General features: G+C 63.9%; 51 protein-coding genes and 1 pseudogene (2 of these 52 only partly in view). 22 read left to right on the top strand and 30 right to left on the bottom strand.

Features of this window, described 5'->3' with window-relative positions; translation table 11 throughout:
* The 8 genes from ccmI to IVA91_RS03490 all read left to right on the top strand — a co-directional run.
* Positions 1-905 carry the 3' portion of a c-type cytochrome biogenesis protein CcmI gene (gene ccmI, locus IVA91_RS03525; protein ID WP_247275856.1) on the top strand. It extends 202 nt beyond the left edge of the window, so only the last 905 of its 1,107 coding nucleotides appear in the window; the start codon falls outside the window, past its left edge; its stop codon occupies positions 903-905.
* Positions 906-942: 37 nt separating this feature from the next.
* Positions 943-1,482, top strand: a complete 540-nt coding sequence (gene ccmE / locus IVA91_RS03520; RefSeq protein ID WP_247275855.1) for a cytochrome c maturation protein CcmE — start codon at positions 943-945, stop codon at positions 1,480-1,482.
* Positions 1,479-3,461, top strand: a complete 1,983-nt coding sequence (locus IVA91_RS03515) for a heme lyase CcmF/NrfE family subunit (RefSeq protein ID WP_247275854.1) — start codon at positions 1,479-1,481, stop codon at positions 3,459-3,461. The genes ccmE and IVA91_RS03515 overlap by 4 nt, the downstream gene beginning before the upstream one ends.
* A gap of 4 nt (positions 3,462-3,465) precedes the next feature.
* The gene (locus IVA91_RS03510; protein ID WP_247275853.1) at positions 3,466-3,948 is read left to right on the top strand and encodes a cytochrome c-type biogenesis protein; all 483 of its coding nucleotides are present in this window, start codon (positions 3,466-3,468) and stop codon (positions 3,946-3,948) included.
* A 281-nt stretch (positions 3,949-4,229) separates the two neighbouring features.
* Positions 4,230-5,807, top strand: coding sequence for a Do family serine endopeptidase (locus tag IVA91_RS03505; RefSeq protein WP_247275852.1), 1,578 nt, complete (start codon positions 4,230-4,232; stop codon positions 5,805-5,807).
* Between the two features lie 274 nt (positions 5,808-6,081).
* Positions 6,082-6,762, top strand: coding sequence for a response regulator transcription factor (locus IVA91_RS03500; protein WP_247275851.1), 681 nt, complete (start codon positions 6,082-6,084; stop codon positions 6,760-6,762).
* Positions 6,746-8,206, top strand: coding sequence for an ATP-binding protein (locus tag IVA91_RS03495; RefSeq protein WP_247275850.1), 1,461 nt, complete (start codon positions 6,746-6,748; stop codon positions 8,204-8,206). Before IVA91_RS03500 ends, IVA91_RS03495 begins: the two co-directional genes overlap by 17 nt.
* Positions 8,203-11,190 (top strand): bifunctional [glutamine synthetase] adenylyltransferase/[glutamine synthetase]-adenylyl-L-tyrosine phosphorylase, encoded by a 2,988-nt coding sequence (locus tag IVA91_RS03490; protein WP_247275849.1) that lies wholly within the window; start codon positions 8,203-8,205, stop codon positions 11,188-11,190. The genes IVA91_RS03495 and IVA91_RS03490 overlap by 4 nt, the downstream gene beginning before the upstream one ends.
* Here the strand turns inward: IVA91_RS03490 and IVA91_RS03485 are convergent.
* From IVA91_RS03485 to IVA91_RS03465, 5 genes are read right to left on the bottom strand one after another with little or no spacing between them, the layout of a single operon-like run.
* Positions 11,147-11,380, bottom strand: coding sequence for a formate dehydrogenase subunit delta (locus IVA91_RS03485; protein ID WP_247415445.1), 234 nt, complete (start codon positions 11,378-11,380; stop codon positions 11,147-11,149). The two genes, IVA91_RS03490 and IVA91_RS03485, sit on opposite strands and share 44 nt — an antisense overlap.
* The gene (fdhD, locus tag IVA91_RS03480; RefSeq protein WP_247275847.1) at positions 11,370-12,197 is read right to left on the bottom strand and encodes a formate dehydrogenase accessory sulfurtransferase FdhD; all 828 of its coding nucleotides are present in this window, start codon (positions 12,195-12,197) and stop codon (positions 11,370-11,372) included. The genes IVA91_RS03485 and fdhD overlap by 11 nt, the downstream gene beginning before the upstream one ends.
* Before the next feature lie 4 nt (positions 12,198-12,201).
* Entirely contained in the window at positions 12,202-15,075 is a 2,874-nt protein-coding gene (gene fdhF / locus IVA91_RS03475) for a formate dehydrogenase subunit alpha (protein ID WP_247275846.1), read from the bottom strand.
* Between the two features lie 10 nt (positions 15,076-15,085).
* Positions 15,086-16,642 carry an NADH-quinone oxidoreductase subunit NuoF gene (locus tag IVA91_RS03470; protein ID WP_247275845.1) on the bottom strand — a complete coding sequence of 519 codons (1,557 nt, stop codon included), beginning with the start codon at positions 16,640-16,642 and terminating at the stop codon, positions 15,086-15,088.
* A complete protein-coding gene (locus IVA91_RS03465; protein ID WP_247275844.1) occupies positions 16,639-17,127 on the bottom strand; it encodes a formate dehydrogenase subunit gamma in 489 nt (162 codons plus the stop codon). Before IVA91_RS03465 ends, IVA91_RS03470 begins: the two co-directional genes overlap by 4 nt.
* 223 nt (positions 17,128-17,350) lie before the next feature.
* On the opposite strand from IVA91_RS03465, the gene IVA91_RS03460 reads away from it, so the two are divergent.
* Positions 17,351-18,244 (top strand): LysR family transcriptional regulator, encoded by an 894-nt coding sequence (locus IVA91_RS03460; protein WP_247275843.1) that lies wholly within the window; start codon positions 17,351-17,353, stop codon positions 18,242-18,244.
* Positions 18,245-18,445: 201 nt separating this feature from the next.
* Here the strand turns inward: IVA91_RS03460 and IVA91_RS03455 are convergent, their stop codons facing one another.
* The 15 genes from IVA91_RS03455 to IVA91_RS03385 form a co-directional block, all read right to left on the bottom strand.
* Positions 18,446-20,776: a PAS domain-containing sensor histidine kinase gene (locus tag IVA91_RS03455; protein ID WP_247275842.1), complete on the bottom strand. Its 2,331-nt coding sequence runs from the start codon at positions 20,774-20,776 to the stop codon at positions 18,446-18,448.
* A gap of 222 nt (positions 20,777-20,998) precedes the next feature.
* Positions 20,999-22,372: a cation-efflux pump gene (locus IVA91_RS03450; protein WP_247275841.1), complete on the bottom strand. Its 1,374-nt coding sequence runs from the start codon at positions 22,370-22,372 to the stop codon at positions 20,999-21,001.
* A gap of 158 nt (positions 22,373-22,530) precedes the next feature.
* Positions 22,531-23,502: a zinc-binding dehydrogenase gene (locus tag IVA91_RS03445; protein ID WP_247415438.1), complete on the bottom strand. Its 972-nt coding sequence runs from the start codon at positions 23,500-23,502 to the stop codon at positions 22,531-22,533.
* A 25-nt stretch (positions 23,503-23,527) separates the two neighbouring features.
* The gene (locus IVA91_RS03440; protein ID WP_247415436.1) at positions 23,528-24,523 is read right to left on the bottom strand and encodes a nitronate monooxygenase family protein; all 996 of its coding nucleotides are present in this window, start codon (positions 24,521-24,523) and stop codon (positions 23,528-23,530) included.
* Positions 24,524-24,698: 175 nt separating this feature from the next.
* Positions 24,699-25,349: a hypothetical protein gene (locus IVA91_RS03435; protein ID WP_247275838.1), complete on the bottom strand. Its 651-nt coding sequence runs from the start codon at positions 25,347-25,349 to the stop codon at positions 24,699-24,701.
* Between the two features lie 47 nt (positions 25,350-25,396).
* The gene (locus tag IVA91_RS03430; RefSeq protein ID WP_124161485.1) at positions 25,397-25,600 is read right to left on the bottom strand and encodes a hypothetical protein; all 204 of its coding nucleotides are present in this window, start codon (positions 25,598-25,600) and stop codon (positions 25,397-25,399) included.
* A gap of 218 nt (positions 25,601-25,818) precedes the next feature.
* Positions 25,819-26,592, bottom strand: a complete 774-nt coding sequence (locus IVA91_RS03425; RefSeq protein ID WP_247275837.1) for a fumarylacetoacetate hydrolase family protein — start codon at positions 26,590-26,592, stop codon at positions 25,819-25,821.
* Between the two features lie 11 nt (positions 26,593-26,603).
* Positions 26,604-27,623 carry a 2-dehydropantoate 2-reductase gene (locus IVA91_RS03420; RefSeq protein ID WP_247275836.1) on the bottom strand — a complete coding sequence of 340 codons (1,020 nt, stop codon included), beginning with the start codon at positions 27,621-27,623 and terminating at the stop codon, positions 26,604-26,606.
* Positions 27,624-27,729: 106 nt separating this feature from the next.
* Positions 27,730-28,155, bottom strand: coding sequence for a CBS domain-containing protein (locus IVA91_RS03415; protein WP_247275835.1), 426 nt, complete (start codon positions 28,153-28,155; stop codon positions 27,730-27,732).
* A 176-nt stretch (positions 28,156-28,331) separates the two neighbouring features.
* On the bottom strand, positions 28,332-29,654 hold the full coding sequence (oxlT, locus tag IVA91_RS03410; protein ID WP_247275834.1) for an oxalate/formate MFS antiporter: 1,323 nt from the start codon (positions 29,652-29,654) through the stop codon (positions 28,332-28,334).
* Between the two features lie 265 nt (positions 29,655-29,919).
* A complete protein-coding gene (gene oxlT / locus IVA91_RS03405) occupies positions 29,920-31,209 on the bottom strand; it encodes an oxalate/formate MFS antiporter (RefSeq protein WP_247275833.1) in 1,290 nt (429 codons plus the stop codon).
* A 395-nt stretch (positions 31,210-31,604) separates the two neighbouring features.
* The gene (locus IVA91_RS03400; RefSeq protein WP_247275832.1) at positions 31,605-33,104 is read right to left on the bottom strand and encodes a tripartite tricarboxylate transporter permease; all 1,500 of its coding nucleotides are present in this window, start codon (positions 33,102-33,104) and stop codon (positions 31,605-31,607) included.
* Positions 33,105-33,146: 42 nt separating this feature from the next.
* Positions 33,147-33,644 (bottom strand): tripartite tricarboxylate transporter TctB family protein, encoded by a 498-nt coding sequence (locus IVA91_RS03395; RefSeq protein ID WP_247275831.1) that lies wholly within the window; start codon positions 33,642-33,644, stop codon positions 33,147-33,149.
* Positions 33,645-33,725: 81 nt separating this feature from the next.
* Positions 33,726-34,691 (bottom strand): tripartite tricarboxylate transporter substrate-binding protein, encoded by a 966-nt coding sequence (locus IVA91_RS03390; protein ID WP_247275888.1) that lies wholly within the window; start codon positions 34,689-34,691, stop codon positions 33,726-33,728.
* Positions 34,692-35,190: 499 nt separating this feature from the next.
* The gene (locus IVA91_RS03385) at positions 35,191-35,328 is read right to left on the bottom strand and encodes a hypothetical protein (RefSeq protein WP_247275830.1); all 138 of its coding nucleotides are present in this window, start codon (positions 35,326-35,328) and stop codon (positions 35,191-35,193) included.
* 355 nt (positions 35,329-35,683) lie between these two features.
* On the opposite strand from IVA91_RS03385, the gene IVA91_RS03380 reads away from it, so the two are divergent.
* Positions 35,684-37,015 carry an Hsp70 family protein gene (locus IVA91_RS03380; protein ID WP_247275829.1) on the top strand — a complete coding sequence of 444 codons (1,332 nt, stop codon included), beginning with the start codon at positions 35,684-35,686 and terminating at the stop codon, positions 37,013-37,015.
* Between the two features lie 281 nt (positions 37,016-37,296).
* Here the strand turns inward: IVA91_RS03380 and IVA91_RS03375 are convergent, their stop codons facing one another.
* Together IVA91_RS03375 and IVA91_RS03370 are read right to left on the bottom strand one after the other, a co-directional pair.
* On the bottom strand, positions 37,297-37,740 hold the full coding sequence (locus IVA91_RS03375) for an SRPBCC family protein (RefSeq protein ID WP_247275828.1): 444 nt from the start codon (positions 37,738-37,740) through the stop codon (positions 37,297-37,299).
* 153 nt (positions 37,741-37,893) lie between these two features.
* The gene (locus IVA91_RS03370; RefSeq protein ID WP_247275827.1) at positions 37,894-38,307 is read right to left on the bottom strand and encodes a hypothetical protein; all 414 of its coding nucleotides are present in this window, start codon (positions 38,305-38,307) and stop codon (positions 37,894-37,896) included.
* A gap of 260 nt (positions 38,308-38,567) precedes the next feature.
* Between IVA91_RS03370 and IVA91_RS03365 the strand changes: the two genes are divergently transcribed.
* Positions 38,568-38,810, top strand: coding sequence for a hypothetical protein (locus IVA91_RS03365; protein WP_247275826.1), 243 nt, complete (start codon positions 38,568-38,570; stop codon positions 38,808-38,810).
* A gap of 341 nt (positions 38,811-39,151) precedes the next feature.
* On the opposite strand, the pseudogene IVA91_RS03360 reads toward IVA91_RS03365, so the two are convergent.
* A pseudogene (locus tag IVA91_RS03360) lies at positions 39,152-39,382 on the bottom strand (transposase); the annotation flags it as partial.
* 168 nt (positions 39,383-39,550) lie between these two features.
* On the bottom strand, positions 39,551-41,119 hold the full coding sequence (locus IVA91_RS03355) for a winged helix-turn-helix domain-containing protein (RefSeq protein WP_247278268.1): 1,569 nt from the start codon (positions 41,117-41,119) through the stop codon (positions 39,551-39,553).
* Between the two features lie 159 nt (positions 41,120-41,278).
* Here IVA91_RS03355 and IVA91_RS03350 point away from each other — a divergent pair, with 159 nt between their 5' ends.
* Both IVA91_RS03350 and IVA91_RS03345 read left to right on the top strand, forming a co-directional pair.
* Complete coding sequence (locus tag IVA91_RS03350; RefSeq protein ID WP_247278267.1) at positions 41,279-41,974, top strand: hypothetical protein; 696 nt, start codon at positions 41,279-41,281, stop codon at positions 41,972-41,974.
* A gap of 26 nt (positions 41,975-42,000) precedes the next feature.
* Positions 42,001-42,363: a hypothetical protein gene (locus IVA91_RS03345; RefSeq protein ID WP_247278266.1), complete on the top strand. Its 363-nt coding sequence runs from the start codon at positions 42,001-42,003 to the stop codon at positions 42,361-42,363.
* A gap of 151 nt (positions 42,364-42,514) precedes the next feature.
* Here the strand turns inward: IVA91_RS03345 and IVA91_RS03340 are convergent, their stop codons facing one another.
* The gene (locus IVA91_RS03340; RefSeq protein WP_247278265.1) at positions 42,515-42,760 is read right to left on the bottom strand and encodes a hypothetical protein; all 246 of its coding nucleotides are present in this window, start codon (positions 42,758-42,760) and stop codon (positions 42,515-42,517) included.
* A gap of 299 nt (positions 42,761-43,059) precedes the next feature.
* Here IVA91_RS03340 and IVA91_RS03335 point away from each other — a divergent pair, with 299 nt between their 5' ends.
* Positions 43,060-44,613, top strand: a complete 1,554-nt coding sequence (locus IVA91_RS03335) for a winged helix-turn-helix domain-containing tetratricopeptide repeat protein (RefSeq protein WP_247278264.1) — start codon at positions 43,060-43,062, stop codon at positions 44,611-44,613.
* A gap of 405 nt (positions 44,614-45,018) precedes the next feature.
* Here the strand turns inward: IVA91_RS03335 and IVA91_RS03330 are convergent, their stop codons facing one another.
* Complete coding sequence (locus IVA91_RS03330; protein WP_247458335.1) at positions 45,019-45,204, bottom strand: hypothetical protein; 186 nt, start codon at positions 45,202-45,204, stop codon at positions 45,019-45,021.
* Between the two features lie 34 nt (positions 45,205-45,238).
* Here IVA91_RS03330 and IVA91_RS03325 point away from each other — a divergent pair, with 34 nt between their 5' ends.
* From IVA91_RS03325 to IVA91_RS03315, 3 genes are all read left to right on the top strand, one after another.
* On the top strand, positions 45,239-45,448 hold the full coding sequence (locus IVA91_RS03325; RefSeq protein WP_007593324.1) for a cold-shock protein: 210 nt from the start codon (positions 45,239-45,241) through the stop codon (positions 45,446-45,448).
* Positions 45,449-45,545: 97 nt separating this feature from the next.
* Positions 45,546-45,788 (top strand): transcriptional regulator, encoded by a 243-nt coding sequence (locus IVA91_RS03320; RefSeq protein WP_247278262.1) that lies wholly within the window; start codon positions 45,546-45,548, stop codon positions 45,786-45,788.
* Positions 45,789-45,837: 49 nt separating this feature from the next.
* The gene (locus IVA91_RS03315; RefSeq protein WP_247278277.1) at positions 45,838-46,062 is read left to right on the top strand and encodes a hypothetical protein; all 225 of its coding nucleotides are present in this window, start codon (positions 45,838-45,840) and stop codon (positions 46,060-46,062) included.
* Between the two features lie 186 nt (positions 46,063-46,248).
* On the opposite strand, the gene IVA91_RS03310 is transcribed toward IVA91_RS03315, so the two are convergent.
* The 4 genes from IVA91_RS03310 to IVA91_RS03295 form a co-directional block, all read right to left on the bottom strand.
* A complete protein-coding gene (locus tag IVA91_RS03310) occupies positions 46,249-46,431 on the bottom strand; it encodes a hypothetical protein (protein ID WP_247278276.1) in 183 nt (60 codons plus the stop codon).
* 609 nt (positions 46,432-47,040) lie between these two features.
* A complete protein-coding gene (frc, locus tag IVA91_RS03305) occupies positions 47,041-48,318 on the bottom strand; it encodes a formyl-CoA transferase (protein ID WP_247278261.1) in 1,278 nt (425 codons plus the stop codon).
* A gap of 149 nt (positions 48,319-48,467) precedes the next feature.
* Positions 48,468-50,201 (bottom strand): oxalyl-CoA decarboxylase, encoded by a 1,734-nt coding sequence (gene oxc / locus IVA91_RS03300; protein ID WP_247278260.1) that lies wholly within the window; start codon positions 50,199-50,201, stop codon positions 48,468-48,470.
* Positions 50,202-50,275: 74 nt separating this feature from the next.
* Positions 50,276-50,971, bottom strand: a complete 696-nt coding sequence (locus IVA91_RS03295) for a GntR family transcriptional regulator (RefSeq protein ID WP_247278275.1) — start codon at positions 50,969-50,971, stop codon at positions 50,276-50,278.
* 349 nt (positions 50,972-51,320) lie between these two features.
* On the opposite strand from IVA91_RS03295, the gene IVA91_RS03290 reads away from it, so the two are divergent.
* The 5 genes from IVA91_RS03290 to IVA91_RS03270 all read left to right on the top strand — a co-directional run.
* On the top strand, positions 51,321-53,450 hold the full coding sequence (locus IVA91_RS03290) for an acetate--CoA ligase family protein (protein WP_247415418.1): 2,130 nt from the start codon (positions 51,321-51,323) through the stop codon (positions 53,448-53,450).
* Between the two features lie 162 nt (positions 53,451-53,612).
* The gene (locus IVA91_RS03285) at positions 53,613-54,455 is read left to right on the top strand and encodes an IclR family transcriptional regulator (RefSeq protein ID WP_247278258.1); all 843 of its coding nucleotides are present in this window, start codon (positions 53,613-53,615) and stop codon (positions 54,453-54,455) included.
* 105 nt (positions 54,456-54,560) lie between these two features.
* A complete protein-coding gene (locus IVA91_RS03280) occupies positions 54,561-55,529 on the top strand; it encodes a tripartite tricarboxylate transporter substrate binding protein (RefSeq protein ID WP_247278257.1) in 969 nt (322 codons plus the stop codon).
* Complete coding sequence (locus IVA91_RS03275; protein ID WP_247278256.1) at positions 55,526-56,011, top strand: tripartite tricarboxylate transporter TctB family protein; 486 nt, start codon at positions 55,526-55,528, stop codon at positions 56,009-56,011. Before IVA91_RS03280 ends, IVA91_RS03275 begins: the two co-directional genes overlap by 4 nt.
* A 29-nt stretch (positions 56,012-56,040) precedes the next feature.
* Positions 56,041-57,311: the 5' portion of a tripartite tricarboxylate transporter permease gene (locus tag IVA91_RS03270; RefSeq protein ID WP_247278274.1), read on the top strand. The gene runs 199 nt beyond the window's last position; only the first 1,271 of its 1,470 coding nucleotides appear in the window; its start codon is at positions 56,041-56,043; its stop codon lies off the right edge, out of view.

Raw genomic sequence — 57,311 nt, 5'->3', positions numbered from 1 at the left:
GCAGGCTGCTCGCCGCTGCCAGCGAACCTGCCATGGCGCCGAAATCGAGCCTCAAATGGCGCCGCGCGGCCGCGGTGCTGGCGTTGACTGGCCTGCCGATGGTTGCGATCGGGGTTTACATGCCGCTGGGCTCGCCCAGGCTTCAGGACTTTCCCTTGGCGCAGCGCGAGCGCGGATCCGGATCCGGGGTGGCGCAATCGCTCGAGAATCTCGTCGTGCAGGTCGAGCAACATCTGGAAAAAAATCCGACTGACGGTCGCGGCTGGAACGTGCTCGCGCCGGTGCTGGAGCGGCTCGGCCGCTTCGACGATGCGGTGCGTGCCTATCGCAACTCGCTCACCTACAACGGCGAGAGCGCCGAGCGCCGGTCCGATCTCGGCGAGGCGCTCTCGGCGGCCGCCGGCGGGGTCGTGACCGCCGAGGCCAAAGCGGAATTCGAGCGTGCGCACGCGCTCGATGCCGATGATCCCAAGGCGAACTACTTCCTGGGGCTCGCCGCCGAGCAGGACGGCCGCAAGGATGATGCGGCCAATATCTGGCGCGCGCTGCTGGCGAAGGCGCCGGCGGATGCGCCGTGGCGGTCCCTGGTGCAGTCCTCGCTGGCGCGGGTCGGCGGCGGCACGGTGCCGGCGCTGTCGGACGAGACGATCGCAGCCTCCAGGGATATGGCCGAGGGCGATCGCAACGCGATGGTGCGCGGCATGGTCGAACGCCTCGCCACCCGCCTCAAGCAGAACGGCGACGACGTCGAGGGGTGGCTTCGCCTGGTGCGCGCCTATCTCGTGATGGGCGACCGCGGCAAGGCGGTGGGGGCATCGGCCGATGCCCGCCAGGCGGTTGCCGGCGATGCCGAGCGGCTGCGCCAGCTCAACGAAGGGCTCAAGACTCTCGGGCTCGACGGATGACGATTTCGGGACCAGACGAGCGGAGAACGGATACGCCATGACGCGCAAGCAGCGACGTATGACCATCATCGGCGGCTCGCTCGCCGTGCTTGCGCTCGCCGCCGCGCTCGTGCTCAACGCATTGCGCGACTCCATCGTGTTCTTCTCGACACCAACCATGGTCGCCGAGAAGCACGTCGAACCCGGCAAGCGGTTTCGTCTCGGCGGGCTGGTGCAGCCCGGCTCGCTCCAGCGCGGCGACAATCTCGCGGTGACCTTCGAGGTCGCCGACGGCAACGCCAAGCTGCCGGTCGCCTACAAGGGCATCCTGCCGGACCTGTTCCGTGAAGGGCAGGGCGTCGTTGCCGAAGGCGCACTCGACAGCAACGGCGTGTTCAAGGCCGACACCGTGCTCGCCAAGCACGACGAAACCTACATGCCCAAGGACGTTGCCGATGCCCTGAAGAAGCAGGGCCACTGGAAGGACGATTACGACGCCAAGGCCTCTGAAGCCAAGGCCTCTGACGCCAAGGCTTCGGGCGGCAGCAAGCCCGCGGCCACGGCGGCGCAGGGCAATCCGCAGGGAGCCGTGCGGTGATCGCAGAATCCGGACATTACGCGCTGGTGCTGGCGCTCGGGCTTGCACTGATCCAGTCCGTCGTGCCGTTGATCGGTGCACGCCTGCACGACACCGCCCTGATGAACGTGGCGCGGTCCACCGCGCTGGCGCAGCTGCTGTTCGTCGGGGCATCGTTCATGGCACTTGTGATGCTGCACGTGAGCTCGGATTTCTCCGTCGCCAATGTCTACGAGAATTCCCACTCGATGAAGCCGCTGCTCTACAAGATCACCGGCGTGTGGGGAAATCACGAAGGCTCGATGCTGCTGTGGGTATCGATCCTCGCTTTGTTCGGCGGCCTGGTTGCCGCTTTCGGCAACAATCTGCCGCTGTCGCTGCGCGCGCACGTGCTGAGCGTCCAGGGCTGGATCGCCAGCGCCTTCTATCTCTTCATCCTGATGACCTCGAACCCGTTCCTGCGCATCACGAGCCCGCCGCTCGAGGGACGCGATCTCAATCCTGTGCTCCAGGACATCGGTCTCGCCGTGCATCCGCCGATGCTCTATCTCGGCTATGTCGGCTTCTCGATCTCGTTCTCCTTCGCCATCGCGGCGCTGATGGAGGGGCGGATCGACGCGGCTTGGGCGCGCTGGGTGCGGCCGTGGACGCTGGTGGCCTGGATCTTCCTCACGCTCGGCATCGCCATGGGCTCGTACTGGGCCTATTACGAGCTCGGCTGGGGCGGCTGGTGGTTCTGGGATCCGGTCGAGAACGCCTCGCTGATGCCGTGGCTCGCCGGCACCGCGCTGCTGCATTCGGCGCTGGTCATGGAGAAGCGCAACGCGCTGAAGGTCTGGACCATCCTGTTGTCGATCCTGACCTTCTCGCTGTCGCTGCTCGGCACCTTCCTGGTCCGCTCCGGCGTCATCACCTCGGTGCATGCTTTCGCGACTGACCCGACCCGCGGCGTGTTCATCCTGCTGATCCTCTGCCTGTTCATCGGCGGCAGCCTGGCGCTGTTCGCGGGCCGTGCCACCTCGTTGAAGCAGGGCGGCCTGTTCGCGCCGATCTCCCGCGAGGGTGCGCTGGTGCTGAACAACCTGCTGCTTACCGTCGCCTGCGCGGTCGTGCTATTCGGCACGCTCTATCCGCTGGCGATGGAGATGCTGGCCGACTTCAAGATGTCGGTCGGCGCGCCCTTCTACAACCTCACTTTCGCGCCGCTGTTTGCCCTGTTGCTGTTCGCTGTACCGTTCGGGCCGATGCTGGCGTGGAAGCGCGGCGATCTGCTCGGCGTGACGCAGCGCCTGCTCGCGGCGGGCGTTGCCAGCCTCGTCGCAATCGCCATCGCCTGGGCCTGGGCGCGCGGCGGCAGCGCGCTGGCGCCGCTGGCGATCGGGCTTGGTGTTTTCGTCATCGCCGGCGCTGTCACCGACATCGTCGAGCGGACGGGCCTGGTTCGCCTGCCGTTCGCCACAGTGCTGAACCGGGCGCGTGGCCTGCCGCGCTCGGCCTGGGGCACCACGCTGGCGCATGCCGGCCTCGGCGTCGCGCTGATCGGAATCGTCTGCGAGACCACCTGGAACAGCGAATATATCGCGACGATGAAGCAGAGCGACGTCGCCCATGTCGCCGGCTACGACGTGAAGCTCGATCGGTTGTTTCAGCGTCAGGGCCCGAACTACCGGGAGATGATCGCCGAGTTCAATGTCAGCCGCGACGGCGAGACGCTGAGCATGATGACGCCGTCCAAGCGCAGCTTCACAACGCGTGGCTCGTCCACCACCGAAGCGGCCCTGCTGACGCGCGGCGCGAGCCAGCTCTACGTCTCGCTCGGCGATGCCACCGCCGAGGGTGCCATTGCCGTGCGCATCTATTACAAGCCGATGGTGCTGCTGATCTGGTGGGGACCGGTGCTGATGGCGTTTGGCGGCGTGCTGTCGCTGTCCGATCGCCGCTTGCGGGTCGGTGCGCCGAAGCCGGCGCGGGCCAAGCAGCGGCTCCAGCCCGCGGAGTGATCCGATGCGCCGGATGTGGTTCGTGATCGTCGCGCTAATGCTGCTGGCCTCGCCTGCGGCGCATGCCGTGCAGCCCGACGAGATCATGTCGGATCCCGTCAAGGAGGCGCGTGCGCGCGAACTGTCGCGCGAGCTGCGCTGCATGGTCTGCCAGAACCAGTCGATCGACGATTCCGACGCGCCGCTGGCGCGCGATTTGCGGCTGCTGGTGCGCGAGCGGATTGCCGCCGGCGACAGCAATTCGCAGGTGCTCGACTTCCTGGTCGCGCGCTATGGCGAGTTCGTGCTGCTGAAGCCGCGTTTCGAACGCCAGACCCTGCTGCTATGGCTGCTCGCGCCGCTTCTGTTGGCTGGCGGCGGCCTGGCGCTATGGCTGCAAATCCGGCGCCGCGCGCGGAGCGGTGCAGATCTGCCAGCACCGCCGCTCACGCCCGAGGAAGAGGCGCGGCTCGCGGGATTGATGTCGGACGATGCGAAGTCGCAATAGCGTGGCGCGGCTTAGAATCCCAAGTCCAACGGCCTTAAGGGGTGCCGCTGCGGAGCAATCTAGGTCGCCAAAAGCTGTTCTGATGCGTTTCACCGGAACCCGACTAAGTTCCTGTAGGACCAGAACTTTTAGCCTGCGTTAAACTGCCGCATCGCCGCTGCCTTCATTACGAAAGTTTAACCCTGCCGCCAGCGCGCGGTAAGGCGGGAGCCCCCATGTTCAGGTCCGTAAGGTGCTGGCATCCGGCACCAAAAGAAATTCAAGGCCCTGGAGATCTCTGCATGACCGACCGTTCCGACCTCTCGCACCTCCCGTCCTACCGGCAGCCGCGCCGGTCGGTATTCTCCGCGCGCAAGATCGCGCTGATGGCCTCGGTCATCGCCGGCCTCGGCGCGGGCGTCTATGGCTTGAGCCCGTCGACCTCGCCGGCCGACCTGTTCTCCAGCCCGGCGCATGCGCAGGTCAATCAAGAGGTTCGGAAGGTCGAGCGTCCGATCGGCTTTGCCGACATCGTCGAGCGCGTGAAGCCGTCGGTGATCTCGGTGAAGGTCAACATCAAGGAGAAGACCGCGAGCAACGATGACGGCGACGATTCCTCCTCGCCGTTCCAGCCGGGCTCGCCCATGGAGCGCTTCTTCCGCCGCTTCGGTGGTCCGGATGGTTTCCCGGGCCTGAAGGGCGGCCGTGGCCGCGTCGTTCAGGGCCAGGGCTCCGGCTTCTTCATCTCGCCCGATGGCTATGCCGTGACCAACAATCACGTGGTCGACGGCGCCGACAAGGTCGAGGTCACCACCGACGACGGCAAGACCTATACCGCCAAGGTCATCGGCACCGACCAGCGCACCGACCTCGCCTTGATCAAGGTCGAGGGCAGCTCGAATTTCCCGTTCGCCAAGCTCGCCGACGGCAAGCCGCGGATCGGCGACTGGGTGCTCGCGGTCGGCAATCCCTTCGGCCTCGGCGGCACCGTGACTGCCGGCATCGTCTCGGCCAGCGGCCGCGACATCGGCAATGGCCCCTATGACGATTTTATCCAGATCGACGCGCCCGTGAACAAGGGCAATTCCGGCGGTCCGGCCTTTAACACCGAGGGGGAGGTGATGGGCGTCAACACCGCGATCTACTCGCCCTCCGGCGGTAGCGTCGGCATCGCCTTCTCGATTCCCGCCAACACCGTGAAGAGCGTGGTGGCCCAGCTCAAGGACAAGGGTTCGGTCAGCCGCGGCTGGATCGGCGTGCAGATCCAGCCGGTGACGTCTGACATCGCCGACAGCCTCGGCATGAAGAAGGCCGAAGGCGCGCTGGTCGCGGAGCCGCAGGCGAACGGTCCGGCGGCGAAGGCCGGCATCGAGTCCGGCGACGTGATCACCGCGGTCAATGGCGAGCCCGTCAAGGACGCTCGTGAGCTTGCTCGCACCATCGGCGGCATGGCGCCCGGCGCCTCGGTGAAGCTCAACGTGCTGCACAAGGGCCAGGACAAGGTCGTCAATCTCACCCTCGGCCAGCTGCCGAACACGGTCGAGGCCAAAGCCGACACCGACAATGACAGTGGCAAGGGTGCGAGCCGCGGCACCGACGTGCCCAAGCTCGGCATGACCGTTGCTCCAGCCAATTCCGTGGCCGGCGCCGGCAAGGAAGGCGTCGTGGTCACCGAAGTCGATCCGAAGAGCGCCGCGGCCGAACGCGGCTTCAAGGAAGGCGACGTGATTCTTGAAGTCGGGGGCAAGAGCGTCAGCACCGCCGCCGAAGTCCGCGATGCCATCAACACGGCGCGGACCGATAACAAGAACAGCGTCCTGATGCGCGTGAAGAGCGGCGGGCAGTCGCGCTTCGTCGCCGTGCCCATCGCCAAGGGCTGAGGCCTCAGGAGGCTTACGAGATGAAGGGTGTCGCCGGCATCAGTCGCCCCCGCCGACGGCGCCCTTCGGGGGAGCAGCGCAACGTTTGCTTCCCCTGTCTACCTTCCGGTGGAATTACGCCCCCCTCCGTCGGAAGGCCTAGGGCGGTGAAGTCCCCCCAGCTTCACCGCCCGCCTTTTCCCCGATCCGAGATCGTTCCGCTCGGCTTGCATGCGATTGCCGCTCGCGCCATGTTTAGAGAAGGTTCACTCCCTTGACTGCCGCCGAACGCACGATGCGCCTCCTCATCATCGAAGACGACCGCGAATCCGCCGACTATCTCGTGAAGGCGTTTCGCGAAGTCGGACACATTGCCGATCATGCCGCCGACGGCGAGGAAGGTCTCGCCATGGCCGAGAACGGCGATTACGACGTGCTGGTGGTCGACCGCATGCTGCCCAAGCGCGACGGCCTGTCGCTGATCGGCGCGCTGCGCGACAAGGGCAACACCACGCCGGTGCTGATTCTCTCCGCGCTCGGACAGGTCGACGACCGCATCAAGGGCCTGCGCGCCGGCGGCGACGATTATCTGCCAAAGCCTTATTCGTTCGCCGAACTGCTCGCCCGCGTTGAGGTGCTGTCGCGCCGCCGCGGCGGGCCCGCCGAGGACACGCTCTACCGCGTCGGCGATCTCGAGCTCGACCGGCTGTCCCACCGCGTCGCCCGCGGCAAGGACGAGCTGACGCTCCAGCCGCGCGAATTCCGCCTGCTCGAATACCTCATGAAGCACGCCGGCCAGGTGGTGACGCGCACCATGCTGCTCGAGAACGTCTGGGACTATCATTTTGATCCGCAGACCAACGTGATCGACGTGCACATTTCGCGGCTGCGCTCCAAGATTGACAAGGGCTTCGAGCGCCCGCTGCTGCATACGATCCGCGGCGCCGGATACATGATCCGTGACGGCATTCGGTAAACTCGTCCGCACCACGGCATTCCGGCTGACGCTGGTCTATCTGCTGCTGTTCGCGATGTTCGCGGCTTCGCTGCTCGCCTATTTCGCCTGGAATACGCGGCGGCTGATCACCGAGGAGATCACGCAGACGGTGAATTCCGAGACCTCGGAGATCAACGAGATCTACGGCCGCCGCGGCCTGCGGGGCCTCGTGCTCGCGATCGAGTACCGGGCGCTGCGGCCGGGCGCAAACCTCTATCTGGTGACTACGCCGACTGGGCAGGCGATCGCCGGCAATGTCGGCTCGCTCGCGCCCGGCGTGATGGCGACGCGCGGCTGGTCCGAGACAGCCTATCGGCGGATCGAGGATGCTGACGAACGCGATCATCGCGCGCTGGTGCGCGTCACGGAGCTGGAGAACGGCTTCCGGCTTCTGATCGGCCGCGATCTCGACGAGCGGCGGCGCCTGTTCGGCATCGTCGCGAAGGCGGCGCAATGGTCGATCCTGATCGTCGTGGTGCTCGGCCTCGGCGGCGGCGTCTTCGTCGCGCGCCGCGTGCTGAGGCGCATCGATGCCATGACCGGCACTGCGCAGCGGATCATGACTGGTGATCTCAGCGAGCGCCTGCCTGTGGGGCGCAGCGGCGACGAGCTCGACCGTCTCGCCGAAAACCTCAACGCCATGCTGGAGCGGATCGAGGCGCTGATGGCTGGGCTGAAGGAAGTCTCCGACAACATCGCCCACGACCTCAAGACGCCGCTGACGCGCTTGCGCAACCGCGCCGAAGAGGCGCTGGCGAAATCGGGCTGCGAGGCGGACTACCGTGCAGCGCTGGAGCGCACCATCGAGGAATCCGACGGGCTGATCCGCACCTTCAACGCGCTTCTGATGATCGCGCGTGCCGAATCCGGGCAGGCGCGCGGCAACATGGACGATTTCGACGCTGCCGAGGTCGCGAACGGCATCCACGAGCTCTACGAGCCGCTGGCTGAGGATGACGGCATGACCCTGAAGGTCAAATGCGAGCCGGCGCCGGTTCACGCCAATCGCGAACTGATCAGCCAGGCGCTCGCCAATCTCGTCGAGAACGCGATCAAATACGGCAAGCCGGCGGCGCAGACCGCGGGAACCGTGGTCAGCATGGACGTGAGGCAAATCACGATCGAGGCGAGGCGCGATGGCGACCAGGTGCTGCTCAGCGTCACCGACCGTGGTCCGGGGATCCCCGAAGCGGATCGCAAGCACGTCGTCGAGCGATTCGTGCGGCTGGAGGCCAGCCGCACGCTGCCGGGCTCCGGCCTCGGCCTCAGCCTCGCCTCGGCCGTTGCGACATTGCATGGCGGTGAGTTGCGCCTAGGCGATGCCCATCCCGGTCTCGTTGCCACGCTGGTGCTGCCGGCGCGCGCGGGCGCCGGCGACAGGGTTGCTCCGCCAATACCGGATGTGCCACAGAAGGTGGCATGAACCACTCCGCGCCGGGAAACGCGGACAAACATGGTGAGAGCCTCGCGGCACGCTTCGCCGAGGCTCCCTATGTTGCCGCTTCCACAACCGACCAAAGACGCTTCGAAAATTGGCTGGCCGAGCTCGAGCCGGTGCAATCGACCCGTCTCGAATCCCTGCTGGTCCGTCCCTTTGCGCGGGATATTCTGACCGGCATCGCGCAATTCTCGTCCTATCTGTTCGATCTGATTCGCGCCGATCCCCTGCGCCTGATCCGGTTGCTCGAATGCGATCCGGAGGTGCATCTTGGGGCGCTGATGGCGGAGGCGAGGGGCGCCGTGCTCGCGGCGCCGGATGAAGCCGAGGTGATGCGCCTGCTTCGCCGGATGAAGGCGGAGGCGGCGCTGCTGATCGCGCTGTGCGACATCGGCGGCGTCTGGCCGGTGATGCGGGTGACGGCGGCGCTGACGGATATCGCGGTGTTCTCGGTGCAGGCGGCGCTGCAGTACTTGCTGCGGCAGGAAGCTGCACGCGGCAAGCTCTCACCGCCCGATCCCGAGGCGCCCGAAGAAGGCTGCGGGCTGATTGTGCTCGCGATGGGCAAGATGGGCGCGGGGGAGCTGAACTATTCAAGCGACATCGATCTCATCGTGTTCTTCGATCCCGATGCGACGACGCTCGCGCCCGATATGGAACCGCAGCCGTTCTTCGTGCGCGTGACGCAAGGCATGGCGCGCATTCTCCAGCAGCGCACCTATGACGGTTACGTGTTCCGCGTCGATCTGCGGCTGCGGCCCGATCCGTCCTCGACCCAGGTGGCGATCTCCCGCGATGCCGCGCTGAACTATTACGAGCGGGAAGGGCGCACCTGGGAGCGCGCCGCGATGATCAAGGCGCGCGCCTGCGCCGGCGATCCCCGCGCGGGTGAAGCGCTTTTGGCAGAGATCGCGCCCTTCGTCTGGCGCAAGCATCTCGACTTCGCCGCGCTTGCCGACGTGCACGAAATGAAGCGACAGATGCAGACCTATCGCGGTCAGAGCGAGGTCGCGGTCGAGGGCCATAATGTCAAGGTCGGGCGCGGCGGCATCCGCGAGATCGAGTTCTTCGCGCAGACGCAGCAGTTGATTGCGGGCGGCCGCCATCCGGAATTGCGGGTGCGGCCGACGCTCAATGCGCTCGACGTGCTCGCCTCCAGCAACTGGATCACGTTCGCGGCGCGCGACGAGCTGACCACGGCCTACGAATTTCTGCGCCGGGTCGAGCATCGCCTCCAGATGATCGCCGACGAGCAGACCCATACACTGCCCGAGGACAAGGAGGCGGTCGAGCGCTTCGCCTGGTTCTTCGGCTACCCGGATCGGGAGGCCTTTGCGCGCGACCTGTTGCACCAGCTCCAGATCGTCCAGGGGCACTATGAAAAACTGTTCGAGGGCGATGATCCGACCGGGACGGCCAAACTGCCGGCGCTCGACTACAGTGCCGGTCCCGACGATCCGCGCCTGCTCCAGCACATTGCGGCGCTCGGCTTCAAGAAGCCGGCCGCCGTCGCGCAGACCGTGCGCGACTGGATCACCGGCGACTATCGCGTGTTCCGCAATGAGGCGACGCGCAACGCGTTCGTCGAATTCGTGCCGGCCCTGATCGACGGTCTTGCCCATGCCGAGGAGCCGGACCGCGCGGTCGTGGCGTTCGATCATTTCCTCGGCGCGCTTCAGCGCGGCGGCCGGCTGATCACGCTGCTCGGCCAGAACCGCGATCTGGTCGCACTGGTGGCGCTGGTGCTAGGCGCGGCGCCCCGGCTCGGCGAGATGCTGGCGCGGCAGCCGCAGCTCATGGACGGCCTGATCGATCCGCGCTTCTTCGGCGCCATGCCGGACAGGCAGGAATTGTCGGGACGGTTAGCTGCGACCGTGCAGGACGCGGGCTCCTATGAAGAGTTCCTCGATCGCCTGCGCCTGTTCGGACAGGAGAGCCTGTTCCTGATCGGTACGCGTATCCTGTCCGGCACGGTCTCGGCGCAGCAGGCGAGTACCGCTTTTGCGGACGTCGCCGAGGGCATCGTCCACACCGTGCATGGCCTCGTTGCCGAGCGCTTTGCCGCCCAGCATGGCCGCATTAGGGATCAGCAGACCGCGATCATCGCGATGGGCCGGCTCGGCAGCCGCGAGATGACGGCGTCGTCCGATCTCGACCTGATCCTGCTCTACGATTTCGACAGCGACAATCCGGACTCCGATGGTGCGAGATCGCTGCAAGGTGCCCACTATTTCGCCCGCTTTACCCAGCGTCTGATCAGCGCCTTCACGACGCGCACCAATTACGGCGTGCTCTATGAGATCGACATGCGGCTGCGTCCGTCGGGACGCGCCGGTCCCGTGGCCTCGAGCCTGGTTTCGTTCGCGGACTACCAGGCGAACGAGGCCTGGACCTGGGAGCACATGGCGCTGACACGCGCGCGCGTGGTGTCGGCCTCGCCCGAATTCCGGGAACGAATCGAGCGCGTCATCCGCGACGTCTTGACCCGACGCCGCGATCCCGCCATCACCGCCAACGACGTTGCCGACATGCGGCGCGCCATCGCCCAGGAGAAGGGCGAGGCCGATTGCTGGGATCTCAAACATGCCGCCGGCGGTATGGTCGACATCGATTTCATCGCGCAATATCTCCAGCTCGTGCACGCCCACGACAAGCCGGAGATCCTCGACGTCAGCACCATGCAGGTGTTGGAAAATGCATGCAGGCTCGGCGTGCTCGCGCAGTCTGAAACCGAGATATTGCGTGCCGCGGCCCGGCTCTATCACGACCTGACGCAGATCTTGCGGCTCTGCGTCAGCGATCGCTTCAAGCCGGAGACGGCGGGCACCGACCTCTTCCGTGTGATGGCACGCGCCGGCGATGCGCCGGATTTCTCGTCGCTGCAGGCGCGAGTGAAGGAGACGCAGAGCGAGGTGCGGCGCGTGTTCAGGGCGCTGCTGGAAGGGTCGTCGTCTGCTTCAGCGAGGTGAGGGCCTCGCGGACATCAGGCGCAAGGTCGGCGCCGCCCGCATCGAGATGGGCGAAGATCGCGCGTTTCATACGGGGATCCCAGAACTTCTTGATGTGCTCGGCGATGCCCGGCACGGCCCTGTCGTGGCCTTGACTCTGGAAGAATGTGCCGATCTGGTTGGCCATGTAGATCAGACGGTCAGGCGACATCGGCAACCTCCCTGGCATGGCGGGCGACGACCCGGTCACCATGCGAAAACACTTCGAAGCCGTCTTGGCGGGCAATGGCAATCAGCGTGATGCCGGCGGCTTCCGCCGTGCGCACCGCGAGCGCGGTCGGCGCCGACACGGCAACCATCATGGGGGCGCCGATCGCGGCTGTCTTCTGCACCATCTCCACCGAGACGCGGCTCGTGAGCAGCACTATGCCGCCGCGCGCATTGGTGCGGCTGCGTGCCAGGGCACCGGCAAGCTTGTCGAGCGCATTGTGGCGGCCGACGTCCTCGCGCAGCGCGACGATGTTGCCGGTAGGGGACCAGAACGCGGCGGCGTGTACAGCCCGGGTCTGTAAATTGATCGATTGTAGCGGCGCGATGGCCTGCATCGCCGTCATGACCTCTGCGGCCGTGAAGCTCTGCCCCTGCGGCACCACGGCCGCCGGCCGCACCGCCTCGGCAATGGACTCGATGCCGCAGATGCCGCAGCCGGTCGGACCTGCGATGTGGCGACGACGCTCGTTGATGCGCGCGGCATGTTTCGGCGCCAGCCACATGCGCAGCTCGATGCCGTCGTCGAGGCGGACGATTTCGAGCGATCGGATCTCGTCGGCCGATCCGACGATGCCTTCGCTCACGGTGAAGCCGACGGCGAAGTCCTCGAGGTTCTGCGGCGTCCCCATCATGACGGCGTAGGTGCCGCCATTATAGGTCAGCGCCAGCGGCGTCTCCTCCGGGATCAGCCGCGCGCCTTCAGAGGCCGTCCCGTTGCGCCAGATTTCACGATCGATAGCCTGGACCGCTACGTGCATGCCATTACTCCGCGGCCTCGGCCGGCACGATGCGGCGGGACTGCCGCGCCTGCGCGTCATAGGCCTTCTGCCAGTCGGACGGTCCGTTCGACGGCGAGACCTGCACCGCCGTAACCTTGTATTCGGGACAGTTGGTAGCCCAGTCCGAATAGTCGGTCGTGATCACGTTGGCCTGCGTGTCCGGATGATGGAAGGTGGTGTAGACGACGCCGGGCGCGACGCGATCGGTGATCTCGGCGCGTAGTGTGGTCTCGCCGGCGCGGCTCTTCAGCCGCACCCAGTCGCCGTCGCGAACGCCGCGCTGCTCGGCATCGTGCGGATGAATCTCGAGCCGATCCTCGGCGTGCCAGACCACGTTGTCGGTGCGCCGGGTCTGAGCGCCGACATTGTACTGGCTGAGGATGCGCCCTGTCGTGAGCAGCAGGGGATAGCGCGGGCCGGTGCGCTCGTCGGTCGCGACATACTCGGTGACGACGAATTTGCCCTTGCCCCGGACGAAGCCGTCGATATGCATCACCGGCGTGCCCTCCGGCGCCCTCTCGTTGCAGGGCCACTGCACCGAGCCGAGCTCATCTAACTTGGCGTAGGAGACGCCGGCAAAGGTCGGCGTCAGCGCCGCGATCTCGTCCATGATCTCGGAGGGATGGCTGTAGTTCATCTCGAAGCCCATGGCCTTGGCGAGGCCGATGGTGACCTCCCAGTCGGCAAGACCGTTCTTCGGCGTCATCACCTTGCGCACGCGCTGGATGCGGCGCTCGGCATTTGTGAAGGTGCCGTCCTTCTCGAGGAAGCTCGATCCGGGCAGGAAGACGTGGGCGTAGTTTGCCGTCTCGTTGAGGAAGAGATCGTGGACGATGACGCATTCCATCGCCGACAGCGCCGCCACCACGTGCGAGGTATTGGGATCGGACTGGAGGATGTCCTCGCCCTGCACGTAGATCCCCATGAACGTGCCTTCGACCGCGGCATCGAACATGTTGGGAATGCGAAGGCCAGGCTCCGGGTTGAGCTTGACGTTCCACAGCGCCTCGAACTGGTCGCGCACCGCGTCGCTCGAGATATGGCGGTAGCCGGGCAGCTCGTGCGGGAACGAGCCCATGTCGCAAGAGCCTTGCACGTTGTTCTGGCCACGCAGCGGGTTCACGCCGACGCCGGGACGGCCGATATTGCCGGTCGCCATCGCGAGGTTGGCGATCGCGATCACGGTGGTCGAGCCCTGGCTGTGCTCGGTGACGCCGAGGCCGTAATAGATGGCGCCGTTGCCGCCGGTCGCGTAGATGCGGGCCGCTTCGCGCAGCGCCCTGGGATCGACACCGGTGAGGATGGCGGTGGCTTCCGGGCTGTTCTTGGGCTGGGCGACGAAGGCGGCCCATTCCTCGAACTCGCTCCAGTCGCAGCGCTCGCGCACGAAGGCTTCGTTGACGAGCCCTTCGGTGACGATGACATGCGCCAGCGCCGTCATCACAGCGACGTTGGTGCCGGGCATCAGGGGCAAGTGGAGCGCCTTCACGTGCGGCGATTCCACCATCTCGGTGCGGCGCGGATCGATCACGATCAGCTTGGCACCCTGGCGCAGCCGCTTCTTCAGTCGCGAGGCGAATACCGGGTGCGCCGAGGCAGGATTGGCGCCGATGATGAGCACGACATCGGTGTCCTCCACCGAGTCGAAGTCTTGCGTGCCGGCAGAGGTGCCGAAGGTGGTGGCGAGACCGTAGCCGGTCGGCGAATGGCAGACGCGGGCGCAGGTGTCGACATTGTTGTTGCCGAAGCCGGCGCGGATCAGCTTCTGCACCAGATAGGTTTCTTCATTGGTGCAGCGGGACGAGGTGATGCCGCCGATGGCGTCGCGGCCGTATTTCTTCTGAATGCTCCGCATCCTGGCGGCGGCAAACGAGAACGCCTCGTTCCACGACACCTCGCGCCAGGGATCCTCGATCCGCTCGCGGATCATGGGTTTAAGGATGCGTTCCTTGTGGTTGGTGTAGCCCCAGGCGAAGCGGCCCTTGACGCAGGAATGGCCGCGATTGGCCTTGCCGTCCTTGTAGGGCACCATGCGCACCACTTCTTCGCCGCGCATCTCGGCCTTGAAGGCGCAGCCGACGCCGCAATAGGCGCAGGTGGTGACGACGGAGTGCTCGGGCTGACCGATCTCGATCACGGATTTTTCCGTCAGCGTCGCGGTCGGGCAGGCCTGGACGCAGGCGCCGCAGGAGACGCATTCGGAGCCGAGGAAGCTCTCGTTCATGCCGGGGGAGACACGGCTGTCGAAGCCGCGGCCGGAGATGGTCAGCGCGAAGGTTCCTTGCACCTCCTCGCAGGCGCGGACGCAACGCGAGCAGACGATGCACTTGGAAGGATCGTAGGTGAAGTACGGGTTGGACTCGTCCTTCGGCATCCATTTGTCGTTGCTGCAGCCATCCGTCTTCGCAAAGACATGATTCTCGCCCTCATAGCCGTAGCGCACGTCGCGCAAGCCCACGGCGCCGGCCATGTCCTGCAATTCGCAATCGCCATTGGCGCCGCAGGTGAGGCAGTCGAGCGGATGGTCGGAGATGTAGAGCTCCATCACGCCCTTGCGAAGCTGCTTCAGCCGCTCGGTCTGGGTCCGCACGACGAGGCCGTTCGTCGCGGGCGTGGTGCAGGAGGCCGGCGTGCCGGCGCGCCCCTCGATCTCGACCAGGCAGAGCCGGCAGGAGCCGAACGCGTCGACCATGTCGGTGGCGCAGAGCTTTGGAATCTGATGGCCGGCTTCCATCGCCGCGCGCATGATCGAGGTGCCCTCGGGCACCGAAATCTGCTTGCCGTCGATGGTCAGCGTCACCATCGTTTCCGATTTGGAAGCCGGCGTGCCGAAGTCGATTTCTTCGATCAGAGACATGGTCGTTCTCCTATTCCGCGGCCTGAAGCGTGGTCGGCGCCGGAAGGAAATCCTCCCGGAAGTGCTTCAATGCGCTGAGCACGGGATAGGGCGTGAAGCCGCCGAGCGCGCAGAGCGAGCCGAATTTCATGGTGTTGCAGAGGTCTTCGACGAGCGTGATGTTCTCGCTGACGCGCTCGCCCCGCATGATCTTCTCGATGGTCTCGACGCCCCGGGTCGAGCCGATCCGGCACGGCGTGCACTTGCCGCAGGATTCGACCGCGCAGAACTCCATGGCAAAGCGCGCCTGCCTGCGCATGTCGACGCTGTCGTCGAACACGACGATGCCGCCATGGCCGATCAGGCCGTCGCGCGCGGCGAAGGCCTCATAGTCGAACGGCGTGTCGAACAGGGCGCGGGGAAAATAGGCGCCAAGCGGGCCGCCGACCTGGACCGCGCGAACGGGACGGCCGGTGAACGTGCCGCCGCCGACGTCGTCGACGAGCTCGCCGAGCGTCACGCCAAACGCGGTCTCGAACAGCCCGCCATGGCGGATGTTGCCGGCGAGCTGGATCGGCATCGTGCCGCGCGAACGCCCCATGCCGAAATCCGCATAGGCCTTGGCACCCTCAGCGAGGATGAAGGGGATGGCCGCGAACGACAGCACGTTGTTGATGACGGTCGGCTTGCCGAACAGGCCGTGATGCGCCGGCAGAGGCGGCTTGGCGCGCACGAGGCCGCGGCGGCCTTCGAGGCTCTCCAGCAGTGAGGTCTCCTCGCCGCAGACATAGGCGCCGGCGCCGACGCGCACCTCGAGATCGAAGGCTTGCTTCGAGCCGCCGATATAGCTGTCGAGATAGCCGCTGCGCTTCGCCGCCGTAATGGCAGCGTTCATCGCCTCGACCGCGTGCGGATATTCGCTGCGGATGTAGATGTAACCTTTGGCCGCGCCGACGGTGAGGCCAGCAATCGTCATGCCTTCGATCACCAGGAAGGGATCACCTTCCATGATCATGCGGTCGGCGAAGGTGCCGCTGTCGCCCTCGTCGGCGTTGCAGACGATGAATTTGCGGTCGGCCTTGGCCTGCGCGACCGTCTTCCATTTGATGCCGGTCGGAAACCCCGCGCCGCCACGGCCGCGCAGGCCGGACGCGGTGACCTCGCTCAGGATCGCATCCGTGCCGAGCGAGAGCGCGCGCTCCAGGCCCCTGTAGCCGCCATGGGCGCGGTAGTCGTCGAGCGAGCGCGGATCGATCACGCCGCAGCGGGCGAAGGTGAGGCGGGTCTGGCGCTTCAGCCAGGGGAGCTCGTCGATCGCCCCCAGCCGTAGAAAATGCGGCGTGTTGCTGGCGAGCGCATCGAACAGGGAGGGCACGTCGGTTTCGGTGACGGGGCCGAACGCGATGCGGCCCTGCGGTGTCGCCACCTCGACCAGCGGCTCCAGCCAGTACAGGCCGCGCGAGCCGGTCCTAACGATGTCGATTGCAACGCCCCGCCTGGCGGCGGCTTGCTCAAGCGCCAGCGCGACCTCGTCGGCGCCGACGGCCACCGCGCCGGCATCACGTGAGACGTATAGACGCATGCTCATCGCTGCGCCTCCGCAACCAGCGCATCGAGGCGCTTCTGATCGAGCCGTCCGATCAGGCGCCCGTCGAGCATCGCGGACGGCGCAGTCGCGCACAGGCCGAGGCAGTAGATCGGCTCCAGCGTGACGCGATCGTCGGCGGTGGTGCTGCCGAGCGACACGCCGAGCTTCGCCTCGGCGCGCGCAGCGAGCGCATCGCCGCCCGCAGCCTGGCAGGCCTCGGCGCGGCAGAGCTTCAGCACATGGCGGCCGGCCGGCTTGTGCCGGAAATCATGATAGAACGTGAATACGCCGTGCACTTCGGCGCGTGACAGATTCAGCGCCTGAGCCACCATCGGAATGGCGGCCTCCGGCACATAGCCGAACGCCTCCTGAAGAGCATGCAGGATGACGAGCGTCGCGCCTTCCTGCCGAGCGTGTTCGGCGATGATCTCGGCGCCGCGCGTCTCGTCCCAAGGCTCGTAGCAAGGCTCGTAAACCGCTGTCATTCTTCGTTCTCAACTTGAGCGTTTCTGATCGCAAACTATTTGGAATCGCTCGAAGATCAATAAAGCTGTCCCGTGCTGCGATTGCGAATTCGGATCGATTGGCACCGGCGATCGGTCGATCCGAAAATGCAATTATGGGCATTCCGCTCGGCGGTTTTTGCGTGTTGCAAGGGGGCGAGCGTGCTAGCTTGCATGCCACGACAGAATTCGAGGGGACGACCGGTTGATCGACAAGCTTGAACTATTGCTGGCGCTGGCGAAGGAGCGGCATTTCGGACGCGCGGCGGAGGTCTGCGGCGTGACGCAGCCGACGATGTCGACCGGGCTCAAGCAGCTCGAGGAAATCCTCGGCGTGATGCTGGTCCAGCGCGGGTCGCGCTTCCAGGGCTTTACGCCGGAAGGCGAGCGGGCGCTGGACTGGGCGCGGCGGATCGTGGGCGATGCCCGCGCCATGCGCGACGAGATCAACGGGCTGAAGCATCAGCTCTCCGGCGAGATCCGCATCGCGGCGATCCCGACCGTGCTCGGCATGGTCGCCGCGCTGACGACGCCGTTCCGCGCCAGGCATCCCGAGGTGCGCTTCCGCATCCAGTCCACCACCTCGTCCGAGGTGCTGGGGCTGCTGGAAAATCTCGAGGTGGATGCGGGGCTGACCTATATCGAGAACGAGCCGATCGGCAAGGTGCGTACCATTCCGCTCTACAACGAGAGCTACCGGCTCCTGACTGCCCCCGATGCGATGTTCGGTGATCGCGAGACGGTGACCTGGACCGAGGTCGGGCAGGTGCCGCTGTGCCTGCTCACGCCCGACATGCAGAACCGCCGCATCATCGATCGCGCGCTGCGCTCGGTCGGTGCCGAGGCGACACCGACGCTGACCTCGAACTCGCTGCTGGTGCTGTTCACGCACGTCAAGACCGGGCGCTGGGCGAGCGTGATGCCGGCCAAGCTCGCCGAGACGCTCGGCCTGTCCGACACGGTGCGTTCGATCCCGATCGCCGACCCCGAAGTCAATTACAGCATTGGCCTCGTGATCCCGCAGCGCGATCCGATGACGCCGCTAATCGCGGCGCTGGTCAATGTCGCGCGCGAGGTCGCACCGACGCTGCAATCTTAAAGCGGAATGTGCTTCGCTTGAACCGAGGCGAGAGCCCAGATCACCTCTCCCGTAGGGAGAGGTCGGATCGCATCGAAGATGCGGTCCGGGTGAGGGGATCTGGTCTCACTGGATGCCGCGGCCCCTCACCCGGACCTCTCCCCGTCGGGGAGAGGTGATTCCGAACGCCGACCGAACCGGGCTCCATCATGCTTGAGGGCTTTACGCTGCAGCCGATATCCCGGACGCCGCCTTGACGGCGTCGCGCGGCAGCGTCACGCGCACCACCGTGCCGACATCGATTTTGGAACGCAGCCGCATCGAACCGCCGTGGAGCTGCGCCAGCGAGCGGGCGATCGCGAGGCCCAGTCCCGAGCCGTGATAGGTCTTGGTGAGCTGGCTCTCGACCTGCTCGAAGGGGCGGCCGAGCCGCGCCAGCGAATGCGGCGCGATCCCGATGCCGGTGTCGGCGATCATCAGCACGATCCGGTCGTCGAGCTGCCGGCTGCGCACCACGACGCGTCCGCCGTCGGGCGTGAACTTCACCGCGTTGGACAACAGGTTGACGATGATCTGCTTGGTGGCGCGGCGGTCGGCGACGACGGAGATGGATTTGGCGATGTCGGCATCGAGCGTCAGGTGCTTGTCCTGTGCCCGGCCAGTGACGACGCGCAGGGATTCCGCCAGCGTCCGCGACAGGTCCAGCTCTTCCATGTCGAGCTTCATGCGGCCGGCCTCGATCTTGGACATGTCGAGGATGTCGTTGATGACCTCGAGCAAATAGTGGCCGCTGGTCAGGATGTCCTGGCAGTATTCCTGGTACTTCTCCGAACCGAGGTCGCCGAACATGCCCGAGCCCATGATCTCGGAGAAGCCGATGATCGCGTTGAGCGGCGTGCGCAGCTCGTGGCTCATATTGGCGAGGAATTTCGACTTGGTCTGGTTGGCTTCCTCGGCGCGAGTCTTCTCGCGCTGGTACTTTTCGGCCAGGTCGGCGAGCTCGATCGCTTGGCGTTCGAGCGCGGCCTGCGAGCGCTTGAGGTCGATGACGGTGGCGCGCAGGCGCAAATCGTTGTCGACCAGCTTCTGCTCGTGCTCCTTGATGCGGGTGATGTCGGTGCCGACCGAGACGTAGCCGCCGTCTTTGGTGCGCCGCTCGCTGATGTGCAGCCAGCTGCCGTCGTCGAGTTGTGCCTCGAAGGTGCGCGCGCCCGGGCCCTGGCTCGCGGTCTCGTTATGGCGGGTGCGCACCTCCGGCATGCGGCCGACTTCGAGCACGGTCTCGTAGGAGGTGCCGGGGATCACGGCGGTGTCGGGCAGCTTGTGCAGGCGCTGGAAGTGCGAGTTGCAGAGCACGAGGCGATCGCTCGCGTCCCACAGCACGAAGGCTTCCGGAATGGTCTCGATCGCGTCGCGCAGGCGAAGGTCGGCTTCCACCGTTCTCTCGGCGAGGCTCTTCTGCTCGGTGATGTCGACCGCGATCCCGATCAAGTGCACGCTGGAATCGGTGGCCCCGCGCGTCTTCTCGCAGCGGACGCGGAGCCAGATCCAGTGACCGTCGACGTGCTGCATGCGGAAGGTCTGGTCGATGTGATCGATCTTCTCGGAGATGAGCTGATCGGCGATCTCGAACAGATCAATATCGTCGGACTTCACCAGCGCGTTGACCTCGCCGAAGGTGAGGAGCTCGTTGCGGCCGTCGAGGCCGAGCATCGAGAACATTGACTGCGACCAGAAGATCCGGCCGCGCGACAGATCCCAGTCCCACAGTCCGCAGCGGCCGCGATTGAGCGCGGTGTCGATGCGGCCGCGCACGGCGTCGTTGATGAGGTCGCCTTCGCGGGCGCGGGTCGACTGCCAGTGAAAGGCAAAGCCCAGGATCAGGACGACGAAGCCGGTGGTCGCCGACAGCGTCACCGAGAGCGCGGCATCCGAGCCCCAAATCGGCTCGTCGCGTTCCTGGATCACCGTGACGAAGCCGGGCAGCGACTTGATCTGGCGCGAGGTCGCCATCGCGGCGTTGCCGTTCGGCAGCGTCATGTCGGCGACGTTGCCGTCGCGCGGGGGCGCCGCGAGCAGTTGCGCCGTCGTGATCGCGTCGAGCAGGCGGTCGTTGCCGGAAGGGTCGCTGTCGACCGGTACGCGGGCGAGGATGCGGCGGTCGATGCCGGTCGAGGCGACAATGATGTGGCGGCCCAAGGCCGTGCCCCAGGACGGAATGAGATCAGGCAGCAGCGTCGGCAGGCTCTCGATGTTCTTGAGCCGCTCCTGTCGCACGGAAGTGAGGCGGTCGATGCGTTCGGCGAGCAAATCGGCGAGCGCCGAGATGTCGTGCCGGATCACCAGCCGCTTCTGGCGCGTCTGGTCGACGACCTGCACGAACGCGCCGAGGCAGATCGTGATCAGGAAGGCGATGATGAGCGTCGGCACGGCGCGGCGCAGCGCCGGCTCCGCGATCAGCAGCCGGTGATAGGCAGGTTTCGCGATCGATTGCGCCAATCCCTTGATCGAATCGGATTGAACGCATGCGTTCGCGGCGTCTGCACGCGCCATGCCTTCGGCCCCCTGAAAACCTGCTTACGACGAGTGTCGAAAGCGGCCCCACGTCGCTTTCGAATCACACCGATTTGAATCCAGTTTTCGCGGGCTGTCGAGAGTCAACGAATCCTTAACGCGAAATTATTCTTATCCAACGCGCAGTTTGCGCATCGCTTGTCCGTAAAGTGACGTGCGCGACGGGTCCGAAACGAGAACGTGTGACTCTTCGCACGTGTGTCACGCACGCGGGGGCTCGGCGTGGCTGATCACGCGCTTCACGCTCGGGAAGGCGCGCCGCAATGCGCGCTCGATTGCGTCGACATGCTCGTGCACCTTGATCACGCTCATCGACGGAGTGGCGCGGCAGTGAAAGTTGACGATCTCGCCGGCCTCAGTGTTGCGGACGCGCACATTGTGGATGTCGTGGATCTCGCCCTCGCCAGCAAGCTCGGTCAACGCGGCGGCAATGGCCTGCACGCGCTCCGCGGGGGCGTCGACGCCGAACGGCAGTTCCGGTTCCAGCGGCTCGATATGGACGTCGACCTCGACGTCCTCGCCGAATTCCTCCTGGATGCTGCGCTCCAGCGTGTTGGCGACATCGTGGGCGGCCTCGAGCTGCATTTCGCCATCGACCTCGAGGTCGATGCCGACGATCAGCTTGGCGCCGAGGTCGTGCACCGTGACGTGGTGGATGGCGAGGCCGGAATTGCGCGCGATCACCATGATGCGGTCGCGTACGGTCTCGTTGTTGCGCGCGACGGGGACAGCCGTGAAGGTGAGGTCGGCGTCGCCGAACGCTCTGCTGACGGCGGCTTGCGCATTGCGCTTGATGTCCTCGACGCGGTCGATCGGATAGGTCCGCGGCACCTTTGCGATGGTATCGATGAAATAGGTTGCACCGACCATGCGCACGCGCAGCCGCTCGACGTCGATCACGCCGGGCACGCTGCGGATCGCGGCCGTGGCCTGCTCATGGGCGCCCTCCGGCGCGCGATCGACCAGCGTCTGCACGGTCGAGCCCGCCATGCGCAGGCCGAGAGCCGCGATCATCACGGCGACGGCGGCGGCCGCGGCCGCGTCACCCCACCAGAAACCGAGTCCGGCGAGGATCAAACCCACGATCACGGCAGATGAGCCCATCACGTCGGAGGCGAAATGCAGTGCGTCCGCGGCAAGCGCTTGGCTCCTGGTCTCCCGCGCAGCGCGGTGCAGCGCGCGGGCGCGCCAGAGATTGACGGCGATGTCGATCACCAGCACGACAAAGGGCACGGCCGAAATGGTCGGCGGCGGGGTTCCCTCCCGCAGCCGGCTATAGGCCTCGACCAGGATGCCGCCGGCGAGCACGTAGAGCAGGGCGGTGACGCCCAGCGCCGAGACGCTCTCGAGCTTGCCATGGCCATAATGGTGCTCCTCGTCGGCCGGCTTGTCGGACACCCGCACCACCGCCCAGGTGATGATGGTCGCGACCAGGTCGATCGAGGAATGCAGGGCCTCGGAGATCAGCGCCAGCGAGCCGATCGCAATTCCGACCACGAATTTGGCCGCCGCCATGCCGCCGCTGGCGAAGATCGAGATCGCGGCGACCGAGGTCTTGTTGTGCTGGGAGATCATGGCGGGGATTTAGCAGGGCGTGGGTGAACATCAAGCGACGATCCACAGCCGTAGTCGCAAGTGACTTGCAGGAGCGACGGCGATGTCATTCCGGGATGGTGACCAGACCCGAATCTCGAGATTTCAGGTTCGGTTCTTCAAGCGCTCCGGAATGACGGTTAAGGCACCGTCACGACGATCTTCCCGAGATGCTTGTTCGCCTCCATGTGCGCGAACGCCTGATCGATGTCGTCGAATGTGAACACCTTGTCGATCGGCAGTTGCAGTTTTCGCGACTCGACCGCGCCCCAGATGTCCTTGCGCACCTCCTCGAAGATCTCGCGGACCTCCTCGATGGTGCGGGTGCGGAAGGTGACGCCGACATAGTCGATGCGGCGCGCGGCGTGCAGGTCGAAGTTGAAGTCGGCATGGGTGCCGCCGAGCCGGCCGACATTGACGATGCGGCCCTTCACCTTCGTCGCGGCAAGATTCTGGTTCGCGACCTTGCCCGAGACCTGGTCGACGATGAGATCGACGCCTTCGCCGCCGGTCGCTTTCAGGACCTCGTCGACCCATTTCGGATCGGAGCTATCGACGGCCAGATCGGCGCCGTATTCCTTCAGCCGGCCGCGGCGAGTGGCGTCGGTCGACGAGCCGATTACGAGCTTGGCGCCCTTGAGCCTGGCGATCTGCAGCGCCATCAGACCGACGCCGGAGCTCGCGCCCTGAATCAGCACGCTCTGGCCCGCTTGCACGCCGCCGACGGTGACGACGGCATTGTGCATGGTCGCGAGCGCGACGGGGAGGGTGGCCGCCTCCTCGAAATTCATGTTCGAGGGCGCGTGGAACAGCCGGCCGTGATCGGCCAGCGTATATTCGGCAAATGCGGCACTGCCCGACCCCATGATGCGGTCGCCGATCTTGACGCCCTTCGCGTCCGGCCCGAGCTCGGCGACTTCGCCAGCCCATTCCATGCCGAGCACGGTGCCGACGCCGCCGGCTGCGCCGTGGGCATGACCCTTGCGCATGCCGGTATCGGCGCGGTTCAGGGCACAGGCGCGGACGCGGACCAGCACCTGCGTGCCCTTGGGCTTTGGTTGAGCGACGTCGGAAATCGTAGCGCCGTCAAGACCGTAGACGTAAGCCTTCATGTCTTACACTCGCTTCTTACAGTGATTATTCCGCCGCTTCGTGTTGCCGCTGAACGATCATGCCCCCCAGCCGGCTGCGGATGATGGCTTCCGCCTCCCGCACGATGCGGGAGACCAGCTCGGCGCAGCTCGGGATGTCATGGATCAGGCCCTGCACCTGGCCGGCCGACCAGATGCCCTCGTCGGAATTACCCGTCGCGTAGACCATCTTGCCGCGGGCACCGGCGACGAGTTCGCGGATGTCCTCGAACTTGGCACCTTCCTTTTCCATGGCGACGACCTTGGTCGAGATCGCGTTCTTGGCCACGCGCGAGGTGTTGCGCATGGTGCGGAAGATCAGCTCGGTCTCGCGCTCGTCATTGGCGACGATCTTCTCCTTGATGAGCTGGTGGATCGGGCTCTCCTTGGTGGCCATGAAGCGGGTGCCCATGTTGATGCCGTCGGCGCCTAACGCCAGCGCGGCAACGAGGCCGCGCGCATCGGCAAAGCCGCCGGAGGCGATCATCGGAATCTTGATCTTGTTCGCGGCGGCCGGAATCAGGATCAGGCCGGGAGTGTCGTCCTCGCCCGGGTGGCCGGCGCATTCGAAGCCGTCGATCGAGAGGGCATCGACGCCCATGCGTTCGGCCGAGAGCGCGTGACGGACGCTGGTGCATTTGTGCACGACCTTGACGCCGTGCTTCTTGAATTCGTCGACATGCTCCTGCGGCTTGTTGCCGGCGGTCTCGACCACCTTGATGCCGCTGTCGATGATGGCGGCACGGTATTCGGCATAAGGCGGCGGCTTGATCGCGGGCAGGATGGTGAGGTTGACGCCAAAGGGCTTGTCGGTGAGGTCGCGGCAACGCGCGATCTCCTTGGTCAAGTCTTCCGGCGTTGGTTGGGTCAGCGCCGTGATGAAGCCGAGCGCGCCGGCGTTGGCGACCGCGGCAACGAGCTCGGCGCGCCCGACCCATTGCATGCCGCCCTGGACGATCGGGTGCTCGACGCCGACGAGCTTAGTGAACCGTGTCTGCAACATGATGTTTCCCCCGTCGGTGTGGCGCTCTGGTCTCGCTTGATGGAGGGGAGGATGCCGCCCGGACCGGGAAATGTCTATTGTCGCGCCGTGCGGTGCAGGCGGGGCGATCATGCGACAGGTGAGGGGATTCCGTAGGGCGGATAATTGGGTCGCCGCTGCCGGACGGGGCGAAGAGCTAGTCCGCCGACAGCCGCACCATCTGGCGGCCGCCGTTCATTTCTTTGAGGCGGTTGACGAAGTTTTCCGGGCGCTGCCAGCGGTTGGGGACTTGCAATCCCATGAACTCGGCGATGTCGCCGATGAAGCCGGTGCAGTTAGTGGTCTCGGCGTTCCACACGGGCGAACTCGCCTGCAATTTCTTGATGTAGGCGAATACGCGCTTGGCGTCAGCCTCGTTCAGGTACACGCGATAGCTCGCGGTCAGATATTCCGGATCGAGATCGCCGTAGCTGGCGCCGGTCTCGGAGGGCACAAAGGTGATGTGGCCGAGCACGTAAGCAAGCGTGTCGCCGGCGGGTGTGAGGCCCGCGACCTCGACCGCGCGTTCGCTGGTCTTGCCGTACCAGACGAAGGCGTGGCCCCAGCTCGCGGCGGTTCTCGCCCGGAAGTCGACGTAGTACGGACCTTTCTCCGCACGCGCGACGGGACGCCGCGTCGCTTGCGGGGCCGGTCGCGATGTGGTGTCGGTCGTAGCAAGCGCGTTCGCATCGGCAACGCGCTTGTTCGCTTCATGGGCCGAGGCCGAGGGCATCGTGCATGCGATCATGGCCGCGAGCGCGAAGCCCGCGAGGATGCAGGATCCCGATCGACCAGATTTGTACGTCACGCTGTGCCCCTCGACTCTCGCCCGCTTACGCAGCTTCGTGTTGCGTGTCAGTAGCGCGCTGCGACCGGGCCGGGCGCCTTGCCGATCGGGGCCTTTCCAACCGGGCTCTTGCCGATCGGCATCTTGCCGATCGGAGCCTGCTCAGCCGGATAGGCCGGCACGGGCTGGCGGCGCGGCAGATCCGCAGCGTTCGCAGCCGTGACCAGAGCAAGCGTGGCACCGAGAGCAAATACAATCTTCTTCACAGTCATACCCCTAGAAGGTTAGTCCAAACACGGCGGCGCCGTGCCCCCAGACACGCCTCACAGAAGGGCGGCCGAATGCGTCCAAGTTGCGGCACGCGCGGGACATGTTGACGGCATATGTCGGGCGTACGCAGATGTGATGTGTACGGATGTTTTCGGGGTGTGTGACGGCCGAGGATTGGGCTGTCGCTGCGCTCATCCGGGCTGCGGCGCCGCGCCGGCAGCTACAGCCGAAACTCGTTCGTTAGCTCGCCGATGCCGTCGATCGCGACAGTCACGGTGTTCACCGGCTCCTTCATCACGCCGACGCCGACCGAAGTGCCGACGGCAATGAGGTCGCCGGGCAGCAGGGTCATGTCGTGGGAGATCCTGCTCACCAGTTGCTGAGCGCTGAAGATCATGTCGGAGATCGGATAGTTCTGCCGCTCCGCGCCGTTGAGGATAGTGCGGACCGTGAGCTTGGCCGGATCAAGGCCGGTGGCGATGACGGGCCCGAACGGGCCGTAATCGTCGATGCCCTTGGCGCGAGCCCATTGCGGGAAAGTGGAATCGCTGGTCAGGATGTCGTTGGCGGTGATGTCGTTGACGCAGGTGTAGCCGAAGATGAAGCTGTCCGCTTCGCCAGGGGAGACGCGGGCGCATATCCTGCCGATCACGATGCCGAGCTCGCCCTCATAGGTGGTCTTGCCGTCGTAGTAAGACGGGCGGCGGATCACGGCGCCAGGCGTCGTGATGCTGGTGGTGGCTTTCAGGAGATACAGCGGCTCCGGCGGCTCGGGCTGGTTGAGCTTGGCCGCGAGCGCATGGAAATTATTCCAGAGCGCGACGATCTTGCTGGGCGCGCAGGGCGCGAGCAGCTCCACATCCGACAGCGCCAGCATCTTGCCGGTGCTGGCGTTGCGGCCGAACATCTCGCCCTCATGCACGCTGATGCCTGATGGCGTCAGCGTGCCGAAGCCGGTCGTGCCGCCATGGCGGAAGCGCAGCCAGCGTTTCATCTCGCCCACCATCACGCCACCGCCAGTGCGCGCGGATCTGATGGTGCCGAGACGCCGTCATAGAGGCCGGCGATGCGCGCGCGCTGGGTCACCATCGCCAGCACCGAATCGAGCACGGGCGTGGCAACCCCGGTGAGGCGGCCCATCTCCTGCACCACGGTGACGAGCGGGTCGATCTCCATCGGGCGGCCGCGCTCCAGATCCTGGAGCATCGAGGTCTTGTGCGCGCCGACCTTGCGGGCGCCCTCGATGCGGCGCTCGACGTCGACGCGGAACGTGACGCCGAACGTCTCGGCGATGGCTTGCGTCTCCACCATGATCGCGCGCGACAATGCACGCGTCGCCGGATCGGTGCAGATCACGTCGAGCGTTGCATGGGTCAGGGCGCTGATCGGATTGAAGCAGACATTGCCCCACAGTTTGAGCCAGATCTCGTCGCGGATGCGGTCGAGCACCGGCGCCTTCAGCCCGGCCGCGACGAAGAGATCGGAGAGGCGCTGCACGTCCGGCGTGATCTCGCCGGAGGGCTCGCCGAGCGGGAAATTGTTGCCGTAGATGTGGCGGATCACGCCGGGCGCCTCGATCTCGGTGGCGGGATAGACGATGCAGCCGATGGCGCGCTCGGCGCCGATCTCGCGCCACTGCCGGCCGCCGGGATCGATGCTCTCTAGCGTCGAGTTCTCGTATTGGCCGCCGTGCTTGTAGAAATACCAGTAAGGGATGCCGTTGACGGCGGTGACGATGCGGGTGTGAGGCCCGAGCAGCGGCTGCATCTTTTCGATCACACCGGTGATCGAATGCGCCTTCAGCGTGATGATGATGTAGTCCTGCACGCCGAGCTCGGCGGGATCGTCGGTGCAGCGCGGATGCACGGTGTGCTGCTCCTCGCCCGCGAGCAGCGTCAGGCCGCGCTCGCGCATCGCGGCAAGGTGTGCGCCGCGTGCGACCAGGCTGACGTCGGCGCCCGCGCGCGCGAGCTGAACCCCGAGATAACCGCCGATCGCGCCGGCGCCGTAGATGCAGATTTTCATGAAGTCCTCGCGAGGAGCAGAAAGCCGGAATTTGGCACGAAAGATCCGGTCCGGCTCGGAAGGGTCCGAGCCGGGGCCGGCAGTCGCAGGGGGTGTGTGGAGGGCTCTAGGCTGCTTGCGGCGTAGAGTTGGTGGCCTCGTCCACGGCAGCGGCGATGTCGCGCATGCTGATGACCGAGACGAGGCTGTAGTCGTCGATGACGGGCAGATGGCGGATGTGATTCCGGTTCATCAAATGGCGGACGTGCTCGATCGTGTCCGAGGAGGTGCAGGACACGAGCTGCTGCACCGAGACCAGCTGCGAGACCTTGACGTTGATAGCATTGGCGCCGTGATCGGCGACTGCGCGCACCACGTCGCGCTCAGTGAACATGCCGACCGCAGTATTGCCTTCCGAGCGGACCACGTCCTTCACAACCAGTGCGCTGATATTGTTGGCGCGCATCAGCTTGGCGGCGATACCCACCGTTTCGTTCATTCGCACCGTGACAACGCGCGGCGTCTTCTTGCGCAGAATGTCTCCGACCAGCATTGCAACCTCCCTGGGTGAATGACCAGGTGAAGTGTGGTATACATAATGCCAATCGTCAAGCGCTGGATTTGGCTGATCCGAAAAATCTTGCGGCAGTAGTGCTGACGTTTGTAGGGCGCCAAAAAGAAAGGGGCGCATCGCTGCGCCCTTTTCCAGCCTCTAAGCCGTATGGTGGCTTATGCCGTCTCGGTCTTGGCATTGCCGGTCGCGGCCTCAATGCTCTCGGCTTCCTTGCCGAGGATGAAGGAGCGACGCAGCGGCTTGATCACGAACAGCGCCATCAGCGCCGCCGTCGCATTCAGCGCCACTGCCACCACGAACACGGCCTTCCAGCCATAGGCAGTCGAGATCACGCTCGCGAGCGGGACGAGCAGGGATGCCGTGCCCTTGGCGGTGTACAGCATGCCGTTGTTGGTGGTCGCGAATTTCGCGCCGAAGGTGTCGCCGCAGGTCGCAGGGAACAGCGAGTAGATCTCGCCGAACACGCCGAAATAGACCGCGGTGGCGAGCACGAACACGACGGGCACATGGCCATAGGCCGACAGCGCCAGCAGCATCAAAGCAGCGGTGCCGAAGGCGATGAACATGGTGGGCTCACGGCCGATCGTATCGGAGACCCAGCCGAAGAAGGGACGTCCGAAACCGTCGAAGATGCGGTCGAGCGAAATCGCGAAAGTCAAGGCCGCCATCTGGAAGCCGGCGAGCGTGACCGGCGTGTCGGCGATCTTGAAGTCGTGCGCGATCGGGGCGATCTGCGCCGCGGTCATCAGGCCGCCGGAGGCGACCATCACGAAGACGAGATACATCACCCAGAAAACAGGGGTCCGCAGCACCTGCGGCGGGGTGAAGTCGATCTTGGTCTGCGGCAGATTGAGCTGCTTCTTCTTTGGCGGAATCGAGATCCGCGGCGGTTGGATGAAGAAGGCGAGCACGAACACGATCAGACCCTGGCCGATGCCGAAGGTGAGGAAGGCGTGCTGATAACCGCTCGAGACGATCATGCTCGCGATTGGCACGACGGTAAGCGCGGCGCCGGCGCCGAAGCCGGCGGCGGTCGCGCCGGCTGCGAGCCCGCGGCGGTCGGGAAACCATTTCAGTGCGTTGCCGACACAGGTGCCGTACACCGCGCCCGCGCCCATGCCGCCGATGATCGCGGCGGCATAGAGCAGGGTAAGGCTATCGGCGTAGGAGTTGAGGATCCACGAGAGCGCGATCATCGCGCCGCCGAACATGACGACAATGCGTGGACCGTATTTGTCGACGAACCAGGCTTCGACTGGCACCAGCCAGGTCTCGGTGACGACGAAGATGGTGAACGCGAGCTGGATCGCGGCGCGCCCCCAATGGTGGGCCGCATCGATCGGATCGACGAACAACGTCCAGCCGTATTGCAGATTGGCGATCATCGCCATGCAGACGATGCCCATCACGAGCTGGAGCCAACGGAAACCGGTGCGAAGTGGCGCGGCCGTGACGGCGCCATCCGGGCTGGAAATCATCAAGAACCTCCCAAGGCGCCTGATTGGCTGCGACGCAGGATCGCAAGATGACCTGATGTCGCAAATATTGTGGCTTATCGTCGCAGGCGCGGGCCGAACATTGGTATACGATATTCCAGATTGCAAGCCCTAACTTGGCGCCACATTGAAGAATGCGCGAGGTTCCATCGTGATTTCTGGGGGGCATCGCGGGGGCCTTCGCACCAAACGAAAACGCCCGGCCGTGAGGCCGGGCGTCCTGCTGAGTGAATTGTAGCGGAGCGGGTCAGACGGTCGATTTCGCGACCACGACCTTGCGCCAGGGTTTCAGCACCGCGATTGCCAGCAATGAAGCCAGAATGTTGGCGCCGGCCGCAATGATGAACACGCTGTCCCAGGTGCCCGACGATTGCTGCATGTAGTTGGCGATCGGCACCAGCAGCGCGGCGGTGCCCTTCGCGGTGTAGAGCAGGCCGGCATTGGTGGTCGCGAACTTGGCGCCGAACGTGTCGGTGCAGGTCGAGGGGAACAGCGAGTAGATCTCACCCCAGGCGAAGAACACGAAGCCCGAGAGCAGCACGAACCAGATCGGATCGTGGCCCCAGAGGTAGAGCATCCAGATGCCGAACCCTTCCATGCCGAAGGCGATGAACATCGTGTTCTCGCGGCCGATCATGTCGGAGATCCAGCCGAAGAACGGACGCGTCAGGCCGTTGAGCACGCGGTCGATCGTCGCCGCGAACGTCACCGCCGTCATCGTCACCGCCATCAGCGTGACCGGCACGTTGTCGACCTTCCAGTCGGCTGCGATCGGCTTCAGGTTCGCCGTCACCATCAACCCGCCAGCGCCGACGATCACGAACATGAAGTACATCAGCCAGAACAGCGGCTGACGCAGCACCTCGGTCGGTTGATAGTTGCGGCGGGTCTGGAGCAGATTGGCGTTCGCCACCACGTTCGGCACCTGGCCCGCTTTCGGCGCCAGCAGGAAGAAGGCGAGGATGCAGATGATGATGCCTTGCCCGAGGCCGAAATAGAGGAAGGTGGTCTGAAATCCACTGTCCTTGATCATGGCCTGGATCGGCGCGACGGTCAGCGCAGAGCCTGCACCGAAGCCTGCGGCCGTGATACCCGCAGCAAGACCACGCTTGTCCGGAAACCACTTCAGCGCGTTGCCGACGCAGGTGCCGTAGACGCCGCCGGCGCCGATGCCCGCGATGATCATGCCGAGATAGTAGCCGTTGAGCGTGGTGGCCTGCGCGTTGATTGCCCAGCCGATGGCACAGAGCACGCCGCCGACCAGCACGACGATGCGCGGACCGTATTTGTCGACGAACCATCCCTCGACCGGCACGAGCCAGGTCTCGAACAAAACGAAGAGGGTGAACGCCCATTGGATCGAGGCGCGATCCCAGCCGAACGTCTTCTGGATGTCGGGGACGAAGAACGTCCAGCCGTATTGATAGTTGGCGATCATCACCATCGCGCCTACGCCGATGGCCAATTGCGCCCAGCGAAAAGCATCGCTTACACGTGTGACACTAGGGGCCGCTGCTGACTGCACCATGTCCGTCATTAAAACCCTCCCGAACGCGCCGATCATTTTTTATGCATGCGCTGGCTCGCATCCTGGTATTCATTATGCCAAGATTCAAGCTAGGGACTGAGGGTGCGGCGAAATATCGCGGGCTTGCTCACATGCGCCTTGGCTGCGGGATTGTAAAGGCTGAATTGCTGCCGGCGTGCCGGGGGGCCTAGCGGTTGTGCCATTCAAACCATTGATTCAACGGCCGATTTCTGCAACGCGGCGAGCCGCAAGCACGCTGTGAAAAAGCCCGTGCCCTCGGCACACGACCACTTGTGCGCTGTTCGCACACAGCGCCGTCCGGTGGGTCGGTGACTGCAAATGGTGGAATTGCTTATCCCAGAAGGTCTGGAGGGCTTCGCACGGCCGCGCGCGGAGATCGCGCGTCACACCATCGACGTCCGCAGCCGGCTGTAGCCTTCCTGGATCGCGGACCAGAACAGGGCGACCAGACCGAGCGCCATGATGGTGCTGACGAGGCCGTTGGAGAAGAACACGCCGAGCGATCCTTGCGATCCCAACAGCGATTGGCGGAAGGCTTCCTCTGCCTTGTCGCCGAGCACGATGGCGAGCACCAGCGGTGCGAGCGGGTAGTTGCACTTCTTCAGGAGGTAGCCCAGCACGCCGAACACCAGCATCAGCATCACGTCGAAGGTGCTGTTGTGCACCGAATAGGCGCCGATCGCGCAGAGCACCAGGATGAGCGGCGCGATGATGCCGAAGGGCACGCGGAGGATCGCGGCGAAGATCGGCACGCAGGTGAGCACGACGATGAGGCCGGCGAGATTGCCGAGATACATCGAGGCGATCAGGCCCCAGACGAATTCCTTCTGCTCGACGAACAGCATGGGGCCGGGCTGCAGGCCCCAGATCAACAATCCGCCGAGCAGGACGGCGGCGGTCGGGGAGCCCGGCACGCCGAGCGAGAGCATCGGCAGCAGCGCCGAGGTGCCCGCGGCATGGGCGGCCGTCTCGGGCGCGATCACGCCCTCGATCTCGCCCTTGCCGAAATTGTTGCCGCGTCGCGCCAGGCGCTTGGCGATGCCGTAGCTCATGAAGGAGGCCGGCGTTGCGCCGGCGGGCGTGACGCCCATCCAGCACCCGATCAGGCAGGAGCGCAGCGAGGTCATCCAATAGGCGGGTAATTCCCGCCAGGTCTGAAGCACGACCCGAAGATTGATGGTGGCGTTGCCGCCTCGGAAAGCCAGTCCTTCCTCCATGGTCAGCAGGATCTCGCCGATACCGAACAGGCCGATCACGGCGATCAGGAAGTCGAATCCGTTGAGCAGTTCGGTGACGCCGAAGGTCAGCCGCAACTGGCCCGTGATCGAATCGAGGCCGACCGCCGCGAGCGCAAAGCCCATCATCATCGCCGCGATGGTCTTGAACGGCGGCTCCTTGCTGAGGCCAACGAAGCTGCAGAAGGCGAGGAAGTACACCGCGAACTTCTCCGCCGGACCGAATCGCAGCGCGAAGCCCGCGACGAGGGGCGCGACCAGCGTGATCATGATGACCGCAAACAGCGCGCCCACGAAGGAGGAGGTGAAGGCGGCGGTCAGGGCCTCACCGGGTTTGCCCTGTTGCGCCATCGGATAACCGTCGAAGGTGGTCGCCACCGACCAGGGCTCGCCGGGTATGTTGAACAGGATCGAGGTGATGGCGCCGCCGAACAATGCGCCCCAATAGATACAGGACAGCATGATGATCGCCGACGTCGGCGGCATGCTGAAGGTCAGGGGAAGGAGGATCGCAACGCCATTGGCGCCGCCGAGCCCCGGCAGCACGCCGATGATGACTCCGAGCGTGATGCCGATGATCATCAGCATCATATTGTAGGGCTGCAGGGCGACCGCGAAGCCGTGAAACAGGTTGGCCAACTCTTCCATATCGATACGTCCTGCAGCAATGATTGCGTGACGGCGCAGCTCTTACAAACCAAGCCATTCCTCGAGCGGGCCCTTGGGAAGCGGGACCAGGAACCAGCGCTCGAAAACGAGATAGGTCACGACCGGCATGCCGATCGCCACCGCGATGGTCGTGAGCCAGCGATAACCGCCGAGCCAGCGCATGAACCAGGCGATGAAGATCATCGAGGCGACGTAGAGGCCGATGAACGGCATCGAGCCGACATAGATCGCCGTGGGCACGACGACGCTCATGACCTGGCGAAGCTGTCCCCATTCTGCAAACAGCCGGCCGTCGTCGTGGCGCTGCGCGCTCCAGAGATTGATGGCGCTTGCGCCGACGATGGCGGCGCCGACATAGAAGGGGAAGAAGCCGGCACGCGGGCCCTCCGCGCCCCAGTTGATGCCGGCCTTCAGGCTGCCGAAGATCACGACCAGCCCGAAGACGCCGATCAACAGCGCCATGCCGATTTCCAGCGTCTTGTGTGCGGGGCCGGATTCGGATCCGGATCGTTCAGTCATGGGACCTCCAGGCGGACGCAGTCTTGCGCGGTCGCGGCAGATGGAGGACGACCCAGCGTCCTCAGCCGTCGATGTCGCGGGTCAGTTCCCCGATGCGAGGAAGCCGGCTTCCTTCATCAAGCCTTCGTGGCGCTTCTCCTCGGCCTCGACCCACTTCGCGTATTCGGCTCCGGTCAGGAACGTCGTGTTGAAGGCGCCGCTCTTCATGAAATCCTGCCATTCCGGCGTGGCGCGGACCTTCTTGAACAGCTCGACGTAGTATTCGATCTGATCCTTCGTGGCCTTGGGCGACATGAAGATGCCGCGCAGCATGAGATATTCCATCGCCAGGCCCTGCGACTTGCAGGTCGGAATATCCTTCCAGGCCTTGCCGTCGGCGATCGGCTCGTCATAGGCCATCGGCTGAGCGTCGAAGACGCAGAGCGGACGGAGCTTGCCGCCGCGCCATTGCGCGACCGCCTCGATCGGATTGTTGACCGTCGAATCGACGTGATTGCCGACGAGCTGAACGGCGACTTCGCCGCCGCCCTTGTAGGGGATGTAGGTGAATTTTGCGTCGATTGCCTTCTCGATGCCGACGGTGATGATCTGGTCTTCCTGCTTGGAGCCGGTGCCGCCCATCTTGAATGAGCCGCTCGGGGCTTTCTTCACGGCGTCGACGTAGTCCTTGACGGTGTTGTACGGTTTCTCGGCATTCACCCACAGCACGAATTCGTCGAGCGCCAACATCGCCACCGGGGTCAAATCCTTCCAGTTGAACGGAATCCCCGTTGCCAGCGGCGTCGTGAACAGGTTCGACAGCGTGATGATGATCTTGTGCGGATTGCCCGACGACGTCTTCACATCGAGGAAGCCCTCGCCACCCGCGCCGCCGGCCTTGTTGATGACGACGAGCGGCTGCTTCATCAGACTGTGCTTGGTGACGATGCCCTGGATGGTGCGTGCCATCTGATCGGCGCCGCCGCCGGTGCCCGCGGGCACGATGAATTCGACCGGACGGACTGGCTCCCAGGCAGCACGGCTTGCGGTGCTGTTGGCGCACGACATCGCGATTGCCGCCAAAGCGACATTCAGAACGAATGGCCTCATCTTGTTTCTCTCCCTGTCGAATCCTCAACGCAGCCGATCTTTGTCGGCTTGCGTCAGCCCATCTCGATTCAGATGCCTGGGGTCACCCTTGCGGTCGATCTCCCATGGCAGTCCGGTAGAAACTCTATGAGTAGGGACAACGCGCGGCATCCGCTCCTTTCGGCTAAGGCTCCGCCAACGCTCGCGGCAGGTGTGCCCCTCGGCCGCCCCGCCCTGCGGTGACTGTTTCCCCTCTTAGGCCTTTGATTACTCAATCGTTCGGGCGATGGTATGCGAGATGCCAGTAGACAAACAATCTGATCGGCGGGTCCCACCGGCGGACCAATCGTCGCAGTTGTGGTCGCGAGCCAGGGCGCGCGCAAAACGAAAAAATGGCCCCGACATGCGAGGCCATTTGATCAAACGTAGGGTCTGCGAAGTCTGCCATCCCGCCGTTCGGCAGGCGGGCAGGGCCTTCTTACAGGCCGAAACGGGGCAGGTCGCCGTTGTGATTCGAAATCTTGGCGCTCGCCATCAGGAGGCTGTCGATTGCGGCCATCAGGCGGGCGAACAGCGAGGAGGAGGGAGCCAGAGCAACGGAAGCAGTCTTGGACATCGGAAATCCCTTTCTTGAGAACAGTCAGCCTTGCTGTCTCATTTGAGGGCAATCTATGTATACCAAATACCACTGTCTATGGTCTTGGTTGCATAGCAGTACGCAACCTTTCGCATTGCAACATAAATGCTGAATTAACGGAGCCGTTTCGGAAATAAAATTGCTGGTGCGGCGGAGCAGATGGGTCGTTCCAGTGCCGAAGGTGCGAAAAGCTGGCTAAATCATCCCGGATCGCGCGTGATCTTGCAGCGATGGGACGCCAAGTTCCGGCCGCACTGCAACGGTGGGTCTTGGCACGGCCATGCAAAGCCGTTAGAGGTCCGCCCCCTTATCCAATCATCCGTCAGAGTGGTTCATGTCGAGCGCCTCGCCCGCCGTCTCGATCGGCATCGATTTTGGAACCAGCAATACGGTCGTCGCGCTCGCGGCGGACGACCGCCGGGTCGAGGCCATCCGCTTCGACCATGGCGGACAGCGCCACAGCGTCTACGTATCGGCGCTGTGCTTCTGGGAGGATCGGCCGGGAGCCGGCGCCCAGGCCGAGGGCGGTCCATGGGCGATCGAGCAGTTTCTCGAAGGGCGCCACGTCTATCGCTTCCTCCAGTCGTTCAAGACGTTTGCGGCGAGCTCCAGCTTCAACACCACCCAGGTGTTCCGCCAGCGTTACAAGTTCGAGGATATTTTGGCGGCGTTCCTGCGGACGCTGGCGCGCCACGGCGGGGACCGGTTCGGCTTCGAGGCCGCAAACATCACGGTCGGCCGCCCCGTCCGCTTTGCCGGCGGCAATCCCGACGAGGCGCTGGCGATGCAGCGCTATCGCGCCGCGTTCGAGCGCTTAGGTGCCGGCCACGCGCGCTACGTCTATGAGCCCGTGGGCGCGGCGTTCTCCTTCGCCCGCCGGCTGGAGCGGGATGCCACCGTGCTGGTTGCGGATTTCGGCGGCGGCACCAGCGACTTTTCCGTGATGCGTTTCTCGCGCAAAGGCGGCAGCCTTCGCGCCGAGCCGCTGGGACACGCCGGCATCGGCATTGCGGGCGACACGTTCGACTATCGCATTGTCGACCATGTCGTCTCGCCGCGGCTCGGCAAAGGTTCCAGCTTCCGCTCGTTCGACAAGGTGCTGCCGGTCCCCAGCGGCCACTACACCAACCTCGCTCGCTGGCACCAGCTCGCGATGATGAAGAGCAACGGCGATTTGCGCGAGCTGCGCGAGCTTGCGCGCACCGCGCTGAAGCCGGCTCTGCTCGAGGATTTCATCATCATCGTCGATCTCGACCTCGGCTTTTCGCTGTACCGCGCGGTGTCCGACGCCAAGGTGGCGCTGTCGGCGCAGGACGAGGTGGACTTCCGTTTTGGAGGCGGCGGGGTCGACATCGGCGCGGCCATCACACGGAAAAATTTCGAATCTTGGATTGCCGACGATATCGCCCGGTTAGGGGCCACCGTCGACAAGGTGCTGGGCGAGGCAGGCATTACCGGGCGCGAGGTGGAGAAGGTATTTTTGACCGGCGGCACGTCCTTCGTGCCGGCTGTCCGAAAGCTGTTCGCCGAGCGTTTCGGTAACGAACGGCTGATGTCGGGCGACCAGTTCGAGTCGATCGCGTATGGTCTCGCGCTGATCGGACACAGCCCCAACCCCGACAGATGGACCGCCGGCGGCGGCCTTGAATCGAGGGCGGGCGCGTAATTCGCAATCGATCGGATCTGCCTCGCAGGCAGCCGCAGCTCAATTGGGCTCCGTAGATATCTGCAGACTCGATCTGAGTTGTTCTCTCGGAGAGTTCATTCTACGTCATTGCGAGCGCAGCGAAGCAATCCAGAGTCCCTCGGCAGAACGATTCTGGATTGCTTCGCGGAGCCTGTCGTCGGGCCGCGCTTTCGCGCGGACCCGTTGGCTCGCAATGACGATGCGGGGAAATCTGCGGATTTGGTCGAACAGATCGCCCCGCTGCGTCAAACGCGGACCGGCTATTGGTTGATCTCGGGCTCGACGAGCCGTGCCAGGTTGCGCAGCGATTCCTGCCAGCCGAGATAACAGGCCTCCGGCGGGATGACGTCGGGGATGCCGGCCTGCGTGATGTCGACTTCGGTGCCGACCGAGACCTTCTTCAGGATCACGGTGACCTGGATCTCACCCGGCAGGTTAGGATCGTCGAACCTGTCGGTGTAGCGGAGGCGTTCGCCCGGGACGAGCTCGATATATTCGCCGCCAAACGAATGGCTGTTGCCCGTCGTGAAATTCCGGAACGACATCTTGAACGTGCCCCCGACCTTGGGCTCGAAATGATGCACGGTACAGGTGAAGCCGTTCGGCGGAAGCCATTTCGCCATCGCGTCGGCCTCCAGGAAGGCGCGATAGACTTTCTCCGGGCTGGTGGCCAAGACGCGGTGCAGACGGACAGTGCTGGGCATGATTGTTATCCTCAGTGAATTAATGGGCCCGAGTTTGGCGTCTATGGCCCATTCATGTCACGAGGACGACGGGGAGGCTGCCGATCCGACACGGCTTTGCAGATTTTTGTTAGGCGTCGGTGCCTGCGATGGTCCGCGCGCCGGCCCGGCCAATCAGGCTTGGCGTGTCTTGTCCGCCTTGGTCTTCGATGCCAGAACCGGAAGGACGTCCCCCATGCTCAAAGGCTGACCGTTGGGGAAGCCGGACATCCTCAGGCTCGAAAAATGCGTGGTCCCGTCGACCGGAGACACATAGGCGAACTTGACCTCGATCTTGTGCTTGATTTCGTAGCCCTGCCATTTCGGGTGTTCGCGCGTCAGGATTTCGGCCTGGTCACAGCGAAGCAGATCGGAGGTCGACGTCGTCTTGGAGAGAATGCCGCGCTCGACCTTCTCCAGGTAGCACTGATCGGTCACGGCGCTGACGCGCGCATCGACGCGTTGAAAATTCGCCTTCTTGTCGTACTGGTCGTAGGCAGCAAAACCGGCGATGCCGACGGCGATCAAACCGAATACCAACAGACGCATGCTCGTGCTCCCGTTTGTGGCAGGTTGAAGCGCCAGACATTAAGGGCAGCTAAATCCGGTCAAGACGGTCTTCAGGAACAGAAAACGCTTCTTTGCGACCAACGCAGCCAGTTGACTTAAATTGATGCGATGCGAGTTAGATGAACTCTCAAAATGGGCCCCATCCGCGATGAGGAATCGGTTCGGGCCTAGAACCGCCGCGCCGGAGGAACGCGGAGCGCGCCGGCTTGTTGTTCGCGATCAGGACGGGAGATAGATCAATGATAAAGAAGCTCTTAGTGAGTACGATGATCGCCTCGATGATGGGAACCGCAGCACTGGCGCAACCGAGTCAGAGCCAGCAGGGCGCGCAGGCCGGAGTGGCCGGAACAAGCGATACCACCAAGAAAACGGCTAAATCGAAGGGTGGGATGACGACGGGCACGTCTTCCAGCACGACCGACAGTTCAGGCACCAGCACTCCAGGTGGCCAGTCCACAAAGAAGAGCGGCGCGCGGAAGTGATAGAGTTGAAAGCCCTCCAAACTAGCGAGGGCTTCTTGGTTTCAGCGGTCTCCCTATAGTCTACGAGGGAGCGCGAACCGCAATTCGAAGGACTCGCTGGGAGGAGCCCGATGGGCTGCGTGCGGCGTCCACGAGGCCAACGGGCCGACCGCCACTCACTTCGCCCGTCGTAGAATTCAAGCTGCGCGTGCCGTTGCGAAGGACCGGCGGCCCGCCCAAAACATGAATGCAGCCATTGCGCCGATGCCGATTAGGCTTGGAAGGCTGCCGGCAAGGTCCGAAGCAAGCGCGGCAAAGCCCCAGATCGCTGCACGGCAGCATCATGGGCACCAGCCAGTACGCTCAATGAGCTTGGACCACGCGCGCGCCCGTCGCCAGCGAACGAACCGATTGTAGCAGGTCGTGTACGGACCGAAGCTTTCCGGCAGGTCGCGCCACGGTGCCCCGGATCGCAAGACCCAGAAGATGCCATTGAGGACACGACGGTCATTCACTCGTGGCACGCCGCGCGACTTATTCGGCAGCATCGGCTTAATGGCAAACCACTCATAGTCCGTGAGTTCGTAGCGCATGATTCGACCCCTTCCGATGGATGGCTTGAATCATGGCTCGGCTGGCAGGCTCAACTGGTCGCTATGCACCCGAAAGCGGACCTATTATGCTCACTTTTTGTCGTTCATGACCCGAAGCCGACGTAGCGCAGGAACGCGCTAAAGTCGGTTTTTGACCGGAAACGTCCATCACCCTTCCGGCACGCCAGCGAGGCGGAAGCCTTCACACGCGCGCTCCAGCCCAGCAAGAAAAGTCGGATTGTCGCTTGGTTGAGCAGTGCGGAAGCGACGGATGGTGAAACCTGAGTTGAGCGCAAGTCCCGTTCTTGCAGCAGTTCGCGCCTCATCGAGGGCGCCGGTCAGGCCTAACGCAGCGGCGAGCGCCAAATGAGCGAGAGGAAAGTTGCGGTTCGCCTCAGTGCTTCGTCGTAGCCAACTGACCGCTTCGACGTCGGAACCCAGCTGTAGCTTGGCCACGCCTACAAAACACGCCCATTGGTAGGCCTCAACGTCGCGAGGGGAGAGACGTAAAGCCTCGAATATGTGGCCTTCGGTCTCGGCAGCGCGCCCCATATAGAATTTGGCAAAACCAAGGGCAGCATGAGCGTTGGCCCTGTTCGAATCCAGCGCCAACGCATGCTCGAATTCACGGATGGCTTGGGCGGCCCGGTTCGTAAAGATCTGGACCCGACCCTGAGCCAAGTGGGCTGAAGTGTGGTTCGGCCTGATCGACAATGCCTTATTCACCATCGCCTCGGCCACTTCAAACCGCGCAGGCCCATCATCCGTCGTAAAGCTGGCTCCAACTGCCGTATCAACATTTGCCAGGCCAATCATTGCTTCGACGTTGCCGGGGTCGCACGCTAGAGAGCGTTCGAAGAAGCTCCGCGCTCGCGTTAAGCATTCAAGGCTAAACCCCGTCATCAGCCAGGCCCGGCCCTGGAAGTATAAGTCCATTGCATCGGGACTCAGCGTACGTTCGGCTCGTTGCGCCTCAGCCTCGATGAGCCGGCTACCCAACGTATTGGCAAGCCTGGATACGATTTCGTCCTGCATGTCGAACAGGTCAACGACAGCCTTCTCGAAGCGCTCGGCCCAAAGATGCTGGCCGCTGATAGCATCAATCAACTGCACGTTCATGCGAAGCCGCTTGCCGCTGCGTTGCACTGAACCTTCGAGCACGTAACGAACGTTCAATTCGCGGCCGACTTGCCGTACATCGACTGCTCTACCCTTGTATGAGACGGCGCTGTTCCGTGCGATTACAAATGAAGCGGCGATGCGCGACAAGTCTGTGGTCAAACTCTCGGTTACACCATCCACGAAATAGTCCTGCTCACGATCAGCGCTAAGGTTCGTGAAGGGTAGCACGACGATGGATAGGCGCGGCGGCGTGTCGCCGGTTCGCTCGACTGAGCCAACCGTCTCTATTGCGGAGCTCCCGGCTTCCTGCACTGCACCCACGAAACGGAAACCTTTGCGCGGGAGCGTCTTGATGAGGTCCTGTTTCTCGCCAGTGTCGCCGATTGCACACCTCGCACCATTGATGCGCGTCGTCAGAGCGGCATCCGAGACGATGCGACCATTCCAAACGCCGGCGATGAGCTCGTCCTTACTGACAACGCGTTCCCTGTTCCGGATCAAATAGTTCAGAAGATCGAATACCTGTGGCGCGACAGAGATTATCTCGGCTCCTTGCCGCAGCTCGCGTCGCTCCGTATCCAGCGTGAAATCCGAAAAGGAGTAAAGCAATTGCATCCTCCTGCGGTACGATCGCACCCCAGCGGAGCTGATATGTAAGCAGACGGTAAGAAGAATGGAAGGCGCCTGTAAAGCGCTTCTCATGACCTTGGCGCATCCTCGTGCGCGGCAACAGTATGAACTGCTTGCGAATTTCGCGTCACGAGGGAGGATGCCATGAAGCGGACGGCTGCACTGACTTGGGCTGCCACTGCAGCGAGGCTCTTGATCTGCGTCGTATGCGCTCTCGCCTCTGCGAACCGCGCTCACGCTCAGTGCTCGGCGCGCGATGTGTTGCAGAGGCAGTTAGTGCTCAAGGCGGCGCCCGTTGCCCCGACACGCATGGGTCCAGTAACGTCCGTTTCGGATGTTGCCGAATGGAAAACAATCAGTATCGGGACGTTCCCGGATACGTTTTCTCTCCTGACCGCGCTGAGTGCGATTGGTTGCGGCGTCGGTAACTCGGCTGCGGAGGCTCTTGCCCGACCTGCGTTTACGCTCAGCGGTACCAGAAGGGCGGTAACACTTCTGACAGTGACCGCGGCCGATCTGGGCTTCAGAGGTGAGACGGTGCCATTGCGGCAAATCTACGAACTCGCGCAGCAACTGGGCTTCGAGCTTGCACCGGCCGAAATCGCTCCGCAGCTCAGGCTTCAATATCTGGACCAGCCCGTAGGTGAGTTTCTCGTCATCGGGATGAACCCGATCCGGACGTGGACTGGTGAAGAGGTCATCCTGACCGTCGCAAATGGGGGAGCTGGTCTCATTCTCATCGGCCAGGATGGTCGCGCCGACGCGGAAATACCAGTGACCTCCCGCTTCGTATTCCTGCGCTCCTTGCCCATTACGCCAGCTGCGCTGAATCGAAACTGATTTTCCGAGATGGCCGAGGTGACGAAATGCTGGCGATCAGAGCGATGAAGCGCTTGGCAGCTCAAATTTGCCTCATGCTGCTGGTGTCGACCGCGACATTTGCGCGAGATGACGGCCGCTATGCGAATTCCCCGTTGAAGCCCTGGTTCGAGAGTCTGCAAAGCGAATTCGGGAAGTGCTGTGAGGACTCCGACGCCTACGTGGTCTCCGAACCGAACTGGAAGTCCGATCACGGACAATATCGCGTTCGCATCGACGACGAATGGGTGCTCGTGCCAGACGGCGCTGTCATCAAGCAACCAAATCTTGCCGGACGGACCATGGTCTGGAAGCACTACATCGATGGACATCCTCGTGTCCGCTGTTTCATTCCGGGCAGCATGACGTGATACCTCGTTCACCGTCTAGTGAACCCCGCGCATGATCCAAGATCGATGGTCTGGTCCACCAGTGGGATCCGTTGCGCAGTTTCGTTAAAGCAAGAGGCTTCGTCTCTTTGTTGTTGCGGTGCTTACATCCGGAAATGGCCCCTTCTGGACCTTACCGCGACCAGTTCCAATGTGGTGTCTGAGGAAGATCAGAAAGGACTTCAGGCGCAGCAATACGGCGCACGTGACTCCTATCGGAAGTCGGTAGGCCCAATCTGGCCGTCCCGGTTGGCAGATATCGCAGCCATTCACCGGATCGGATGCCTCGAGGGTCAATACCTTGGTGCGAGGCGACGTAGTCGATCTCGCCGCGCGTGGTGCCGATATCCATCAGCTCCGTGTCGCTCAAGTTGGACAAGGTGGCGCGCAGTTTTTGGCCCTTGCGGCGCTCCTGAACGGCAGCCCAATATTTCCAGATGAAGCCGGTGACATGCCGGGTCGATTCGGATGTCCATTCCAGCCATGTAGTGCCATGCGTCGGGTCATTGCGGCGTCTCCAGGACGGTGTTTTTGCACCGACCGGAGAGTGCCGCGGGATTGGCGCGGACGCTTAACCGGCAGCTTACATTTTCCGTACCGGCGGCTTATTCTCGCGATTTCCGGTGAGGCCAGAACGCTACCCCGTCATGGGAGCCTTCATCCAACGGGATTCGCATTTTGCGCTATCTCTTTGCAGAGTACGTATTCGACACTGACTGGCGCGAGTTGCATCGCGGAGCAACTGTCGTTTCCATTACACCACAGGTGTTCGATTTGCTCGAATACCTGATCCGGAACCGGGAGCGCGTCGTCAGCAAGGACGATCTCATCGGCGCCATCTGGCACGGCCGCGTTGTGTCCGATGCCGCGCTGACGACCCGCCTCAATGCTGCCCGCGCTGCCATCGGCGATACTGGCGAGGAGCAGCGCCTCATCAGGACGCTTCCGCGCAAGGGATTCCGTTTCGTGGGACAGGTGCGGGAGGTGCAAGATGTTGCGAGCCCAGATCCGGTCGATTCGCCCGTGAGTGCTCCTGCAGTACCCGACAGGCCCTCCATTGCCGTGCTGCCGTTCGCGAACATGTCTGGCGATCCCGAGCAAGAGTACTTCGCTGACGGGATGGTTGGTGAGATCACGACCGCGCTTTCGCGGTTCAAAGGGTTGTTCGTGATCGCGCGCAATTCAAGTTTCACCTTCAAGGGCAAGGCGGTCGACATTAAGGACGTCGGGCGCCGGCTTGGCGTGCGTTATGTCCTGGAGGGTGAGGTTCGCAAGGCCTCGGGGAAAGTTCGCATAACGGGCCGGTTGATTGAAGCAGCTACAGGTACCCACATCTGGGCGGACAGGTTCGAGCGCGACATGACGGACATTTTCGCGCTGCAGGACGACATCACGCTCGCCGTCGTCTCAGCCATTCGGCCAAAGTTGTTTCAAGCCGAACTTGCACTGGCATCGCGGCGACGACCGGAAGACCTCACCGCGTATGATCTCTATCTCCGGGCCATACAGCAAACGGTCCCATCGACCCGCGAAGGGTTGGCCGAGGGGCTCCGACTGGTCAAGCGCGCCTTGGAACTTGATCCCGGATTTGCTGGTGCCGCCGCTCTGGCAGGTGCCTGTCATTCGGAGAACGTGGTCAGGAATTATGCCATCGATCCTCAATTCGAACGCATGGAAGCCGTTCGGCTCATGCGCCTGGCATTGAGCCTCGACGATGGTGATCCCGACACGTTAGCGGGTGTTGCCTTGATTTCGGCGCTCCTTGTCGGCGATTGCGAGAGCGAGATCGAGATGTCCGACCGGGCGGTCAAGCTCAACCCGAATTCATACTACGCATGGCACCGCAGAGGCTGGGTCTATAAGATTGCGGGGCAGCCAGAGGAAGCGATCCGGAGCTTTGAACACTCCATGCGAATGAGCCCGGTAGACCCGCAAGCATTCATAGCGCTGACCGGGATAGGGTTTGCCCTTATCGAGCTTCGTCGCTTTGACGAGGTCATCATTGCAGCGAAGAAAGCCTTACGTCTCAACCCCTACTATCCAGGACCATATCGCTGCCTCATATCCGCTTTCGCCTATCTCGGACGCGACGCCGAGGCCCGTGAGGCGGTGGCTCGCATGCTTGAGATCGATCCTGGTTTCACGATTTCGGCGTGGATCGACAGGAGCCAGCTATCAAAAACCGCGAAGCTGATGATTGAGGGCTTTCGCAAAGCGGGGTTGCCCGAATAACTTCCAATGTCCACAAGGCGATCAAATGTCGGTACTCTTCTGCAGCGCATGAGTCCGGAGTTGCCATTCTCGGAAGTCCGACAACGTCCGCTTTCGTGCCGCTGTTGGAGGACAGCGGACATCACGCGCGCCTACTCTTAGCAGCAGATTTTATGAGTACGCACCCTAGGGCTTCCTTTGCGCACGCTTTGGGCTGTCACCGTCGTTCTCGTTTGTCTCGGTTCGCCAGCGCAGGCCGCGGGAGAGGCAGACGTGGTGAAGTTCTTCGGTGAACAGCTTGCCGGCAGCGCGCGGTGGGCGTTCGATAGCGGCCATCCGTTGACACTCTCGGCCAATTGAGCCTGCTAGCGTCAGATCGACGCTTGCGAATGGCGTAGCTCACTTCGCCGCGGACACCGTACGGCGTCAATCTTCAAAGCCGAAAACGTCCGCCGATCTCATGCGCGCATTAAATTCCGCCAAGCCTTGCAATTGATGATGATGAGGTATATGTTGAGGCTGTTCGTTCAGCCGCTGTGCCTTGTTGAATGCGCCTGCGGGCTCCTTTTCCAGAGACATCGACGAAATGAATTCTTTCTGCGTGACGTTCACGCGGAATGTGCGCGTGTGCGCTTTGGAGAAGAACATGACGACAGGTACTGTGAAGTGGTTCAACGGCCAAAAGGGCTTTGGATTCATTCAGCCTAACGACGGCGGCAATGATGTGTTCGTTCACATCAGCGCGGTCGAGCGGGCTGGTCTTGCGGGTCTCGCTGAGGGCCAAAAGGTCAACTTCGAGCTCAAGACCGACAAGATGCGGGGCAAGGTCAGCGCAGAAAATCTCTCGCTGGCATAAAGGCCCTGGCGCCGTTTCACGGATGTACTGAAACGGCCACGCTACCCGCTCGATCCCCCGATTGAGCGGGTTTTGTCCGTTGTCGAGCAGGTGAACAATGAGCGCCAAGAGATCGGCTGAACCGTCGCCTGAAGCCGTCGCACGCTCCAATCGCCAGCGTTTGGCCGCTGAAGAAGGCGCGCGCGCCATGGCGGACGCCGAAAAGCAGGCCGTGGACGTTCGCAAGAACATGGCGCGGCTTCGAGAGCTGCGCGAAGCCAAGGAAGTCGCCGACGCAACCCTTCAAGCATCGTTGCCGGCGCCTGTAACGGCCAAGCGCAACAAGAAGCTGCGGCGATAGTCGGCTCCATACTGCCGACGGCATCCGGAGGGCCGGTCACATGCAAAGGATGCGGGTCGTGCCTAGAATTAAATCGGACGGCGGTGGCACCATCACTTTCTTTCTCGCGCTCGGCGCGGGCCGGCAGATGTGCCGACTGGCCACCACGTTTCAGACGCAGAAGCAGGCCTTCAGCTATCTTCAGAAATACCGGACGGAATTCGAGCGCATCGCGCGAACGCGGCTCGCTTCGGGGGAGCTCGAGGACGGGGTCGTCGTGCTCTCGATGCTCTAAAGTGCGATGAGATCGGGATGAAACGCCATCGTGCCTAGGTCATTGTTTGACCGTGATCTTTTCGGAAAGCCGCTTCACACTCGCGCTAACGCGGCGCTTCGGGTCCGGATCTTGCTCTAGGCCGGCGTCGGGCGTCCATTTCGATGCAGCTCGCCCAGTGCGATCCGGAACTGGTCCACAACGCTGCTATTCGGAGTGGCTCTTGGGCTTGGCCTCGCGGGCCAATCGCTCCGCTTTCAATCGCTCGCGATTCTCGTTGAAGGATTGCTGGTCCTTCGCATAGTCATTCATCGGCTTTTGGGCTTTGACAGGCTTGAACGCCTTGTTGGCTTCGCGCTTGGCGCGATCAGAGGATTGATCTTTCAACATTTCGACCTCGATTTGATCAACGAGCGTGGTCCGGACGATAGCTGAATGCCACGCCTCCGGCGCCCACGCTGACAAGGATAGACACCCTCCGGACGAGAAAGGCGGCCAAGTCTTCAGCGTTGAACAGATCTCTTGCGAGGCGCTCAGTCACTCGCCGTGAAGGAGGCGCGCCCGCACTTCTGAGAGCGCACCGGTCAGGATAATAACCGTGGGTCACCGTATCGGTTCCTCGATGACCAATCTGAATTCAACGTTGGTTTGGCCGAACATTCCGCGGATTCAAAGCCAAGACGCTGCAACTGCTCGGCGAAGTCGTCCTGGACACTCGCAGTTTGGTTTCAGACGAGGGCGAAGGGCGGGTGAAGGGTGCAAGCTCTTAGCCGAGCTTGCCTCCGTAGCTTTGGACCATGGCATAATACTCCTGTTTTGCCCGACGGGTCAAAGAAAGTTTCGCAAAATCAGCAATCCCTTTTCGACCAAGGAGTTAGCTACTGTGCATGGGGTTGTTTTTCGACTTTTTACGTTGATGCCCCGTGACGGCAGGCATTCTCATGCAAAAAGGGCCGCCTCGACGGGCGGCCCTTTGTCTCGCGGCGAACTGCTTTCCGCTTACTCCGCGGCCTGCTTCTGCGGCGGATCGAGTGCGCCGGACTTGTGGATATCGGCGACCTGGTGGTCGCTGAAGCCGAGCACCGAGCGCAGGATCTCGTCGGTGTGCTCGCCGAGCAAGGGCGAGCGGGTCACTTCCGCCGGGCTATCCGACAGCTTGATCGGGTTGCCGACCGAGATGTATTTGCCGCGGGTGGGGTGATCGACCTCGACCACGGTGCCGGTCGCGCGCAGCGACTGATCCTCGGCGATTTCCTTCATCGACAGGATCGGGCCGCAGGGAATGTCGTCCTTGTTGAGGATTTCCATCGCCTCGAACTTGGTCTTGGTCATCGTCCACTGCTCGATGCGGGCGAAGATCTCGTTGAGGCGCGGTAGGCGGGCAGCCGGCTTGGCGTAGTTCGGATCGGTCTTCCAGGTCGGCTCGCCGATCACGTCGCAGATCTTCTCCCAGACCGGGGCTTGCGTGATGAAGTAGATGTAGGCGTTGGGATCGGTCTCCCAGCCCTTGCACTTCAGGATGCGGCCGGGCTGGCCGCCGCCGGAATCGTTGCCGGCGCGCGGCACGGCGTCGCCGAACGGAATGCCTTCGCCGAACTGGCTGTATTCCTTGAGCGGGCCGTGGGCGAGGCGCTGCTGATCGCGCAGCTTGACGCGGCAGAGGTTGAGCACGCCGTCCTGCATCGCTGCGGTGACGCGCTGGCCCTTGCCGGTGTGGGTGCGCTGATAGAGCGCGGTGACGATGCCGAGCGCCAGATGCAGGCCGGTGCCGGAATCGCCGATCTGTGCGCCGGTGACGAGCGGCAGGCCGTCGCGGAAGCCGGTGGTGGAGGCGGCGCCCCCGGTGCACTGCGCGACGTTCTCATAGACCTTGCAGTCTTCGTACGGGCCAGGGCCAAAGCCCTTGATCGAGGCGACGATCATCTTGGGGTTGATCTGCTGGATCTTCTCCCAGGGGAAGCCCATGCGATCGAGCACGCCGGGGCCGAAGTTTTCCACCAGCACGTCGCACTTCTTGATCAGCTCGGTCAGGACTTCCTTGCCCTTGGGGTTCTTGGTGTCGAGCGTGATCGAGCGCTTGTTGTGATTGAGCATGGTGAAATACAGGCTGTCCACGTTCGGGATGTCCTGTAGCTGGCCGCGGGTGATATCACCCACGCCCGGACGCTCCACCTTGATCACGTCGGCGCCGAACCAGGCGAGCAGCTGCGTGCAGGTCGGTCCGGACTGGACGTGGGTGAAGTCGAGAATGCGAACGCCCTCGAGCGCTTTGGTCATCGTGTTGCTCCTGTTACCACTCTGTTTCCGTCATGCCCGCGAAGGCGGGCATCCAGTATTCGCGATCGTTTCGGTTGGGCTCAGTGCTCGCCACAATGGATGGTCCGGCGAATACTGGATTCCCCGCCTGCGCGGGGAATGACCCGGAGTTACTTCTTCTTCTGCAGAACACTCTGCGGATTGAGGTTGCCGATGCGGCCGCTCTCCGACCCCGCGGCCGGATCGATCACCGCGTTGATGAGCGTCGGCTTGCCGGACTCCATCGCCTCATTGACTGCGCGCTTGAGCTCGTCGGGCGAGGTGGCATTCACGCCGACGCCGCCGAAAGCTTCCATCATCTTGTCGTAGCGAGCGCCCTTGACGAACACCGTCGTCGCGGGATCGGAGTTGGCGCCGTTGACGTCGGTGCCGCGATAGATGCCGTCATTGTTGAAGATGACGACGCAGATCGGAAGATTGTAGCGGCAGATGGTCTCGACCTCCATGCCGGAGAAGCCGAACGCGCTGTCGCCTTCCACTGCGAGTACGGGGTGACCGGTCTCGAGTGCGGCCGCGATCGCCTGGCCCATGCCGATGCCCATCACGCCCCAGGTGCCGACGTCGAGACGCTTGCGCGGGCGATACATGTCGATGACGCCGCGCGCGAGGTCGAGCGTGTTGGCGCCTTCATTGACGAGGATCGCCTCGGGGTGCTCCTTGATCACGTTCTTCAGCACGCCGAGTGCGCCGTGATAATCCATCGGCGACTTGTTGTTCATGAGCTTCGGCGCCATCTTGGCGACGTTCTCCTCGCGCTTGGACGTAATCGCCTTGGTCCATTCGGCGGGCGGGGCGGTCCAGCTTGAGCCCATCGCCTGGTTGAAGGCGGAGACGACCGAGCCGATGTCGCCGACCACGGGCGCGACGATCTCGACGTTGGAATCCATCTCCTTCGGCTCGATGTCGACCTGGATGAACTTCTTCGGCGCTTCGCCCCAGCTCTTGCCCTTGCCGTGCGACAGCAGCCAGTTCAGCCGCGCGCCGATCAGCATGACGACGTCGGACTCTTTCAGCACCGTCGAACGGGCGGCGCCGGCGCATTGCGGATGCGTGTCGGGGAGGAGGCCCTTGGCCATGCTCATCGGCAGGAACGGCACGCCGCTCTTCTCGACGAAGCTCTTGATCTCCTCATCGGCCTGCGCGTAGGCCGCGCCCTTGCCGAGGATGATGAGCGGGCGCTTGGCGCTCTTGAGCACATCGAGCGCGCGCTTCACCGAAGCGGGCGAGGGGATCTGTGCGGGTGCAGCGTCAATCACCTTGACCAGCGACTTCTGGCCGGCATCGGCGTTCATCACCTGGCCGAACAGCTTTGCCGGCAGATCGAGATAGACACCGCCGGGACGGCCGGAGACTGCGGCGCGGATGGCGCGGGCAAAGCCGATGCCGATGTCCTGGGCGTGCAGCACGCGGTAGGCCGCCTTGCACAGCGGCTTTGCGATCGCGAGCTGGTCCATTTCCTCGTAGTCGCCCTGCTGGAGGTCGACGATCTCGCGCTCGGAGGAGCCCGAGATCAGGATCATCGGATAGCAATTGGTGGTGGCATGCGCGAGCGCAGTGAGACCGTTGAGGAAGCCGGGCGCGGAGACCGTGAGGCACACGCCGGGCTTCTTGGTAAGATAGCCGGCGATGCCTGCGGCGTAGCCGGCGTTCTGCTCGTGACGGAAGGAGATCACGCGAATACCGGCGGCCTGCGCCATGCGGCCCAAATCCGTGATCGGGATACCCGGCACATTATAGATGGTGTTGATGCCGTTCAGCTTGAGCGCGTCGATGACGAGATGGAAGCCATCCGTCAGTTCCTGCTCGGTGCCCGGTGCTTCGGACTTGGTCGCGGTGTTCAGCATGGGCCTTGTCTCCCTGATCTCTCGTAGTGGGGCGAGTGCTTCGCCCTTCTGGTGAACGTTTGCTAGGTAAAGAGCTACGTGAATAGTTCCTGGCCGTGCGCTTCGACGTAAGCGGCAAGGCCAAGGGTGTGGTCGCGGGCGCGCTTCTCGGCGAGCTCGGTGTCGCGCGCTTCCAGCGCTTCGATGATGCCGAGATGCTCGGGCAGCGACGTCGCGGTGCGGTCCTTGCGTCCGATGGTCAACTGGCGATAGCCGCGCACGTGCAGCAGCAGGTCGTTGGTGAGATCGACCAGCACGGGTGATTCCGACAGCGAGATCAGCGCCTGGTGGAAGGCGATGTTGGCGCGCGAATATTCCTCGACATGATCCTCGGGCAGGCGGTCCTTGCCAAAGTCCTTGAAGAAGTCGCGCAGCGCCGTGATGTCCTTCTTGCGCGCGGTGGTGGTGATGAGGCGGGCGGCCATGCTTTCCAGCGCTGCCCAGGCGCGGATCATGTCGACGATCTCGGTCTTGGTCCTGCGCACCACCATGATGCCGCGGCGCGGCACCGTCTTCACGAATCCGTCCTGCTCGAGCATCGCGATCGCTTCGCGGATCGGCGTGCGGCTGACGCCCAGCCGTTCGGACAGCGCGCGCTCGTCGAGCATCACCGGCTCGGGCGTCGAGTAGATGTCCATCTTGAGGATGGCTTCCTTCAAGGCGTCATACGCCTTGTTCTTGAAGCTGCTCTCCGGGGCAATGCGAACGATTGCGATGTCTGCCTCGGCCATATTCGGCAACGCCTTGGTTGGTTTCCGTAGTGACACGACGAATCTCCTCCAGGTGGGAGTCGTCTTTTACAGGAATATTAACGGGAAAGTTTTTGGCATACCACATGCCAGAATGTCAAGCCGGCGATTTTTTGCGGCGTTCTAAGGGGTGCACTGGCTTGACAAGTTGGCTTCTGGCATACCAAATGCCATCGCCAGCCATTTTTGATCCAAGCCGGCGGAGTAGTCTTGGGCTTATGCCACTCCGTTCCGCCCTGGAACAGAGCGCGGCGAATGGCACGCATCACCGGCAGCCGCTAACCACGCGCGCGCTTTGCAAAGAACGAACTAAGGTCAAGGGAGAAGCCACATGTCCAATTCCAAAGATGCCGTCCGCAAGGTGCTTGACCAGGTCAAGGCGGACAACCGCACCAGCCTGACGGCGCCGGAAGGCAAGCTGGTCTGTGACGCCTACGGCATTCCGGTGCCGAAGGAGGACGTGGCCAAGTCGGCGGGCGAAGCCGGCAAGATGGCGTCCGCAATGGGCTTCCCCGTCGTGATGAAGATCGTCTCGCCGGACATTCTCCACAAGACCGAAGCCGGCGGCGTCATCGTCGGCCTCAAGACGGCCGAGGAAGCCGAAAAGGCCTACGAGACCATTCTTTCCAACGCCAAGAAATACAAGTCCGATGCCAAGATCGAGGGCATCCAGGTGCAGCAGATGCTGGCCGGCGGCACCGAAGTCATCGTCGGCTCGATCACCGACGGTTCGTTCGGCAAGCTGGTCGCCTTCGGCCTCGGCGGCGTGCTGGTCGAAGTCTTGAAGGACATCACCTTCCGCCTCGCACCTGCGACCAAGGAAGACGCGCTCTCGATGCTCGACGGCATCCAGGCGCATGAGATCCTAAAGGGCGTGCGCGGCGGCGAGCCGGTGAACCGCACGGCGCTCGCCGACGTCATCGTCAAGGTCTCGCAGCTCGTCACCGACTTCCCTGAGATCGTCGAGCTCGACCTCAACCCGGTGTTCGCGACGGCGAAGGGCGCAACCGCCGCCGACGTCCGTATCGTCGTCGACTTCGCCTACGTTCCCAAGCCGAAGCCGCGCCCGACCGAAGAGATCGTCGCGGCGATGAACCGCATCATGCAGCCGAAGGCGGTCGCGGTGGTCGGCGCCTCCGCCGAAGACGGCAAGATCGGCAACTCCGTGATGAAGAATCTCATCAACGGCGGCTACAAGGGTGAGATCTATCCGATCCATCCCAAGGCTGCCGAGATCCTGGGCTACAAAGCCTATAAGAGCGTCAAGGACGTGCCCGGCGTGATCGACGTCGCGGTGTTCGCGATCCCCGCGAAGTTCGTGGCGGCGGCGCTGACCGAATGCGGAGAGAAGAAAATCCCGGGCGCGGTGCTGATCCCGTCGGGCTTTGCGGAGGCCGGCGCGCCCGAGCTCCAGGCCGAGATCGTCGAGGTCGGCAAGAAGTACGACATTCGCCTGATGGGGCCGAACATCTACGGCTTCTACTATACCCCGGCCAATCTCTGCGCGACCTTCTGCACGGCTTATGACGTCAAGGGTCACGCGGCGCTGTCGTCGCAGTCGGGCGGCATCGGCATGGCCATCATCGGCTTCTCTCGCTCGGCCAAGATGGGCGTGTCGGCGATCGTCGGCCTCGGCAACAAGTCGGACATCGACGAGGACGATCTGCTCGCCTTCTTCGAGCAGGATCCGAACACCAATTTGATCGCGCAGCACTGCGAAGACCTCAAGGACGGCCGCGCCTTCGCGGAAGCGGCAAAACGCGTCTCCAAGAAGAAGCCGGTCGTCGTGCTCAAGGCCGGCCGCACCTCGGCAGGCGCGAAGGCGGCGTCCTCGCACACCGGCGCGCTCGCCGGTAACGACCGGATCTACGAGGACGTGTTCAAGCAATCCGGCGTGATCCGCGCGCGGTCCCTGCGCCAGTTGCTCGAATTCGCCCGCGGCGTACCCGTGCTGCCGACGCCGAAGGGCGAGAACGTACTGATCATCACCGGTGCCGGCGGCTCGGGCGTGCTGCTGTCGGACTCCTGCGTCGACAACGGACTGTCGCTGATGTCGATGCCGCCGGACCTCGATGCGGCGTTCCGCAAGTTCATCCCGCCGTTCGGCGCGGCCGGAAACCCTGTGGATATCACCGGCGGCGAGCCGCCGATCACCTACGTCAACACGGTCAAGCTCGGCCTGTCGGATGAGCGCATCCATGCGCTGATCCTCGGCTACTGGCACACCATCGTCACCCCGCCGATGGTGTTCGCCCGCAACATGGTCGAGGTGAAGAAGGAGATGGAGGCCAAGGGTTTCGTGAAGCCGATGGTCGCCTCGCTCGCCGGCGACGTCGAGGTCGAGGAAGCCGCCGAATATCTCTACCAGAACGGCATCCCGGCCTACGCCTATTCGACCGAGCTGCCGGTCGAGGTGCTGGGCGCCAAGTACAAATGGGCGCGCGGGGCAGGGCTGCTCTAAGCGTTATCTGTCATCCCGGGGCGACGCGACGGGACCGCGCAAGCGCGGCCCGGAGGGTCAGACCCGGGATCTCGAGGTTCCGGGTCTGGTACGCCAGGCCCGCGCTGCGCGCAGTCCCGGCGCACCATCCCGGAATGTGGGACGCATGAGCGGCAGGTCGCGATGAGCAAGAACGTGATCCGGCGCAAATCGCTCGAGCCCAGGTCGACCGCAGAGGCCGACCACGAGGTGCGCGACGGCGGCGTGCAGTCCGTCGACCGCGCACTATCGATCCTTGAGACCCTCGCCGAGGACGATGAAGGCTATCGCCTCAGCGATCTCGCCGTCCGCACCGGCCTGTCGGCCTCCACCGTGCACCGCCTGCTGGCGACGCTGGAAAGCCGACGCTTCGTGCAGTTCGACCGCGCCGAATCCAAATGGCATGTCGGCGTGCGCAGCTTCACAGTCGGCGCGAGCTTCGCGCGGCGGCGCAATTTCTCCACGCAGGCGATCCCTTACTTGCGCAAGCTGCGCGATCTCACCCGCGAGACCGCCAATCTCGCCGTCGTCGACGACGAGTTCATCATCGTCCTAACCCGCATGGAGAGCCGCGAGATCATGCGATCGCTGACCCAGGTCGGAGGCCGTGTCCCCATGGTGACTTCCGGTGTCGGCAAGGCGGTGCTCGCGACCTATTCCGACGAGGACGTCGGCGCCGTCATCCGCCACCACGGCATGCCCCGCCTGACCGAAAAGTCAATCGTGCGGCCGAGCGACCTGTTCAAAGAGCTCGAAAAGATCCGCAAGCAGGGCTACGCGCTCGACGATGAAGAGGCCTGCATGGGTCTGCGCTGTGTCGCCGCGGTCGTCTACAATGACTGCGCCGAGCCGCTCGCGGCGATTTCGGTCTCCGGCATGACCAGCCGGCTGACCGACCAGAGGTTGCCGGAAATCGGACAAATCGTGCGAGATGTCGCCGCCGAACTGACGGCAGCGCTCGGCGGGGTCATCCCGATGCCTCGCTAACCAGGACCCCGGGGTGATGTCACTGGACAGCATCGGCCGTTTTGGCTGATATGCGACCAAACGACACAATGCGGCAAACGTCCGCATGAGCCTGGAGATGCCCCCATGTTTCAATTTCCCGCGCGCGTTATCGGCGCAGCCGTCGCGTTGATCCTCGCGGCAGCCAATCCGGCTTTTGCCCAGCAGCTCGAGCTCAAGCTGATGGCGCCGGCGGCGCCGGGCGGCGGCTGGGACCAGACTGCGCGCTCGATGCAGCAGGCGCTGGTGGCCTCGGGCGTCGCGCGCAGCGTGCAGGTCACCAACGTTCCCGGCGCCGGCGGTAGCGTCGGCATCGCCCAGTTCGTCAACGGGGCCAAGGGCGACGGCAACCAGATGATGGTCAACGGCTTCGTCATGGTGGGCGCCCTCGCCATGAACAAGTCGCCCGTCACGCTCGAGCAGGTGACGCCGATCGCGCGCCTCACCGAGGAAATCCAGGTGATCGTGGTGCCCGCCAATTCGCCGATCAAGAATGCGCAGGATCTCGCCGCCGCGGTGAAGGCCGATATCGCCAAGGTGACCTTCGCCGGCGGCTCGGCCGGCGGCGTCGACCACGTGATGGCGGCGCTGTTCGCCGGCGCCGTCGGGGCCGACGCGAAGAAGATCAATTACATCCCATTCTCCGGGGGCGGCGAGTCGCTGGCGGCGATTCTCGGCGGCAAGGTCACTGCGGGCATTTCGGGGCTGAGTGAATATGAAGGGCAGATCAAGTCCGGCAAGCTGCGTGCGATCGGCGTAACCTCGGAGAAGCGCATCGCGGGCAGCGACATCCCGACCTTCAAGGAGCAGGGCATCGACCTCGTGATCGCCAACTGGCGTTCGGTGGTCGCACCTCCCGGCATCACGCCGGAGCAGCGCAAGACTTTGAGCGATGCGGTCGAGAAGATGGTGAAATCGGACGCCTGGAAGGAGATCCTCAAGCAGAAGGGCTGGGAGGATGCCTATCTCGGCGGCGACGCGTTCGCCGACTTCCTGAAAAAGGAGACGGCGCGCGTCACCGACGTGCTGAAATCGGTCGGCCTGGTCAAGTCATGACCTCAGTCGATCCGGCCCACTCGCGGCGGCGCGTCGATCGTGCCGGTCTGGTCATCGCCGCACTGCTCGCAGGTCTCGCCGCGGTGCTGGTCTGGGACGCACGCGGCCTGCCGTCCACCGGGATGTACGGGATGGGGCCCGAAGCGATGCCCGTCGTGGTCGCCTCCGGGCTTGCGCTGCTGGCGATCGGCAATTTCATCGACGCGCTACGTGGCAATCTGCCGGCGCGCGAAAGTGCCGATCCTGTCCCCGTGGTTCTGATCCTCGTCGGCCTTGCGCTGCTGATCGCCATCATTGGCTTCGGTGGCGGATTCATCCTGGCGACGTCGGCACTGTTCGTCACGACGTCAGCCGCGTTCGGACGCCGTGCCATCCTTGCCGATTCCATTATCGCCCTCGTGATGTCGACGCTCATCTATCTCGCATTTGATCGGCTGCTGACGCTGAGCCTTCCGGCTGGCCCTCTGGAGCGACTGCTGTGATCGACACTTTTGCCGCGCTGGCGCATGGCATGGCAGTCGCCATCCAGCCGATGAATCTGCTCTATGCGCTGATTGGCGTGTTCCTCGGCACCGCCGTTGGCGTGCTGCCCGGTATCGGCCCGGCGCTCACGGTCGCACTGCTCTTGCCGGTCACCTACAAGCTCGATCCCGGCGGCTCGCTGATCATGTTCGCCGGCATTTACTACGGCGGCATGTATGGCGGCTCGACCACCGCGATCCTCATCAACACGCCCGGCGAGAGCGCCTCGATGGCGACCGCGCTCGAAGGCAACAAGATGGCCAAGGCCGGCCGCGGCGGGCCGGCGCTTGCGACCTCCGCAATCGGCTCCTTCGTCGCCGGCACCATCGCCACGATCGGTCTGGCATTCCTCGCGCCGTGGCTGGTCGATTTCGCCGTGCGCTTTGGCCCGGAGGATTATTTCGCGCTGATGTGCGTCGCCTTTGTCACGGTGTCGGCGACCTTCGGCGATTCCCCGATCCGCGGCCTGACCAGCCTGTTCATCGGCCTGACGCTCGGTCTTATCGGCATCGACAAGCTGACCGGCCAGGCGCGGCTTGCGTTCGGCATCCCCGAGCTGCTCGACGGCGTCGAGGTGACGACGCTTGCGGTCGGTCTGTTCGCGGTGGGCGAGGCGCTCTACGTCGCATCGCGCCGCCACCACACCGAGGAGAAGCTCGAGCCGGTGCATGGCTCGTTGTGGATGACGACAGAGGACTGGAAGCGGTCGTGGAAGCCGTGGCTCCGCGGCACCATGTTCGGCTTCCCGATCGGCGCGTTGCCTGCGGGCGGTGCGGAGATTCCGACCTTCCTGTCCTATTCGACCGAGAAGCGGCTGACGAAACATCCGGAAGAGTTCGGCAAGGGCGCGATCGAAGGCGTCGCGGGACCGGAAGCCGCCAACAATGCCTCCGCCGCCGGCACGCTGGTGCCGCTGCTCACGCTCGGGCTGCCGACCTCGGCGACGGCCGCGATGATGCTCGCAGGTTTCCAGCAATACGGCCTCAACCCGGGACCGCTGCTGTTCGCCGAACGGCCCGACCTGGTGTGGGGCCTTATCGCCAGTCTTTTCATCGCCAATGCGATGCTGCTGGTGCTCAATCTGCCGCTGGTCGGCCTGTGGGTGCGGCTGCTCGCGATCCCGCAGCCCTGGCTCTATGCCGGCATCCTCGTGTTCGCAACCATGGGCACCATCGCCGCAAAGCCGTCGGTGGTCGAGTTGTCGATGCTGGCCGGCTTCGGCGTGCTGGGCTTCCTGATGCGCCGGTTCGATTTTCCGAT

Origin of the sequence: Bradyrhizobium sp. 153 (genome assembly GCF_023073835.1) — a bacterium.
Classification (GTDB): Bacteria; Pseudomonadota; Alphaproteobacteria; order Rhizobiales; family Xanthobacteraceae; genus Bradyrhizobium.
Note: the sequence above shows the minus strand (reverse complement) of the source record. Positions and strands in the feature narration are given on the sequence as shown.

Coding starts and splice junctions, on each gene's coding strand:
- ccmE (WP_247275855.1), top strand. CDS start 943: ATGACGCGCAAGCAGCGACGTATGACCATCATCGGCGGCTCGCTCGCC.
- IVA91_RS03510 (WP_247275853.1), top strand. CDS start 3,466: ATGCGCCGGATGTGGTTCGTGATCGTCGCGCTAATGCTGCTGGCCTCG.
- IVA91_RS03505 (WP_247275852.1), top strand. CDS start 4,230: ATGACCGACCGTTCCGACCTCTCGCACCTCCCGTCCTACCGGCAGCCG.
- IVA91_RS03500 (WP_247275851.1), top strand. CDS start 6,082: ATGCGCCTCCTCATCATCGAAGACGACCGCGAATCCGCCGACTATCTC.
- IVA91_RS03490 (WP_247275849.1), top strand. CDS start 8,203: ATGAACCACTCCGCGCCGGGAAACGCGGACAAACATGGTGAGAGCCTC.
- IVA91_RS03485 (WP_247415445.1), bottom strand. CDS start 11,380: ATGTCGCCTGACCGTCTGATCTACATGGCCAACCAGATCGGCACATTC.
- fdhD (WP_247275847.1), bottom strand. CDS start 12,197: ATGCACGTAGCGGTCCAGGCTATCGATCGTGAAATCTGGCGCAACGGG.
- fdhF (WP_247275846.1), bottom strand. CDS start 15,075: ATGTCTCTGATCGAAGAAATCGACTTCGGCACGCCGGCTTCCAAATCG.
- IVA91_RS03470 (WP_247275845.1), bottom strand. CDS start 16,642: ATGAGCATGCGTCTATACGTCTCACGTGATGCCGGCGCGGTGGCCGTC.
- IVA91_RS03465 (WP_247275844.1), bottom strand. CDS start 17,127: ATGACAGCGGTTTACGAGCCTTGCTACGAGCCTTGGGACGAGACGCGC.
- IVA91_RS03455 (WP_247275842.1), bottom strand. CDS start 20,776: ATGGCGCGTGCAGACGCCGCGAACGCATGCGTTCAATCCGATTCGATC.
- IVA91_RS03450 (WP_247275841.1), bottom strand. CDS start 22,372: ATGATCTCCCAGCACAACAAGACCTCGGTCGCCGCGATCTCGATCTTC.
- IVA91_RS03445 (WP_247415438.1), bottom strand. CDS start 23,502: ATGAAGGCTTACGTCTACGGTCTTGACGGCGCTACGATTTCCGACGTC.
- IVA91_RS03440 (WP_247415436.1), bottom strand. CDS start 24,523: ATGTTGCAGACACGGTTCACTAAGCTCGTCGGCGTCGAGCACCCGATC.
- IVA91_RS03430 (WP_124161485.1), bottom strand. CDS start 25,600: ATGACTGTGAAGAAGATTGTATTTGCTCTCGGTGCCACGCTTGCTCTG.
- IVA91_RS03425 (WP_247275837.1), bottom strand. CDS start 26,592: ATGAAACGCTGGCTGCGCTTCCGCCATGGCGGCACGACCGGCTTCGGC.
- IVA91_RS03420 (WP_247275836.1), bottom strand. CDS start 27,623: ATGAAAATCTGCATCTACGGCGCCGGCGCGATCGGCGGTTATCTCGGG.
- IVA91_RS03415 (WP_247275835.1), bottom strand. CDS start 28,155: ATGCTGGTCGGAGACATTCTGCGCAAGAAGACGCCGCGCGTTGTCACG.
- oxlT (WP_247275834.1), bottom strand. CDS start 29,654: ATGATTTCCAGCCCGGATGGCGCCGTCACGGCCGCGCCACTTCGCACC.
- oxlT (WP_247275833.1), bottom strand. CDS start 31,209: ATGACGGACATGGTGCAGTCAGCAGCGGCCCCTAGTGTCACACGTGTA.
- IVA91_RS03400 (WP_247275832.1), bottom strand. CDS start 33,104: ATGGAAGAGTTGGCCAACCTGTTTCACGGCTTCGCGGTCGCCCTGCAG.
- IVA91_RS03395 (WP_247275831.1), bottom strand. CDS start 33,644: ATGACTGAACGATCCGGATCCGAATCCGGCCCCGCACACAAGACGCTG.
- IVA91_RS03390 (WP_247275888.1), bottom strand. CDS start 34,691: ATGTCGTGCGCCAACAGCACCGCAAGCCGTGCTGCCTGGGAGCCAGTC.
- IVA91_RS03385 (WP_247275830.1), bottom strand. CDS start 35,328: ATGTCCAAGACTGCTTCCGTTGCTCTGGCTCCCTCCTCCTCGCTGTTC.
- IVA91_RS03380 (WP_247275829.1), top strand. CDS start 35,684: ATGTCGAGCGCCTCGCCCGCCGTCTCGATCGGCATCGATTTTGGAACC.
- IVA91_RS03375 (WP_247275828.1), bottom strand. CDS start 37,740: ATGCCCAGCACTGTCCGTCTGCACCGCGTCTTGGCCACCAGCCCGGAG.
- IVA91_RS03370 (WP_247275827.1), bottom strand. CDS start 38,307: ATGCGTCTGTTGGTATTCGGTTTGATCGCCGTCGGCATCGCCGGTTTT.
- IVA91_RS03365 (WP_247275826.1), top strand. CDS start 38,568: ATGATAAAGAAGCTCTTAGTGAGTACGATGATCGCCTCGATGATGGGA.
- IVA91_RS03355 (WP_247278268.1), bottom strand. CDS start 41,119: ATGCAATTGCTTTACTCCTTTTCGGATTTCACGCTGGATACGGAGCGA.
- IVA91_RS03350 (WP_247278267.1), top strand. CDS start 41,279: ATGAAGCGGACGGCTGCACTGACTTGGGCTGCCACTGCAGCGAGGCTC.
- IVA91_RS03345 (WP_247278266.1), top strand. CDS start 42,001: ATGCTGGCGATCAGAGCGATGAAGCGCTTGGCAGCTCAAATTTGCCTC.
- IVA91_RS03325 (WP_007593324.1), top strand. CDS start 45,239: ATGACGACAGGTACTGTGAAGTGGTTCAACGGCCAAAAGGGCTTTGGA.
- IVA91_RS03320 (WP_247278262.1), top strand. CDS start 45,546: ATGAGCGCCAAGAGATCGGCTGAACCGTCGCCTGAAGCCGTCGCACGC.
- IVA91_RS03315 (WP_247278277.1), top strand. CDS start 45,838: ATGCGGGTCGTGCCTAGAATTAAATCGGACGGCGGTGGCACCATCACT.
- IVA91_RS03310 (WP_247278276.1), bottom strand. CDS start 46,431: ATGTTGAAAGATCAATCCTCTGATCGCGCCAAGCGCGAAGCCAACAAG.
- frc (WP_247278261.1), bottom strand. CDS start 48,318: ATGACCAAAGCGCTCGAGGGCGTTCGCATTCTCGACTTCACCCACGTC.
- oxc (WP_247278260.1), bottom strand. CDS start 50,201: ATGCTGAACACCGCGACCAAGTCCGAAGCACCGGGCACCGAGCAGGAA.
- IVA91_RS03295 (WP_247278275.1), bottom strand. CDS start 50,971: ATGGCCGAGGCAGACATCGCAATCGTTCGCATTGCCCCGGAGAGCAGC.
- IVA91_RS03290 (WP_247415418.1), top strand. CDS start 51,321: ATGTCCAATTCCAAAGATGCCGTCCGCAAGGTGCTTGACCAGGTCAAG.
- IVA91_RS03285 (WP_247278258.1), top strand. CDS start 53,613: ATGAGCAAGAACGTGATCCGGCGCAAATCGCTCGAGCCCAGGTCGACC.
- IVA91_RS03280 (WP_247278257.1), top strand. CDS start 54,561: ATGTTTCAATTTCCCGCGCGCGTTATCGGCGCAGCCGTCGCGTTGATC.
- IVA91_RS03275 (WP_247278256.1), top strand. CDS start 55,526: ATGACCTCAGTCGATCCGGCCCACTCGCGGCGGCGCGTCGATCGTGCC.